The sequence below is a fragment of the Symplocastrum torsivum genome, assembly GCF_059505465.1.
The window spans coordinates 1-41,035 of the sequence record NZ_JCACKQ010000060.1; the positions used below are offsets into that span (position 1 = coordinate 1).

At 46.3% G+C, this 41,035-nt stretch carries 35 protein-coding genes and 1 tRNA gene; 20 read left to right on the plus strand and 16 right to left on the minus strand.

Going from position 1 to position 41,035, the window contains the following annotated elements; all coding sequences use genetic code 11:
• Positions 1–53: 53 nt before the first annotated feature.
• Complete coding sequence (locus tag AC5JL3_RS18715; protein ID WP_496075923.1) at positions 54–278, plus strand: 2-C-methyl-D-erythritol 2,4-cyclodiphosphate synthase; 225 nt, start codon at positions 54–56, stop codon at positions 276–278.
• A 126-nt stretch (positions 279–404) separates the two neighbouring features.
• On the opposite strand, the gene AC5JL3_RS18720 is transcribed toward AC5JL3_RS18715, so the two are convergent.
• From AC5JL3_RS18720 to AC5JL3_RS18730, 3 genes are all read right to left on the minus strand, one after another.
• Positions 405–475, minus strand: a tRNA-Gly gene (locus AC5JL3_RS18720).
• A gap of 66 nt (positions 476–541) precedes the next feature.
• Positions 542–1,537 (minus strand): hypothetical protein, encoded by a 996-nt coding sequence (locus AC5JL3_RS18725; RefSeq protein WP_496075924.1) that lies wholly within the window; start codon positions 1,535–1,537, stop codon positions 542–544.
• A gap of 92 nt (positions 1,538–1,629) precedes the next feature.
• Positions 1,630–1,827 (minus strand): hypothetical protein, encoded by a 198-nt coding sequence (locus tag AC5JL3_RS18730; protein WP_496075925.1) that lies wholly within the window; start codon positions 1,825–1,827, stop codon positions 1,630–1,632.
• 19 nt (positions 1,828–1,846) lie between these two features.
• Between AC5JL3_RS18730 and AC5JL3_RS18735 the strand changes: the two genes are divergently transcribed.
• The 6 genes from AC5JL3_RS18735 (at position 1,847) to aroF (ending at position 14,661) form a co-directional block, all read left to right on the plus strand.
• A complete protein-coding gene (locus tag AC5JL3_RS18735) occupies positions 1,847–3,343 on the plus strand; it encodes a glycosyl hydrolase family 57 (RefSeq protein ID WP_496075926.1) in 1,497 nt (498 codons plus the stop codon).
• Between the two features lie 150 nt (positions 3,344–3,493).
• Positions 3,494–3,937, plus strand: a complete 444-nt coding sequence (locus AC5JL3_RS18740; RefSeq protein ID WP_496075927.1) for a hypothetical protein — start codon at positions 3,494–3,496, stop codon at positions 3,935–3,937.
• A gap of 534 nt (positions 3,938–4,471) precedes the next feature.
• Positions 4,472–6,709: a transglycosylase domain-containing protein gene (locus AC5JL3_RS18745; protein ID WP_496075928.1), complete on the plus strand. Its 2,238-nt coding sequence runs from the start codon at positions 4,472–4,474 to the stop codon at positions 6,707–6,709.
• A 213-nt stretch (positions 6,710–6,922) separates the two neighbouring features.
• Complete coding sequence (locus AC5JL3_RS18750) at positions 6,923–11,881, plus strand: CHAT domain-containing protein (protein WP_496075929.1); 4,959 nt, start codon at positions 6,923–6,925, stop codon at positions 11,879–11,881.
• A gap of 337 nt (positions 11,882–12,218) precedes the next feature.
• Entirely contained in the window at positions 12,219–13,169 is a 951-nt protein-coding gene (locus AC5JL3_RS18755; protein ID WP_496075930.1) for an MBL fold metallo-hydrolase, read from the plus strand.
• Between the two features lie 631 nt (positions 13,170–13,800).
• Positions 13,801–14,661, plus strand: coding sequence for a 3-deoxy-7-phosphoheptulonate synthase (gene aroF / locus AC5JL3_RS18760; RefSeq protein ID WP_496075931.1), 861 nt, complete (start codon positions 13,801–13,803; stop codon positions 14,659–14,661).
• Between the two features lie 109 nt (positions 14,662–14,770).
• On the opposite strand, the gene AC5JL3_RS18765 is transcribed toward aroF, so the two are convergent.
• A complete protein-coding gene (locus AC5JL3_RS18765; protein WP_496075932.1) occupies positions 14,771–16,210 on the minus strand; it encodes a GAF domain-containing sensor histidine kinase in 1,440 nt (479 codons plus the stop codon).
• 446 nt (positions 16,211–16,656) lie between these two features.
• Between AC5JL3_RS18765 and AC5JL3_RS18770 the strand changes: the two genes are divergently transcribed.
• Positions 16,657–16,974 carry a DUF3155 domain-containing protein gene (locus AC5JL3_RS18770; protein ID WP_192221753.1) on the plus strand — a complete coding sequence of 106 codons (318 nt, stop codon included), beginning with the start codon at positions 16,657–16,659 and terminating at the stop codon, positions 16,972–16,974.
• A gap of 84 nt (positions 16,975–17,058) precedes the next feature.
• Here AC5JL3_RS18770 and AC5JL3_RS18775 read toward each other — a convergent pair whose 3' ends face one another.
• A complete protein-coding gene (locus AC5JL3_RS18775) occupies positions 17,059–17,610 on the minus strand; it encodes a cofactor assembly of complex C subunit B (RefSeq protein WP_496075933.1) in 552 nt (183 codons plus the stop codon).
• Positions 17,611–17,999: 389 nt separating this feature from the next.
• On the minus strand, positions 18,000–18,353 hold the full coding sequence (locus tag AC5JL3_RS18780; RefSeq protein WP_192221808.1) for a PadR family transcriptional regulator: 354 nt from the start codon (positions 18,351–18,353) through the stop codon (positions 18,000–18,002).
• A gap of 1,120 nt (positions 18,354–19,473) precedes the next feature.
• Between AC5JL3_RS18780 and AC5JL3_RS18785 the strand changes: the two genes are divergently transcribed.
• On the plus strand, positions 19,474–20,055 hold the full coding sequence (locus tag AC5JL3_RS18785; RefSeq protein ID WP_496075934.1) for a DUF3611 family protein: 582 nt from the start codon (positions 19,474–19,476) through the stop codon (positions 20,053–20,055).
• A 29-nt stretch (positions 20,056–20,084) separates the two neighbouring features.
• The gene (gene fdhD / locus AC5JL3_RS18790) at positions 20,085–20,927 is read left to right on the plus strand and encodes a formate dehydrogenase accessory sulfurtransferase FdhD (protein WP_496075935.1); all 843 of its coding nucleotides are present in this window, start codon (positions 20,085–20,087) and stop codon (positions 20,925–20,927) included.
• Here the strand turns inward: fdhD and AC5JL3_RS18795 are convergent.
• Entirely contained in the window at positions 20,888–21,046 is a 159-nt protein-coding gene (locus AC5JL3_RS18795) for a hypothetical protein (protein WP_496075936.1), read from the minus strand. The genes fdhD and AC5JL3_RS18795 overlap by 40 nt on opposite strands.
• Positions 21,047–21,169: 123 nt before the next feature.
• Between AC5JL3_RS18795 and AC5JL3_RS18800 the strand changes: the two genes are divergently transcribed.
• The 6 genes from AC5JL3_RS18800 to AC5JL3_RS18825 all read left to right on the plus strand — a co-directional run bounded on the left by AC5JL3_RS18800 (position 21,170) and on the right by AC5JL3_RS18825 (position 29,573).
• Complete coding sequence (locus tag AC5JL3_RS18800) at positions 21,170–21,937, plus strand: pre-peptidase C-terminal domain-containing protein (protein WP_496075937.1); 768 nt, start codon at positions 21,170–21,172, stop codon at positions 21,935–21,937.
• Positions 21,938–22,175: 238 nt separating this feature from the next.
• Positions 22,176–22,961 carry a peptidylprolyl isomerase gene (locus AC5JL3_RS18805; protein WP_496075938.1) on the plus strand — a complete coding sequence of 262 codons (786 nt, stop codon included), beginning with the start codon at positions 22,176–22,178 and terminating at the stop codon, positions 22,959–22,961.
• A gap of 1,193 nt (positions 22,962–24,154) precedes the next feature.
• Positions 24,155–24,805 (plus strand): sigma-70 family RNA polymerase sigma factor, encoded by a 651-nt coding sequence (locus tag AC5JL3_RS18810; protein WP_192221748.1) that lies wholly within the window; start codon positions 24,155–24,157, stop codon positions 24,803–24,805.
• An 83-nt stretch (positions 24,806–24,888) separates the two neighbouring features.
• On the plus strand, positions 24,889–25,908 hold the full coding sequence (locus AC5JL3_RS18815) for a DUF1822 family protein (protein ID WP_496075939.1): 1,020 nt from the start codon (positions 24,889–24,891) through the stop codon (positions 25,906–25,908).
• A 180-nt stretch (positions 25,909–26,088) separates the two neighbouring features.
• Positions 26,089–28,497, plus strand: coding sequence for a CHASE2 domain-containing protein (locus AC5JL3_RS18820; RefSeq protein WP_496075940.1), 2,409 nt, complete (start codon positions 26,089–26,091; stop codon positions 28,495–28,497).
• A 2-nt stretch (positions 28,498–28,499) separates the two neighbouring features.
• Entirely contained in the window at positions 28,500–29,573 is a 1,074-nt protein-coding gene (locus AC5JL3_RS18825) for a DUF928 domain-containing protein (RefSeq protein ID WP_496075941.1), read from the plus strand.
• A gap of 135 nt (positions 29,574–29,708) precedes the next feature.
• On the opposite strand, the gene AC5JL3_RS18830 is transcribed toward AC5JL3_RS18825, so the two are convergent.
• The gene (locus AC5JL3_RS18830) at positions 29,709–30,497 is read right to left on the minus strand and encodes an SGNH/GDSL hydrolase family protein (protein WP_496075942.1); all 789 of its coding nucleotides are present in this window, start codon (positions 30,495–30,497) and stop codon (positions 29,709–29,711) included.
• Between the two features lie 360 nt (positions 30,498–30,857).
• Between AC5JL3_RS18830 and AC5JL3_RS18835 the strand changes: the two genes are divergently transcribed.
• Positions 30,858–31,211 carry a hypothetical protein gene (locus AC5JL3_RS18835; protein ID WP_496075943.1) on the plus strand — a complete coding sequence of 118 codons (354 nt, stop codon included), beginning with the start codon at positions 30,858–30,860 and terminating at the stop codon, positions 31,209–31,211.
• Here AC5JL3_RS18835 and AC5JL3_RS18840 read toward each other — a convergent pair.
• From AC5JL3_RS18840 to AC5JL3_RS18855, 4 genes are read right to left on the minus strand one after another with little or no spacing between them, the layout of a single operon-like run.
• Positions 31,147–31,671, minus strand: a complete 525-nt coding sequence (locus AC5JL3_RS18840) for a hypothetical protein (protein ID WP_496075944.1) — start codon at positions 31,669–31,671, stop codon at positions 31,147–31,149. The genes AC5JL3_RS18835 and AC5JL3_RS18840 overlap by 65 nt on opposite strands.
• A gap of 28 nt (positions 31,672–31,699) precedes the next feature.
• On the minus strand, positions 31,700–32,155 hold the full coding sequence (locus AC5JL3_RS18845; protein WP_496075945.1) for an Eco57I restriction-modification methylase domain-containing protein: 456 nt from the start codon (positions 32,153–32,155) through the stop codon (positions 31,700–31,702).
• Complete coding sequence (locus AC5JL3_RS18850) at positions 32,136–32,435, minus strand: HNH endonuclease (protein WP_496075946.1); 300 nt, start codon at positions 32,433–32,435, stop codon at positions 32,136–32,138. The genes AC5JL3_RS18845 and AC5JL3_RS18850 overlap by 20 nt, the downstream gene beginning before the upstream one ends.
• Complete coding sequence (locus tag AC5JL3_RS18855; protein WP_496075947.1) at positions 32,436–32,645, minus strand: hypothetical protein; 210 nt, start codon at positions 32,643–32,645, stop codon at positions 32,436–32,438. It abuts the gene before it with no gap.
• A 362-nt stretch (positions 32,646–33,007) separates the two neighbouring features.
• On the opposite strand from AC5JL3_RS18855, the gene AC5JL3_RS18860 reads away from it, so the two are divergent.
• Together AC5JL3_RS18860 and AC5JL3_RS18865 are read left to right on the plus strand one after the other, a co-directional pair.
• On the plus strand, positions 33,008–33,265 hold the full coding sequence (locus tag AC5JL3_RS18860) for a hypothetical protein (RefSeq protein ID WP_496075948.1): 258 nt from the start codon (positions 33,008–33,010) through the stop codon (positions 33,263–33,265).
• Positions 33,258–33,677, plus strand: coding sequence for a pepsin/retropepsin-like aspartic protease family protein (locus AC5JL3_RS18865; RefSeq protein WP_496075949.1), 420 nt, complete (start codon positions 33,258–33,260; stop codon positions 33,675–33,677). The genes AC5JL3_RS18860 and AC5JL3_RS18865 overlap by 8 nt, the downstream gene beginning before the upstream one ends.
• 193 nt (positions 33,678–33,870) lie before the next feature.
• Here the strand turns inward: AC5JL3_RS18865 and AC5JL3_RS18870 are convergent, their stop codons facing one another.
• The 4 genes from AC5JL3_RS18870 to rpaB are packed head-to-tail and all read right to left on the minus strand — an operon-like array spanning position 33,871 to position 39,231.
• Positions 33,871–37,215, minus strand: coding sequence for a non-ribosomal peptide synthetase (locus AC5JL3_RS18870; protein WP_496075950.1), 3,345 nt, complete (start codon positions 37,213–37,215; stop codon positions 33,871–33,873).
• 23 nt (positions 37,216–37,238) lie between these two features.
• The gene (locus AC5JL3_RS18875) at positions 37,239–37,781 is read right to left on the minus strand and encodes a DUF456 domain-containing protein (protein ID WP_496075951.1); all 543 of its coding nucleotides are present in this window, start codon (positions 37,779–37,781) and stop codon (positions 37,239–37,241) included.
• Positions 37,782–37,788: 7 nt separating this feature from the next.
• A complete protein-coding gene (locus AC5JL3_RS18880) occupies positions 37,789–38,457 on the minus strand; it encodes a cofactor assembly of complex C subunit B (protein ID WP_496075952.1) in 669 nt (222 codons plus the stop codon).
• 45 nt (positions 38,458–38,502) lie between these two features.
• Positions 38,503–39,231: a response regulator transcription factor RpaB gene (rpaB, locus tag AC5JL3_RS18885; protein WP_192221737.1), complete on the minus strand. Its 729-nt coding sequence runs from the start codon at positions 39,229–39,231 to the stop codon at positions 38,503–38,505.
• 187 nt (positions 39,232–39,418) lie between these two features.
• Here rpaB and radA point away from each other — a divergent pair, with 187 nt between their 5' ends.
• Positions 39,419–40,978: a DNA repair protein RadA gene (gene radA / locus AC5JL3_RS18890; protein ID WP_496075953.1), complete on the plus strand. Its 1,560-nt coding sequence runs from the start codon at positions 39,419–39,421 to the stop codon at positions 40,976–40,978.
• Positions 40,979–41,035 lie beyond the last annotated feature (57 nt).

Genomic DNA, 41,035 nt, shown 5'->3' on the forward strand with positions numbered 1-41,035 from the left:
AGGGTAAGGCTTTGGCGGCATAATGGCAGGTAGACTTCCGCCGAAGTCTACTAGTGCGAGCGCACGGTTTTGCAATTGGTAATATTGACTCTGTTATTGTGGCAGAGCGTCCTAAGCTTAAGCCTCATATTAAAGCAATGCGCGATCGCCTCAGCACAACGCTTGAATTAAAACCTGACCAAATCGGCATCAAGGCAACCACGAATGAAAAGTTAGGTCCAGTGGGACGAGAAGAGGGAATTGCTGCCTATGCGGTCGCCTTACTTGTGGGCAACTAGACTAACTCAAGTTACCCACATACTGCTGTAAAGAACGACATTTATTTGTCACGACGACGCATACTTCGTCTTAGCGACAACAATGTGTCACCAACGACAAATAATTAGTCACTGTACAAACAACAAAGCGGGCGGCGAGAATCGAACTCGCATCATTAGCTTGGAAGGCTAAGGTTTTACCACTAAACTACGCCCGCAGTTTTGGACTTTTTTCCCAGCCTTGACTAGGCTAACACACTTTTATCGTATTTAAGCCAAGAACCCTAATTTTGAGTGGGAGAAATTGTAAGAGAGAGATAGTACTCCCGTGGAACTGGGCTACCTGCCATCCTTGTCGGGTTAAACTGCCACTGCTCAACAATTAACTTTGCCAGTTGCTGCGCCACATTTGAACTGAGACTTCCTTGTTGGACTTGAGTAGAGCTAACAGTTGCTTGCCCTGTGCTTTCAATCCATACCCGCACCTGTAAAACCTGAACTTGGTCAAGATTAATACCTAGCGATCGCAACTCTTCTCCAGAAAATGATTGTCTGTTACCTGAAGCCAAGGTAGCGAATGCGTCACCCTCCCTGCTGGGATTGATAACATCACTCTCATTGCTAGTCAAATTAAATTGACCGGGAGTGGCAAGAAAGCCACTTCCTTGCTGAGGGTTGGGCGAACCGGGTTCTGTAGGTATTGGCGAGGGATTTGGGGAGGGGTTAGGCGAACCCGGTTCTGTGGGTGGGCTGGATGAGGGATTCGGGGCGGGATTAGGTGAACTTGGCTCTGTAGTCGGTCGATTCGAGGGCTGATTTTGAGGAATGTTCGGTGAAGTTGGCGCTGTCGGCCGATTCGAGGGTCGATTTTGAGCAATATTTGGTGATGATGATGCAACAGGGAATCGATTGTCTTGAGAATTCTGAGTCAGTATCTCCTGTGAGTTCGTGCGGCTTTGAGGCGGAACAGCAGCAGAGGAAGGTTGACGATTAACAGGCTGGGTAGAAGGTTCTCTAGCAGGACGATTTATCGGAAACTGGTTTCCAGAGACAGGTGATGTCGATCCTGGAGCAAGAGTAATGACATCGACAGGAATAAGAATTGCCTCAGACAGAAAGCCTTGGAGTCGCCCCATCAATAACAAACGCAGTATTCCAAAAAGAAGTATATGGATAACAATAGAACCAATAATCACACTAGACCACAATCCTGGTGGGTCAGCGTGACGGCGTTCAGGCAGTTGAGTATGAACAGTTGATTTTAACCTTGGTAGTGCCATGCTTTCTTCCAGTGGAGACGCCTTTTTCAATACTGCCAAAAAGCACTGCCTGATTTGGAGAAACAATTCACTTTAGAGGTAGAGTTAACCGTTCACTGTTCAAAGTTGCCGGGATTTCCAGAACAATCATTAGCTGAAGCGCTCAAAAATTGAGTAACCTGTGCAACAGTGAAGTAGAACTGATGTTCCACTTCGAGAATTTCGGGAATCTGAGCGACTTTTTCACTACTCTCCATAAAAATCAGGCGATGCGTAAGTCCTGTGGAGTCTGAACGCGAGAGTGTACACAACTTAACAGAGCCACCTAAAATGATTTCTGCCTCTCCTCAAACAACGCTACCCCAACTTGATGAACTGATTGATGGCTTGCCTAATATTTCCGGTTGGGAAAAAGAAGTCCTTGAGGTAGTCAACCACAATGAGCCTGTATTTTTACCAACTACGAATATTCGCTTAGAGGATATTACAGCAACTTTTGCGATCGCGCTCCACATGCACCAGCCTACTGTTCCTGCTGGCTCAAACGGCGAATTCATCAGCAATTTGCAATATATGTTTGAGCATCAAGGCGAAGGTGACAACCATAACGCTGGGCCATTTGCCTATTGCTACAGCCGCATGGGAGATTTTATTCCTGAATTGGTAGCTCAGGGAAAAAATCCTCGCGTCATGTTGGATTACTCTGGCAATCTCCTCTGGGGACTGCGCCAAATGGGACGGGGAGATGTCTTGGACAATCTTAAACGCATTACAATCGACCCGACTTACCAGCGTTATGTAGAATGGCTCGGTACAATGTGGAGCCATACTGTTGCCCCTTCCACACCCATTCCCGATCTAAAGTTACATATTCAAGCATGGCAACATCATTTTGCTGCCTTGTTTGGTTGGAGTGCCTTGGCGCGTGTTAAGGGATTTTCTCCCCCTGAAATGCATCTCCCCAATCACCCCGATACTCTCTTTGAATTTATTAAAGCCCTCAAAGAATGCGGGTACCGCTGGCTTCTAGTTCAAGAGCATTCTGTTGAAACGCTAACAGGTCAACCCCTACCCTATAAACATTTACCTCACCGTCTTGTCGCCCGTAATTCTAGGGGCGAAACGCTGAGCATTACTGCACTAATCAAAACCCAAGGTTCAGATACAAAATTAGTAGCACAAATGCAGCCTTACTACGAGGCAAAAACATTGTCTCAACAGCAATTAGGTAATGTTTTAGTCCCACCAATTGTTAGTCAAATTGGAGATGGGGAAAATGGCGGCGTGATGATGAATGAATTTCCCAGTGCATTTAAACAGGCTTGGGAAAACATGGCACATCATGGAGGCGGAAAATCTGGGGTTGTGGGAATCAACGGAACTGAGTATCTAGAACTGCTTGAAGCGGCGGGTTGTACACCTGAAGATTACCCAACTTGTCAAGCGATTGGGCAACATCTTGTATGGCAGCGAGTTTCACCCAATAGTTGTACCCCGGAAGTCATCGCTCAAACTATTGATGAATTAAAGCAAACTCAGCCAAACTTTCACATGGATGGAGCTTCTTGGACTAATCATCTAAGTTGGGTGAATGGATACGAAAATGTCTTGACTCCGATGAATCAACTCAGTGCTTTGTTTCACGAAAAAATTGAGCCATTTCTCCAAGAAGAAACGTTTACTCAACAAACTCGTTACCGTGAAGCATTGATGAATAATCTTTTACTTCAGACAAGCTGTTTTCGTTACTGGGGACAAGGAGTTTGGACTGATTATGCTCGTGAGATTTATCGACGGGGTGAAAGTCAGCTTCAGACGAGTTTTTAGCAGACCGCACAATGTTTGTTTATTCAATCTATCGAAAGGCTGAATTCGTTTAACAACTTATCACAGTAAAAGCTCTGTCTAGGGAGCGGTTTAGCCAATGAGCTAGATGAAGTAGAAATAGAATGCTAAATCTCGTGGAGATTGTATTCTGTGAAACTGAATTATTTTATAAAACCGCTTTCGATTGTGGGACGCTGGATAGTCACAACTCTGTTTTGTGTGTCAGCGATCGCTTTTGTTTGGCAAGGGGCGTTTTTCTCAAACCCCGTAGCAATGGCTGCTCCAACTGCAACCTTGATCGCAGATGCAGGCGTGGGAGATAAGGTGCAAGGGAAAGTCAGTACAGATGCTGGACGAGCTAAGAATTTCATCGAAGATACGAAAGATAAGGTGAAGGAAGCTGCCAATAAAAATGCTAGTCGAGTTGATCAAGCAGATGACGAGGGCAGTTTTGTTGAGCGCAAAGCCAAGAGTGATCGGGATACAATTGAGAAAAGAGCAGAGGAAGATGCAGCTCGGACTGAGAAAGCCGTAGACAACACAAAGAACGCTGTTCAAAGCGCTATTGATAACATCAAAGGTGCTTTTGACTAGAAAATAGATTCTTGGAAAGAAAAGCCAATGTACATTATTTCATTCATCTTGTTAGGTAGAGAGATGGTGAGATAGGGGTTGGGGGTTGGGGAATAGGAGGTTAATCCAGAAAAACTCTGAGGTTTTCAATGATTACCCCCTTCCCTCATCACCCCATCGCCCCACTATCGAGAGTATTTATTTTAGAAACCTATTCATTAAAGGGGTTTTGGAGCTTCATCCAAGGTGGTTTTCCCGAAGAACGACGACTTTTTTGTTCATATTCAGCGTTCAACTTAATCGCCGTAGCACTCTCACTAACAAAGATATTATCTCGATAGAGCGGTTGCTGTAAGTGGCAAATAGATGTTATATATCTCAGGATGTGCGATCGCCTAAATTAGCCACAACTATAAATTGAGCCATTTAAGCGATCACCCAAGATAAAGGGAGCCTGATCTGCCACATATCAGAAATTGCAACCAACAACGCCTTATTAGAGGTTGCGAGTAGAATAATTTAAGAGCTTTACAGCCGTTGGCTCATCGCTTAAAAATGAGTTCACCCCAACCTCCCCAACCGCCGAAAACGCTGCTTGGTCAGCTAACTCAGGCAGTCCAGACAATTCACGCGAAGGTTAACTTTAGTGCCCTAACACTCAAACCCAATGCTAGAGTGCCAGAACTTTGGGTGCAAGACGCTGGTGCGGATAAAGCAGAAGTCTATCCTCTCATCGGCGATCGCTACTTCTTGGGACGCAGTTCCAAATCCTGTGACATTGTTGTACGCAACCCAGTAATTAGCCAGATTCATCTATCCTTAGAACGCTACGGACGGCGCCGAAGAAGCTTTCTCATCAAGGACGAAAACTCCACGAACGGAATTTACCGAGGAAAACGCCGACTACCTTCCTTAGTGCTGCGCCATGGTGATGTTCTAACGCTGGGCCCACCAGAACTAGCCGCAGCGGTACGGCTTCAATATGTCGATCCACCGCCTTGGTATATCCTGGCGATTCGTTACGTTCTTTATGGAATTGGTGGATTAACGGCCTTAATTGCCTTAATCATTGGCATTGAGTGGATTAAAGTTCCAGTCATCCCCTTACCAGTAGGTGTCCAGGGGCCAGTAATTGTCCAGTCTGCTGATCAAACACCTCTGCGACAACCTCGGACAACTGTTCACCGGGAACTGGGGCGGTTATCAGAGTTTTCACCCTACCTACCCAAAGCCTTGATTGCTTCGGAAGACAGCCGCTATTACTGGCACTTTGGGGTTGATCCAATTGGTATCCTGCGGGCACTGGTGATTAACTTGCAAGGGGGAGAGATTCGTCAAGGCGCAAGTACCCTCACGCAACAGGTAGCAAGAAGTCTGTTTCCTGAATATGTAGGGCGGGATAATACGGCTGGGCGCAAACTTCGGGAGGCGGCTGTTGCCCTGAAGCTGGAGACGTTTTACAGCAAAGACCAGATTTTAAAGACATATTTAAACCGTATCTACTTGGGCGAGACCTTTGGGTTTGAAGATGGTGCCCAGTTTTATTTTGAGAAATCTGCCAAGGATTTGACCCTTTCAGAAGCTGCAACCTTGGTGGCAATGTTACCTGCGCCGAATAGATACAACCCAGTGCAGGATTACGATACAGCGTTGAAACTGCGGAATCGAGTGATTACGCGGATGCGATCGCTAGGAATGATTAACGATGAAGAAGCCCAACGGGCAAGGCGATCGCGAATTGACGTTAGCCCGAAAGCCCGTGAATTCCTTACTAGTACAAAAGCGCCTTACTTCTACAGCTATGTCTTTGATGAACTGCGCGACTTACTCGGAGAAGATTTGGCTCAAGAAGGGAACTTTATCGTTGAAACAGGCTTAAATCTCCAAACTCAAGCAAAGGCACAAACAGCCTTACAAAGCAAGGTTGCCACGGATGGGGCGCGTTTAGGATTCGACCAAGGGGCAATCGTTACCCTCGACACCCGTAACGGTGAAATTCGTGCCTTGACAGGTGGTGTAGATTATGCACAAAGTCAGTTTAATCGGGCGACTCAAGCCCAACGACAGCCCGGTTCTACATTTAAACTCTTTGACTACGCGGCTGCCCTAGAACAAGGTATTCCAGCAAGCCAAACCTTCTCCTGCGCTCCAGCTTACGGCTTACGAGGTTGCGAACGTTCTGGCGGCAACATTAATATGTACACCGCCTTCGCACAGTCTGAAAACGTGGTTGCTGTGCGGGTGGCGCAAGCTGCGGGGATGGATAACGTTGTGCAGATAGCCCGTCGCCTAGGTGTCCGCTCAAAACTCGATCCGGTACCGCGTTTAGCGATTGGTCAAAGCGAAGTCAACGTGCTGGAAATTACAGGTTCCTATGCTGCGATCGCAAATAATGGTGTCTGGAACCGTCCCCATGCAATCAGACGGATTCTCGATAGTAGTGATTGCACCGACAACAACAACCCCCAAACCTGCCGTGTAATTTATTCCTTCGACGAGAATGGAGAAAAGGGAATACAAGCCGTTTCACCAGGCGTGGCTGATACAATGAATACCCTACTGCGTGGCGTCGTCCAAGGTGGTACAGGTGGTTCAGCTTCTATAGGCTTTGGAGAAGCAGGTAAAACTGGCACCACAGACCGAAATGTTGACCTTTGGTTTATCGGCTACGTTCCCAGCCGTCAGTTAGCTACAGGCATTTGGCTCGGTAATGATAAGAACACTCCAACGAGCGGGAGTAGTGCAGTAGCCGCTCAATTGTGGAGTAGTTATATGCGTGGGGTAGTTCAGTAGACCTAATCTGAAAATAAGGCAGAAGGCTCCAGGGCAGAGGGCAGAAGGAATAAGGATTTTCATCCATTCGTTTTTTCTCCTTCTCTCTACCAACGTCGCATTGCATCCAGTACCCATAGGCGTAAACTGAGGGACTAAACCGTTGATCAACCAAGTAGTGATCAGCTATCAACGGTTAGCCATCTGCCCTGCCTAGGTGTACTGTGAGGTTTTATGAAAAAAGCCAGCCTACTGCTTGCAATCCTTACGGGATTGGGGATTGGAAGTTTGCAGTTTGGGGTTTATCCTTACTTAGAACTCGCTGCCCTCTCACAACCGATTACACCAGCGGCTAATGATACAGGTACGATTGTGACACCAAATGGCGCTCACCTCGATATCCAAGGTGGCTCCCTTTCTCAAGATGGGACAAATCTCTTCCACAGCTTCCAACAATTTGGGCTAGAGACAGGACAAATTGCCAACTTTCTCTCTAATCCAGAGATTCAAAACATCTTGGGGCGAGTAGTTGGGGGTGAACCCTCGTTCATCAACGGGTTAATTCAAGTAACTGGGGGCAGTTCTAACTTATTTTTGATGAATCCTGCCGGGATTGTCTTTGGCACCAATGCCCGTCTAAATGTTCCCGCTGCATTTACAGCTACTACCGCTACAGGGATTGGCTTTGATGAGGGTTGGTTTAATGCCTTTGCGCCAAATGACTATAGCACTCTAGCTGGTAGCCCCAATGCCTTTCACTTCGAGGCAACGCAAGTAGGAGCGATTGTTAATGCTGGCAACTTGGCAGTAGAACCAGGGCAGAGTCTATCTTTAGTTGCGGGAACTGTAGTGAATACAGGCACTCTCGAAGCTTCTGGAGGCAGTGTTACGGTAAGTGCGGTGCCAGGAAGCAGTCTGGTAAAGTTTAGCCAAGCGGGACAAATTTTAAGTTTAGAGGTTGAACCCCCCACCGATAGCCAAGGAAATCTACTACCGATTACGCCGCTTGCTTTACCGGAATTACTCACAGGCAGCAATCTTGATACAGGCTTAACTGTCGCACCTGATAATACTGTACAAACAGCCAATGGCACTTTAATTCCCACCCAAGCGGGAACAACCATTGTTTCTGGCACCCTTGACGTTTCTAATACTGCCGCAGGGCAAACAGGCGGCACCATCAAGATTTTGGGTGACAAGGTGGGATTATTTAGTGCCGATGTTAATGCTTCAGGTGCAAGGGGTGGTGGGACTGTCCTCATTGGTGGTGATTATCAAGGGCAAGGGACTGTCCCAAAAGCGACTCAAACCCTTGTTAGTGATGACTCAGTGATTACAGCAGATGCTCTCAGACACGGTGACGGAGGTCAAGTTGTTGTCTGGGCAGATGATTTCACACGCTTCTACGGCAACATTAGTGCGCGGGGTGGTGCAGCTTCGGGTAATGGCGGAACGGTTGAGGTTTCCGGGAAGGAATTAGTGATTTTTACCGGATTGGTGGATGCAGGGGCGGCAATGGGTGAATCCGGCACTTTGCTGCTAGACCCAAAAAATATCACAATCACAGATGTCAACGCTCCTTTGGCAACCTTCCTCAATCCTGATGGTGATGCCCCAAATGATCTATTCGCCTTTTCCATTGCTGGAGTTGGGGAAAACGTTGTTATTGGAGCGTTTCATGATGATCCACAAGGAATAGACAATGCTGGCTCTGCTTATCTCTTTGATGCCGCAGGAAACTACTTACTAACGTTTGATAACCCTAACCCTACAGCAGGTGGCGAATTTGGCTTTGCCGTCGCTGGAATAGGTGACAACGTGTTGATTGGGGCTGGTCGCAATACTGTTGCGGAACAACCGGGGGCTGGTTCTGTTTATCTCTTTGATGGTGTGACAGCAGAGCTATTGCAAATCTTTGATAACCCTGAGCCAGCACCGGAGGATAGGTTTGGTGATTCCATAGCTGCTATAGGAACCGACACTGTAGTGATTGGGGCACGTCTTGACGATGCGGGGGCAATTGATGCAGGTTCTGTCTATGTGTTTGATGTCGGCGATCCTGAAAACCCGCGCTTGACGATCAATAACCCTAATCCTGCTGATGGAGATCAGTTTGGCTTTTCATTAGATGCGGTAGGGACAAATATCATTATTGGCGCACCATTTACTGATTCTGATACGGGAGTAATTGATGCGGGTGCGGCTTATCTTTTTGATAGCAATACAGGATTAAACCTCTTTACCTTTACTAATCCTGAGCCTGTAGAGAACGATCGCTTTGGTAATTCCGTAGCGGGAGTGGGAGCGAATGTCATCATTGGTGCGCCGAATGAGCCAGGGGCAACCGATCCGGGTGCTGCGTATTTATTTGATGGCGGTACAGGCACGTTGTTGCAAACGTTTAACAACCCCAATCCCGCAGGTGGCGATCGCTTTGGGACAACAGTGGCAGGGGTAGGGACAAATATCTTGATTGGAGCCAATCGTGATGATGCAGGTGCAATCGATTCTGGTGCTGTTTATTTGTTTGATGGCACGACAGGAGGATTACTGCAAACATTTACTAACCCTGAACCAGCTGTAAATGCTCAATTTGGCGATGCGATCGCTGTATTGGGGACGAATCTGCTTGTGGGAGCGCGTCTGGATGACACGGCTGGAGTGGATTCTGGTGTTGCTTATTCGTTTGATGCGAGTCTGACAGGCTTTAGTTTTAACGATAATCCCGACCAGTCGGTTGGGATTAATGCCGATATTATTACCAACATCACGAATACGGGAACCAATGTTGTACTCCAGGCAAATAACGATATCACGGTTGATCAGGCAATTACCACCAACAACCTAGCCGGAAATGGCGGGAGATTAACGCTACAGGCAGGGCGCAGCCTTTTAATCAATACCGACATCACGACGGATAATGGCGATTTAACGCTACTTGCCAACCAAACAGTAGCTAATAGTGTCATCGATATTTATCGCGATCCTGGAGCGGCTGTGATTACCGTTGCGCCTGGAGTAACACTCAATTCTGGAACTGGCGATACAACGATCATCCTTGATACAGGAGAGGGATTGACCAATAGTACCAGTGGCGATATTACCCTGAGTGACATCATTGCTGGCAGTATTACGGTTGAAAATAATGGGCCAAGCGGTGGCGGAATTGATACCACAGCAGGGACACTCAATACTAGTTCGCTAACAGATAATGGGGGAGCGATCGCACTTTCGGCTACTGGTGATATTCAAACGGCTGATCTCAACTCCTCTGGTGCAACTAATGGAGGGGCAATCACTCTTGTTAGCCGTGGCGGGGAAATCTTCACAGGTAACCTGAATAGTTCTGGCGATAGTGGCGGATTAATTTCTTTGATTGCAGGACGTGCAATTACAACTAATGCGATCGATTCCAGTGGAACGCTTGGCAACGGTGGCGATGTTACTCTAGATTCTGTTGATAACCTTCAGGTGAGTACCATCAACGCTCAAGGTGGAACTCTTACCAATGGTGGCAGCGTTGCCATCACAACTGGGCAATTTTTTCAAGCCACAGACACGTTTATTGATCGTAATAGCATCATTTCTAGCATCTCTACTGCTGGCGGTAACGGCGGAGGCGACATTACGATCCGACATGGAGGGAATGGCTTAATCCCCTTCGTTGTTGGAGATGACAGCTTTAACGGTACAGCAGGCGCAATTACTGATGGTGATTTCACGCTCACTCCGCCACAGTCTTTTCTTTATACCCAAACTACAGGCAAAATACAGATTGTTAGCGTTGAACCGGACATTCCTGACATAGATACGCCTAATACTTCCCCCATTGAGATCAATCCCATTGATCTCATTGAACCGTTTGAAGCAGTCTCTCTCCCTGAAGAATCTGAGGCGATTGCTCCTCTAGAATTTGACACCGCTGTAGCGGCACTAGAGGAAGACTTCACAAAAGAATTTGAGAAGTATCTCGGTATCAGCAACACCTCGATTTTTTCACTAGAAAAAGCTCAAGACAGACTGCGCCAGAGTGAAACAATTACGGGTCTTAAATCTGCCCTCATCTATGTCGTCTTCGTACCCTCAACGCCTCAGCAGATTGATTCTCAAGGATTAACGCCCAGCCAAGACCCAAGCGGCACCCAAAACAACACAGCAGCAACTGACCATTTAGAAGTAATCCTGGTAACAGCACACGGAAAACCAATTCGACGAATCATCCCAGAAGCCACACGAGAGCAAGTCCTTAATTTAGCTACGGAGTTTCGTAGTAATGTCACAAATCGCATCAAACGCGATAGTTACTTAACGTCTTCTCAACAGCTTTATCAGTGGTTTGTTGCATCCGTAAAATCGGAACTAGAAGCTCAACAGATCAATAGTTTAGTATTCCTAATGGACACGGGTTTACGCTCAGTGCCAATTGCCGCCTTGCATGATGGACAAAAATTTCTTCTAGAAGAATACAGTGTAAGTTTGATGCCTAGCTTATCTCTTACTGACCCCTACTACAGGGATGTGAGGAACACATCTGTATTAGCGATGGGCGCTGACCAATTCACTGACAATGAGCCTTTACCCGCTGTATCCGTTGAATTGTCTGTCATTACTAATCAGTTATGGTCAGGGAAATCCTTCCTAAACAATGCTTTTACCCTGAAAAATCTTGAACAAGCTCGCGCTTCACAACCATTCGGGATTATCCACTTAGCCACCCATGCAGAATTTAAACCGGGTGATGCCAGTAACTCCTTCCTCCAGTTATGGGAGAGTAAACTACGGCTTACCCAACTGCCACAGCTAAAGTTGAATAAGCCGCCAGTAGAACTGTTAGTGTTGAGTGCTTGTCGGACGGTACTTGGTGATGAGGAGGCAGAGTTAGGATTTGCCGGGTTGGCAGTGCAATCTGGGGTCAAGTCCGCTTTAGGGAGTTTGTGGTCTGTTAATGATGAAGGAACATTAGGGCTAATGGTCGGATTCTACGAGCAATTAAAACAAGCTCCCATCAAAGCAGAGGCGCTACGGCAAGCTCAATTAGCCATGCTCAAAGGACAAGTACGATTGCAAGACGGTCAACTAATAACGGCTAATCGCCGTGTCCCCCTACCCGAAGTACTAGTTCAGCAGGGAGATAGGGAACTGACTCATCCCTACTACTGGAGTGCATTTACACTGATTGGTAATCCCTGGTAGCTAGTGCAAGAAGGCAGAAGATAGGAGGCAGAGGGCTGTTATGAAAGAAAGCTTGCACAGTAAGCTTTTTAACCTTTTTTAACTGGATAGTTATTTGCGCCGTGCTGCACTAGTGTCGGTTGTTAGGTGTTAGGAAGCGATCGCCTCCTCAGAAAAGAGGCGAGGAAGAGATTTTCTTTCGGGAGTGGTGAATTCTTCATAATCGATTAATCGAAAAGCAAAACCACGATTTTTGAATGAGTAGAACGGCTAGACAAATCATTCACAAGAGCGTAATTTGCTTAAATACCACGAAGCTGAAATGAAGAACAGCGATCAAGCGTGAGGAGCGATGATAATGAACAGATTGCGGCGCTGGATAGTCTTGTTATTAGCAACTTTAGTCACTTGTATAGGCGTGATTGGATGGCATTCTCACTCCCAAGCCCAATCCCCAGCAACCTCTAACCTCACTCTAGAAACGGCTGGGTTGACGCTGCAAGAGCTAGGTTCTGGAATCTATGGACTAATTGCAAGCACGGACTTCCCACCCCAAAACCCCAATATGGCAATTTGTAATGCAGGGGTTGTCATTGGCACTGATGGCGTTCTAGTAATCGATCCTTTTCAGAATGCGGCGCTGGCAAATCTACTATTTTCGACAGTCGAAGGCTTAACCGATAAGCCTATCCGGTATGTACTAAACACCCACTATCACTTTGACCACACCGGAGGAAATCCTGCCGCAGAAGCCAGAGGTGTATCGATTGTTGGGCGGGGACCAATTCGGGAATATATGGTCAACCGCAACAAAGAACAAGACCCCAACCCCACCCCACCTAGTCTGGTTATTAATAATGAAAGTGCAATTTGGTTAGGTGAACGTCAGGTGCAATTGGCGGAGGTTGAAGGCCACTCTGGGGGAACTGACCTGGTTGCTTATGTTCCCGATGCTGATGTCTTGTTCACAGGTGATATCTTGTTCCATCAGCGTATTCCCTTCATCAGCGATGGCAATATTCAAAAGTGGCAGGATAGTCTATCTCAACTCATAGCTACCTATCCCAATGCTCGTTTGCTGCCTGGACATGGCTCAGTTACCGACCGGAGGGGGCTAGAAACGTTAAAGAGCTACTTTGATGATTTGGAACAGTTAGCTTTAACGTGGAAGGAGCAATCACTGACTCAAGAACAAGTTCTCGAACGTTTTGCGGTTCCTGCTCCCTACAAAAGCTATAAGTTTCAAGCTTTGTACAAGGGTAATCTTGAAACGGCTTACCAGCAGATAACTCAAGGGAAGCAGTCATAGATGAGTGCGATCGCAAGTAGCTAACCTACATAGCAGAAAGCTGTTAGCTATCAGCTTTTTTGTTTTCCTTGCTCTCTCTAGGTTACCTGAGCTGTACCTCATCCAACTGAAACCACTATAAAATACAACTTCCGTTAAGAGGACAGCTTAATACTTCAACGAACCTCGCATAAAACCTCACTACTCAACTGATAATTTAATTAAGCTCACCCGTAGGTGAGGAGATACAAAATCTTCCTCTAACAAGTGTTGACTTAAGTCCACTAAACTTGCTAGGGTTAGCAGAATAAAGATTTTCTAGCAAAGTATCTTGCTCCAGCGCAAAGCTATGTTCACCAACAGCTATTACTTTTACTTTTGGTTTACACAGGTTCACCGGCAGTGAATCCAGCTTCGTATGGAATGCCCGGTGAACCGCAGAACACAATCTGCGGTTTTTTGTTTTTTAAGGCGAACAAGCACAGGAGTAATGACGTGACAACCTATCTTGGTAGCTGGTTTTACGGCTTTTATTTTTATCCCAGAACGTGTTCCGGGTAGTAAAGTCGCGCCAGCTTTTCACTACAACCCGGAACCTTCCAAGGAACCGGGTTTTTTCTTGCCCATCTAATCTCACAAAGGAGTCTTTCCCATGTTGAACGCTAAACTTACACTCGCTGCTCACTCTGACCACCAGACACTTGTCAAGCTTTCAGAACAAGTTGCCTTCGGTGGTAGAGAATTTGTAATTATTGGTGGTCCCTGCACTGTCGAAAGCCGCTTACAAATGGAGACAGTTGCCACTCAATTGCAACACGCACCCGTACAAGCGCTACGAGGAGGAGTTTTCAAACCCCGGACATCTCCCTACGCTTTCCAGGGATTAGGCATCGAAGGATTAGAAATTTTATCGGATGTGCGCCAGCGTCACAACCTCCCTGTTGTGACAGAAGTAATGTCTATTGCTCAAATTGAATCTATTGTTACTTACGCCGATATGCTACAAGTTGGCAGTCGGAATATGCAAAACTTTGATTTGCTTAAAGCCCTAGGTCAAGCGGAAAAACCGATACTGTTGAAACGAGGACTCGCAGCTACGGTTGAGGAGTTTGTTATGGCAGCAGAATACATTCTCAGCCATGGCAATCCTAATGTCGTGTTGTGTGAACGTGGTATCCGCAGTTTCGATAACTACACCCGCAATGTACTAGATTTAGGTGCAGTCGTTGCACTTAAGCAGTTGACCCACTTGCCTGTGATTGTAGACCCGTCTCATGCGGTTGGTAAGCGAGAATTAGTAGCACCACTAGCAAAAGCTGCTGTCGCGTGTGGCGCAGATGGGTTAATTATTGAGTGTCACCCGGAACCTGAAAAATCTGTTTCGGATGCTCGTCAGGCGCTTTCTCTAGAAGATATGGTGGATTTAGTTCACAGCTTGCGACCCATAGCGGCTGCCGTTGGGCGGACTATACCTGAAGTGAAAAGCCTTGCAGAGCTTTCTGTTGCGGCTTAGGTTGTTGGTATTAGGAACGGGAGCCTAGTGTCCTTTCGTTAGGTATTCATCTATTGTCACTGGGTTCCTGCTCAATCAACAAACAGCTCTCAGTTGGTTGTATAGCTGGTTATTGTATCAGCAACCAAACGATGAAGGTTGTACCTTTTCCTAAATGGTCTTGAGTCGTGCCGATCGCAGATTCTGAGCTTTGTGCCGTCCAGATAGATTGTGCAGGACTGAATACTTCAATTTCACCCTGCATTTGTTCGATCAGTTCTTTCGCGATCGCTAACCCTAAACCACTACCAGGAATTGTTGTTGTTGCTTGCACACCTCGATAATGCCGCTCAAACAGATGTTCCAAATCTTGAGGTGGAATTCCAGGACCAGTATCACTAATGGTAATTGCAAGACGTTGTGATGTTGGCGAAGAGGGCAGGGGAGGAGGAGAGGCAAGGGAGGAATCATTTTGAGGTATTTGTGCAAAGACACCAACGTAAATGTCAATCTCGCCACCTGCTGGTGTGTACTTCAAGGCGTTGTCGATCAGATTGCTCAGTACCTCTCGTAATCCCTTAGCATTGCCTTGCACTAAGGGCAGGTTAGGAGAAATTTCAGCTTGTAACTCCAGATTACGTTCTTGTGCGATCGCTTTTGCCGAGGCAATCAGCGGTTCTAAAACATCTGTTACTGAAAACCATTCCAGAACGATAGTTTTGCTTGGTAGTAGAGAATTGGGAGTTGGGGTAGTTCCTGGGTAGTCGCTTCTCGTTGGAAATCCAGACGCCTCAGCGCTGGCTGTAGAGGGAAGTGCTAGTGGTGCCAGTTCAGCTTCGTTCATGTCCAGGGTTGCCTCAAACTGTTGCAGCAACTCTTGCAAGCGATCGCTCTCCCGGACAATGCTAGATGCGGCATCGTGATTTTTATCCCCTGGTAGCAATCGCTTCACAAGCAGCTTGCCAAACGTCCCTAAAGCCGTCAGAGGGTTGCGAAATTGATGTAGGAGGTCATCTAAGCGATCGCGCAGTTGAGCTTGATACCGCCCTTGCTGGGTCAACTCCTGCTCAAACCAAGTACGACGCTGATCCATAATGTATGCGATCGTCAAAGTTCGAGCAATTCGTTCAACTGTTGTCTTCTCTCTCTCATTCCAGGGTCGATCTTCACGACTAGTCACGAGCAACCCCATTACAACACCTTCATGCATTAGGGGCAAAATAATTTGGCGCTGCTGTTGTAAGGAAAGTTCTTCCCACTCCGGTGAGGTTGAATCCACCACTTGGTGCTTATCAGATGCCTGAGGAAGCAAGCGTGGGGCAGCTTTCAATAACCGAGGAATGGTTTTAATCTTGCCTTGAAACTCAGGCAACACGAAGTCAGCCTCCTCGTCGTTCCACCTCGCTGTGGCTTCAGGATAAACCACAACAGGAATTAGCTTTGCATCAGATCCCTCTACCAGTTCTTCTGTCAAATACACAGCACCACTAGCTGCACCCAACCCTTGAGTTAACACTGCCACTTGTGATTGACATAGCGCGACAAATTCTGAACTGGCAGGAATGAACATGAGGTTAGGTTAACTGAATCTATGACAGCAGGCTTAATTAAAAACCAATGTTGCGGCTAGGTAGAAATTAAACATCAAGCTCTAAGGATAAACCAGAAGTCCGTAGCTCATACCCTACAAACTCAAGTCTTATAATGTTAATTTAAGCCTATCCAATCTTCGGGTCTTTTTCTATATTGTCGAACTTGTCAGCAAACTGACCACATTGGCTATAGTTAACAACTCGTTACACGGTATTACACTATGTTAAGAATAAACGAATTCCCCTTAACATATTTAGGTTCTACAACCCTCTTTAAGCCCTCTTAACCATTGCTGCATAAGTGCTTAACGGTTTTGTATAGAAGTATGAAGAGAAGTTGATATTTTGAACTCAAGCAGATATACTTTCGACGGCTTTTGTAACTAACATTACAACTGTCAGCAGAAAGAGGAGGTAAAAGAGGTTGGCAAGAAGACGTAAGCGCAAAAGTCGCCGCCGCCAGGAAGGGCGTAAGATTCTGGAGCATGTGCCTCAGTATAATCTCGAAAGCGGTGAAGATAAACCGGTCACAGCAGCACGAAAGTTTATTCAAGTTAAAGGGATACTTCCACCCGCATTGCTGTTAGTGAAGCGAAACGAACATACTACAGACCGTTATTTCTGGGCAGAAAAAGGGCTATTTGGGGCCCAATATGTCGAAGAAAATCATTTTCTGTTTCCCAGTCTACGGATACTCGACTCCCCCGTAGAAAAAGCTGTAGTTGGAGCTCAAAGTCACTGATCCATTGCCGGTAAAATCTTTGTGACAGGCGCTTTTCTTTAACCCTACTCAAGCATAGGTTTGAGTAGGGTTAATCTTTTGCGGTTAGTGGCTAGTGGAAGATTCAGAAGAGGGTTTAAGGTTTAGAGCTTGTTGCAGTTCTCGTAGTTCATCCCGATGGGCAGTGACGGTAAGCAGACTTTGTGTGACAGTGTCTGGAGTGGGTATAGCTTCTACTTTTAAGGACACTTGCTCGCTTCGTCCGGCTTTTTTCCAATAAAAGACTCCAGCAGCAGGTGCTAGTAAAACTAACGCCAGAAAAACACTAGTAAGTTTTGGGTAGAGGAAAGAAAGAACGAGTGATAAACAAAGGATGCCTACTGCGGCGAGTGTAGTTAAAAAGATTGCCAGCAGCCAACTAGGTCGAACAAACCCTTGGAAGGTGACTTGATGAGTAGCGGCATCGACAGCAGCTACTTGGTAAGCTCTTTGGTCAAAGTATTGCTGTAACCGAATCACAAGTGATTCTTCAGGTTCTTGGGCAATTAGCTTCACTTGTTGCGTTCGGTCTTTAACAGAAGCGCGGATGAAGAAGAACAAACCGACTGCTAACAACAGTGTTAGCAGGAATGTAGATGAAAGAATGACTGTATTCACGGATGTTTGTTTAGGACAGATAACATTTGCTACTACTTTACAATTTGTGAGTTGTTAGCTGTCAGTGAACAACGTCTTCTCTAATGCACCCTGAGTTCGCACAATTCTTCAGAGAAGTGAACAGGTGCAAAAAATTGATTCATTAATTACAACCATTACCTAGTGGGCCCTCAAGGTAGAAAGGACAAGTTCAAATAAGCTTAATCCTTCAATTTTTCGGGAAAGTCAACTACTCAAACCTAGCTGGACAGCCCACTAGGGCTGGCAGTCTCTTAAAGAGAAAGTTTCCCAAACAAAAGGCATCACCCCACGCGGCTGAACCCGCGTTTTTCTATGGAGTGCTTACTGCCTCACTGACTATCCTTTCTCTTCCTTAGCGGCAAAAAGCCTTAGATCGCTTTGCGGTCTTCCCTCATGTAAGCTTGCCAAAAACTGGCAAGTTCCTGAGCTTGATCGCGCCACTCTGGAGAAATTTGATACATCCTGCGGGGACGTCCCCGTCCCTCTACTTTCTTCCAGTACCCTGAGATAGCTTCTGAATCTTCGAGAAACTTTAATGCACTATAGAGGACTGTATCTGAAAGTCTATGGCTTGGGTAATCATGTTCTAGTTGTTGGATGAGCTGTGTTCCATAAGATTCTCCTCGCAAAAGCACACACAGAACGTAGCATACTGCTAATTCTTTGTTGAGATAGTTTGGGGGAGGGTCTTGAAAAAACTGATAAATATCCTCAAATTTCATCTGCATAGTCCGCTGAATTTCCCACCCAACCGGATTGGAATGGGAGAGTTTTCCTGAAACTAACGACGGCTTCAACACCCCTGAAAACTCACACACGCACGCGCATGTCTGTCAAAAACCAAGCATCCTCAGCCGGTTAAGCGCCCTTACACCCGATGGTGTGAAAGCGTTGAGGAGCGTGTGATTCACTCGTTGATTTGAAAAGTAAGATGCAACACAGCTGAATGACCACGATCAATTTTAGCGAAGTCGCTAAAAGCCCCATCCAATAGCACCTAGGCTATCCTTCAGGTTGATCGGAATTGTAGACATTCCCATTTTCCTCCAGGATTTGCCTATTGTCGTCAAGCCGCAACTGTGACTTAAGGAATAATAATGAACTTTTTGTGCCTGAGTGCAAGCCAGAACGACTATAGGTAAGGTGTGAGAGCAAAAATTTCATGTCTTGGTGGGGTATCCCTTAGTCAAGCTTGCGGAGGATAAGACCATTGAGTTTGTGAGGACGTGAGAAGTCCACGCTAGGTTCAGAAGAACCTGCTTTTGCGATCTACATAGCTCATACAGTCAGTTCCGGGTTAGGATGCCAAATATTCTTGATAACTTTACCAATTTTATGGAAGTGTACTGGGTTAAGCCATCGACAAAATAACGAGGGGTTCCTACTTAGACTTTGCAACGGTTTGAATTTGTGCTTCAACACTGTGCTTAGCTTCGCGGGTGTTCTTTGGGCAATCACTCGGCTGTTGTTCAATAACCTAGAAGTCCTTGTTTTTAGATTGTCAGAAGAATTGTGTGTCCTCTTCAATTGGCTGCTAAGGCAATAGCAGGTATTGGGAGAATCGGACGTTGCTACCCTGAACCTACGTTCTCCTAGAAGACGACGACCCTGATTGAAAAGTTCTCGTGCTTTACGTTTTTTAGAGAAAATCGCGCCGCTTAGTTGAAAGACCCTGAGATGAGCAAGCTTAATTAAAATCTCCTCCTAGATAGATTAGCTTAAGAGAACTGGTCTTTGTCAGACTTTCTTTGTGGATTGCTGGGGAACCCTGCCCACATTCAGGCAGTTTTCACGAGAGAATGAGATTGAGATAGGTCACTCATCACTCCCTTGTGTTCCCTAATGCGAGAAAAGCCTGACGCTTCTTCAATCCCTCCAGCCCTCCAACGAGTTGCGATTACGCTTCGCACAATCGGCGGGATTTCCTTTTGGCTCCAGCTAGTTCTAGGGGTCATTTCAGGCGTAATTTTGATTTTTGCCACTTTTAGCAGTAGTTTTGGTCGCCAAGCGAATCAAACGGCTAGCCAGGGGACTGGATTTGGCATCTTTTTCGCCCTGTGTGGGCTGGTGACGCTGGGTGTAGGCGCTTATTTTGCCTTCCGCTACACTCGCATTGCAAGAGAGCTAAGAGCTTCTAGTGCAGCGGGGCGACCCAGCAAAGCAAAAACCTTGGACACAATCAGGCTTGGACTGATTGTAAATATGGTGGGAATGCTACTGACTATTTTGGGAGCGTTTGCGACTATTGGCAGCATTCTCGCAAAGTCTTTTTCTCAGTTCCAAGGAGCTTTGACGGCAATTGACCCCAGTCGATTTGTTCAGCCAGCGGATTTGTTTGTTGTGCAGGCAAATACAAACACCATTGCAGCCCATTTTGTTGGAATTGCGGCTTCACTTTGGCTGTTCAATCGAGTGAACCGATGATTGCTTGGGATAACTAGTGAGTACATTCTATGAAACCCCCTGGAAGCAAAACCAAAGCTACTGTCTGGGTGGTAGAGAATGGTCAAATGCGATCGCGTTTTGATCAACTGGCAACGGAGGAACCCTTGGAGATTCGTCTCGTCTCGCCAAAAAAGACAGTAGCGGTAACGATGCGGACACCAGGGACTGATTTTGAACTAGCAGCAGGTTTCCTCTATGGTGAGGGAGTGGTAAGCAACCGGGACGATATCCAGCGCATCAGTTACTGTGTAGATCCAGATGTTGATGGTGAGCAGCGCTACAACATTGTCAACATCGAACTGAGGGAAGGATTGAGTGTAGATTTGTCGCCTCTGGAGCGTCACTTTTTTACCACAAGCGCCTGTGGAGTTTGCGGAAAAGCAAGTCTTGAGACTCTGGGCTTGCGGGGATACCCAGCTATCTCAAAAGAACTAAAAGTGCCAGTTGAGGTGATTTACAGTCTGCCAGAGCAGTTGCGATCGGCTCAGCGAGTTTTCTCAGCTACTGGAGGATTACATGCAGCGGCGCTGTTTAATACTCAAGGAGAACTGCTGTCGGTGCGAGAAGATGTAGGACGTCACAATGCACTAGATAAACTGGTGGGTTCCGCTTTACTTAGTGACCAACTGCCTCTCAATAATTACATCGTAATGGTCAGTGGACGTTCCAGCTTTGAGATTTTGCAAAAGTGTCTAGCGGCTGGAGTGCCAATTGTTTGTGCTGTTTCTGCGCCCAGTAGTTTAGCCGTCGCCATAGCGAAGGAGTTTGGCATTACCCTGGTGGGATTTTTGCGGGAAGAACGGTTCAATGTCTATTCAGGGAAAGAGCGTTTGGCGATCGCATCAACTTGAGGTTGATTCGTAGTGGGCTGTCCAGCTAGGTTTGAGTAGTTGACTTTCAAGCGAATTCGCAGATGCCGTTGCGGCGTTGGCTGGTTTCCCAAATTGTAAAGTTCTGTAAATAGCGGCATAACTCCTCGGACTAGCCCCGATAACTCAATAGAGGGAGTTAAACAAGTCCTCAATCAACTAGGTTAATCAACTACTTGTTTTTCCCGAAGTTTCCACCTCTATTTACACCTAAAGAGAAAATCATGGCTACTTACAATCTAGGCACCGCTGGCACCACTCCTATTTTCCGCAACAACTTCAATTTATCTACATCTCAACCCACTGATGTCTTCCGCTTCTCCGTTGGCACGGCTAGCACTACCAGTCCCCGTTATCTGAATCTTGCCGTCACTGATATCAGTGCAGCTGATGATGCTGATATCAGCCTGTTCCGCGATGTCAATAACAATGGTGTCCTTGATAGCACCGACCGACAATCGGGACTAGTTAGAAGTTCAGTTGCTGGTAGCAACGCCGATGACTCGATTAACGTTCGCGTTACTACAGGGGGTACTTACTTTGCTGAAGTTTCTCGATACGCTCCAGGTAGCTCAGGCGACGTCAGTTACGATTTTCGGGTGTCTAACAACACTTCCGCTGCCAGCAATCTCTTACCAAATGAAGTGCGGGTAGGTGACCTCAACAGCGATCGCACTTTCTCTAATCAACGGGTAGATAACCTAGACACTAATGATACTTATGCCTTCTCCCTTGGCTTGTTTGAGGGAGTCAACATTCGCCTGAATGGACTGACGGCTGATGCGGATATCCGCGTGATTAACGATTCCAACAACAATCGCGTCGTTGACGCGGGCGAGGTGGTTCGTTCTTCAACTAGTGGTGGTACTACATCGGATGTCATTTCGGGGCTGAATGATTCTGGTAACTACTACCTCCAAGTCTATGCGTTCAACGGTGCTCAGACTAACTACAACGTAACCTTTGACCACTACACTACTCCCTTTGCTTAAGTGTGAGCTGGTGATTTCCTAGCTGACAAAGTCAAATCGTTTAACTAATTCAAACGCCTCTCAGAAATTCGCAACTCTGAGAGGTTTTTGGTTTTCTTAGGAAAATTAAAGTTTTGTAAAGACAAGCATAATTCCCCAGCGCGACCCTGACAAGTTTATAGCGGTGAGAAAGTTAGTTCAAGCCTCCTATTCAAACCTACTATCAGAAACTCAGAAATTAACGAGGAGCTACCTAGATATGGCTAAAGTTTTAAAAGTCGGTAATCGCACACTCGCGGCTGAAGAACTGATTCCCCTACTCGCAAGCTACCAAATCGTTCCTCAATTGTTGTGTGAGAGCATTATTGACGAGGCGATCGCACCGATTAGCTGTATGCCCGAAGAGATAGCAATGGCTTGCCAGCAATTTGAAGAGCATTGGCAACTGACTTGTGAAGCCGAAAAGCAAGCGTGGCTAAATCATTACGGCATGAACCAAGAACAGTTAGAACTTCTGGCAACACGCAAGCTAAGAATAGAAAAATTCAAACAAGTAACTTGGGGTCATAAGCTGGAATCTTACTTCCTCAAACGAAAAAGCCATCTGGATCGGGCGATCTATTCTTTGCTCCGGACTCAAGACAAAGGGCTTGCCAACGAACTGTATTTTCGCTTGTCCGAAGGAGAGCAATCCTTTGCTGAACTAGCAAGGCAATATTCCCAAGGTCCAGAAGCGGAAACGGGCGGACTTCAGGGGCCTGTTGAATTCGGTACTCTTCACCCGCAGCTCGTTGAGCTGCTCTACACAAGTCAACCAGGTCAAGTTTCGCAACCTTTACCCTTTGGAGAATGGTTTGTAATTGTGCGCCTCGAAAAGTTGCTTCCAGCACAGTTTAATGACGCCTTACGCCAACGATTACTCGGTGAATTTTTTGAAGCCTGGTTCCAAGAGCAGCTTGCTCAGCTCCCCCACCGGGACAAGATTTGGATGGGAGCTGCATCTCCTCGTCAGGTTAATACGACAGTCACTTTAGCAGCAGCTTGACACTCCTAAGATTCAATCTACTGGGCTTTACACCATTTTCTACAGTGTTTAACCCAAGTTGGACGCTTCTTGTGAAGGAGATAAGTCTTGACTTGTTCGTACTACTGCCTGACATCATCAAAGCGACTGAGCTTCATAGAATAAAATCACAGGGAGACATCCCATTTTACCGATTGATACGCACTAGGGACACAATTAGCTGTGCCCCTAGTCTTCAAAGAAATCTAGCTAAGCTTTTAAAACTAAACTGGGCACAGAAATTACCCACGTCAATGATTGGGATTATCACGAAATTCTAGTAAAGTTGTTCGGGTTCCCAATCAAGTAGAAGGCTGGGACAAGTGTAATGTGTTATTTGTCGGTGGATAGAATTAAGTTACTTCAAACTCATAGTGCCCAGTGCTATCTAGGTATCCAGCAATACAACCATAGGGTTGAACAAGCGATCGCAAGGCTTCATCCACCCAGTCACCGGGTGAGACATCACTCCGTTCAGGACGTACACACTTAGCCAGATCAACGACGATAGAAGGCTTTCAGCTTTTCGCAAACGCTCATCACAACGATATCTTGTTACAGTGCATTAGTCCTAATTTGTGAGATGTTGGTAACTTGCGACATCGGTTCATTACTATCGCGAATTCCTTCTTCTGAGGAAAGTTCAGCCACACAGGTAATACTCTCAAGCATTTGCGCGTTGGCCGCTAGCTCAACAGGTTCTGCCTCTAATGCAGTTGGAGGTACTGCTACAGTGTCCTGAACTTGATTATTATCAATGTTTACTTGCTCTATTTACTTGTCTGGGAAGTGTCGTAAAGTTATGCAACTAGTTACAAAACTTTACGACAAGTTCAGCTCGTCCTTGCTTGAACTGAGGAGATAAAGCAAGAGGGAGAATCTCCAATTGAAATTCAAAAGATGCAAAAACTCGCTTGATAATTAGTAGAAAATACAGAGAAGTTTGTTTAAAGAACCTATTCGTGAACATATTGTTGGAAACCGTTCCCAGGCACCCAGAACTTCTACACACAATTGTCTCTCCGTTAAGGTGTAACCCCTCTTCCATTGGCATGATGGCGTAGGAGTATCAATCAGGCGACCCTTAACCTGAAGAAATTGGGAGTTGGTTCTCAATTGATACTTTTCAAAGGCAAAATCAGCAAAGTGTAAACCTGGAGGAGTGATTACGCCCTATGGATGAACTAGAGGAACGACTGCGTCAGTTAGTTAAAACAGCTTGTAGTCACCCACGTGGAACAGCAGCCCGTCAGAGAAACTTAACTCAGGTGATTCGGCTGATTACTAACAAGCTGTGGAGAGAACACACTCCCTATTACCAAGATGCCTTGCAGCAGACTTGGGTGTATTTTTGCCAGAATATCTGCGAAGGAAATACAGGTGAACCCTATGACCCTTCCCGTGGCAGTGTCATAACCTGGCTAAATTTTTACCTGAAGCGCCGACTGCAAGATTTTTATATAGATACTCAAAAACAGCAAGCTAAAACCCTTTCCGCTCAAGCAGGTAGACAGGGAGGAGGCGATGGAAATGAAACGATTGACCCAGTGGACAATCTGCCTGCTGAACCAGACGTTCCCCTGCTGCTTGAAGAGGTAAAGCAATGGGTTGAAGCTGATCCAGAAGGAGAACTGTGTCGTACCCACATTGCCAATCATCCAGAGGTGACCTGCCAAGTCCTAATCCTACGGCGCTTGCCCCCAGAAGAGAGTTGGAAAACTCTAGCTGAAGAATTTAATCTATCCATTTCAACGCTTAGCAGCTTTTATCAGCGTCAATGTCTACCCCGTCTGCGTAAATTTGGTGAATCGGAGGGATATCTATAGTAGAGAGTGCTTTTTAGGACGCTGCCACCGAGAGTACCTAAGGTTGAGCGGTAGATTCACCCTTGTAGAGTAAAAACAATACTATGACTTACCACACCAACAACATAGAAGATTTCGCATTACCACTGCCAATTACCCAAGCGGCACGCCATACAGCCGAACAGTTTGCAACACAGCAACCTACGCCTCAAAAAGCTGAGCAAGTTCGGTTAAATACATTAGCGACTTATGTTGTTAATGACTACTTGCAGATGATGGGGATTTCGACAGATTTATCAGTGAGTGATAGCTGGAATCCTGTTGTGCGGATGTGTGCGGATGTCGCTGACCTGGAAGTGACAGGATTGGGGCGCTTGGAATGCCGTCCAGTTAGAAGCCATCAGCAAACGTGTTACATTCCATCGGAAGTCCAGTCAGACCGGATTGGTTATGTCGTAGTCCAGATTGATGACGCTTCTTTTGAGGCAACAGTGTTGGGATTTACTCCCACAGTGGCTAGAGATGAGTTTGCCATTACTCAACTCGGTCCGATTGAAGATTTATTCGATCACATTGAACACTTGACCCAACCTGTGCAAGCTATAGTAACAGCGACTCCAGCTTCTAGTGTTGAAAGGAGTACAAGAGTCAACTTGAGCCAGTGGCTAACTAATGTTTTTGAAACGGGTTGGCAAACGATTGAAACCGTCTTGAACCCCGCCCAACCCGATCTTGCCTTTGATTTTAGAAGTCGTTTTAGAAGTGCTGATAGCGCTCTTTTGGCTAACATTGAGCGTCCTTATGCTGGAATCAGACGTGCTAAGTTAATTGACTTAGGGATGCAATTAGCTGGTCATCCGGTCGCGCTAATTGTTGAGCTTCAACCTGAATCTGAACGCAGAAGCCATATTACTCTACAGGTGCATCCAGCCGGAAATCAAGTGTATCTGCCTCCACTACTGCAACTGATTGTGCTGGATGAGTCGGGATTAGTCTTTCTAGAAGCTCAAGCCAGAAGTGCAGATAATTACATTCAATTACAATTCAGTGGTCTACCTGGAGAACAATTTAGTGTAAAGATTGCTCTTGGTGAGGCAAGTATTATGGAAGATTTTATAGTTTGATTGAACTATGGATGCTCAATGCCTACCCTCCATTCTCGTTTTTAGGATATGTCTGAAGGGAAGCATTGGTGTGGAGTTGCATAGCCTATGGATGGTTAGAACTATAAATTTATAGGATTTCACCACTCCATCATCTTGATTGTAAGTGCAACACCATTACGTTCATCTGGAGAGGCTGTCGTGGGTAAGTTAGTTGTCTTAATTGCTGGTGAAGGTAGCTTCGAGAATGGGTTTCCCGTAACCTTGCGGGTTGGAGAGGAAGACAGACCTGCTTCTGTTGAAATTACAGGTCGGCTACCGCCTACTCTTGAAATTCCCCAATCTTATACAGGTTGGGCCGACACTTATCGAAGGTTAGGGTTGCGCTCACGGCTAGAAGCTTCAGTTGCCCAAGTAACGAATGTTTCCAAACTTGAGATTTGCTCGAATGCTGCCCAACTTTTACGCGATCGCTTTAATGCTTGGTTACACTCGGAGTCATTTCGCCCGATCCGAGAGAAATTACTAGAACAGTTAATGCCATCGGATGAAGTTCGGCTGATTATTCAAACGGAAAACATCTGGTTGCGGCGGCTTCCTTGGCATCTGTGGGATTTATGCGATCGCTACCCGAAGGCAGAGATTGCTCTTAGTGCGCCTATTTATGAATTTATAAAGCCAGTCGCTTCACCTCACACTAAAGTGAGAATTTTAGCGATTCTGGGTGACAGTACTGGCATTAATACGCAAGCTGATCGGCTTTTATTAGAACAATTGCCCGATGCAGAAATTAGTTTTCTTGTAGAACCGCAACGCCAGGAACTCACAGAAGAGTTGTGGAAGCAAAGCTGGGATATTCTCTTTTTTGCAGGGCATAGTTCCAGCCAACCGGATTGTGAAAAGGGTGAGATTTCTCTTAATCAAACTGATAGTTTAACAATTGACCAATTAAGGTTTGCCTTAAGAAAAGCCGTTGAGCGAGGTTTAAAGATTGCGATTTTTAACTCTTGTGATGGCTTAGGATTGGCACGGAATTTAGCAGATTTACAGATTCCGCAAATCATTGTCATGCGGGAGCCAGTGCCTGACCGAATTTGTCAAAAGTTTTTAAAGTATTTTTTAGCTGCCTATGCTCGTGGTGAATCTTTCTATTTGGCAGTGCGGGAAGCGAGAGAACAGTTGCAAGGATTGGAAGATCAATTTCCTTGTGCTACCTGGTTACCGATAATTTGCCAGAATCCTGCCGTTTTACCCCCGACATGGGAACAGTTGTGCAGTCCCTGGAGACCACCTACTCCACCAGATGAGCCGCCATTTGTTCCTGGACTGCCTGATAAGGACGGCTTCAGAATCAGACAGCGATCGCCTCGTAACGCTTTAAAAGGTAGACAAGGTTTTGTAAAAGTAGTTTTGATGAGCTTGGTCATCACGTCCCTAATCCTGGTAGGGCGGCAGTTCGGTTTATTTCAAGCTATGGAGTTGCAAGCTTTTGACCAGTTGATGGTTAGTAGACCCACTGAAGAGGTAGATTCGCGACTCTTAGTAGTTACTGTTACAGAAGAAGATATTCAAGCACAAAAACAAGAACCGAGACGCGGTTCACTGTCTGATCGATCGCTTTCACGACTGTTGGAAAAACTGGAATCCTACGAGCCACGGGCAATTGGCTTAGATATCTACCATGACTTCCCTGTAGACCCCAAGTATCCAGATTTAGCTAAGCGCTTGAAAGAAAGCGATCGCCTGATTACGGTTTGCAAAGTCAGCAACCCGCAGTTCAATGACCCAGGTAAGTCACCTCCGCCAGAAGCCCTAAAAGAGAATCTGGGCTTTACTGATTTTGTGCATGACTTTAATGGTGTTCTCCGTCGTCATCTGTTGGCGATGGAACCGCCTCCGGCATCAAGTTGTACCGCCACCTATGCTCTCAGTAGTAAGCTAGCCTTTCGCTATCTGAAAGCAGAGGGAATTTCACCCAAAGTTTCTAGTCATGGGTATTTGCAGCTTGGTACTACAGTCTTTCAACCCTTGGAACCGAATGCTGGCGGTTACCGCAACATGGATGCACGAGGTCATCAAGTGTTGTTAAATTATCGCTCTAGCCCCTCTCTTATAGAGGTTGCGGAGCGCGTTACTCTCACTGAAGTTCTCAATGGTCAGGTCAATCCTAATGCTGTAAAAGGTCGGATTGTTCTTATCGGTGTTACCGCTCCCAGCGCAAAGGATTACTTCTTTACGCCCTACAGCAATGGGCAGTACCAGGATATGCCGGGGGTAGTCGTTCATGCACAGATGGTCAGTCAGATTCTGAGCGCTGTTTTGGATCAGCGACCTCTATTGTGGGTTTGGTCAGAGTGGGGTGAAACTCTGTGGATTTTTGGATGGGCACTTACTGGTGGTCTATTTTCTTGGCGATCTCACTTCTTTTTACGTTGGGGGCTAGTGGGAGGAACTCTTTTCGTTTTATATGGTCTTTGCTTTGGTCTTTTAATTCAGGGGGGTTGGGTGCCGCTGGTTCCATCAGCGCTTGCCCTAGTGTCTACTAGTGTCAGCGTTGCCGCTTACAGCACTTTTCTTGCTCAACGACAGCAATCTACATTTGCCATTTAAATATGATGTACATAAAATCTCCTCAACAGCAAAAGATATTAGCGATCGCTTTGACAGTAGTAGGCATGTATGGCGCTATGTCCTTATCAAGCCGAACTACACGAGCGCAAGCCTACACAGCTATATCAGAATTTTCACCAGCGACAGGCACATACCTATCAACATCAAGCCTCTTGCTGCCAGGTCAAGCCGCTACCAGATTAGTCCTTAATAACAGCAACAACATACTGGTACAGCTACCCTACCACCGCCCAGAAATACAACTGGCTCAAGCTCCGATACTACAACCTAGAGGTAATCCCGATCCAACCATTGGCGGGGGAACCGACGCTCAAGACCCAACGCTGCCAGGTAGAGGTAATCCCGATGGTCGCACCTTTGGCGGGGGAAGCAATGTTTTTCCAGCACCTGATGAAGTTGCACCCGGTAGTCGGACAGGAGAGGCAAGCCGTGCTCGTGGAGGATGTCCTCGTGTAACCACGCCTCTGACAGCCTTGATGCCTGTCACTAAGGGAACTTCCAGTGGCCAAAGCGCCAGCACAACCCCAACTACATCAGAATCCGTTTATGGTTTAACGGTTGCTGAGCGTCCTACCTTCTGGTTTTATGTTCCTTATCCGCTTACATCCTCTCGTCCTGTGGAGTTTGTGCTACAAGATGAGGATGGCAACGATATTTACCAAACCCAGTTCACTGAGTCGGGAACTGTGCCTGGTGTTGTTGGCTTGCAGCTTCCGCCCACTGTTGACCCACTAGAGGTTGGTAAACGGTATCGTTGGTACTTCCTGATTTACTGCAATCCAGAGGAACCAACCTTTGTTGAAGGCTGGGTAGAACGGGTTGCACTGAACCCAACACTCAAAACTCAATTAGACCAAGCAACTACACCTCAGCAAAAAGCAGATCTTTATGCACAAGCAGGCATTTGGTATGAGGCTGTGACGACTCTTGCCGAACTTCGTCGCCAGAAGCCGAACGATCAAGCGCTGAATGCTCAATGGCTGGAATTGTTGCAGTCTGTTGATTTAGAAGCGATCGCAACAGAGCCAGTGACATCGGTGCTTACCCCTGAATAATGGGGAAATACGGCGAAAAGCTACTGTAGCAGTTTTCAATTGGATAAGGTACAGTTCGGGCGCGTGAAACAAGAGATAGAGCAAGGAAAACAAAATAGCTGATAGCTGATAGCTGACGGCTTTCTGCTATGAGATTTATGACTTCTTCTTGAGACTTTTGTCCGTCAACCAGGTAGATAGCACATGAGTTAGCTCCTGGTTGAGCGCCTGATACCCCTTCTCGTTGATATGCAAAGTATCACGAACGTAGTTGCTTTGCACTTGACCATTCTGTGCAAGGAGTGAATAGGCATCCAAAATCAAAACATCCCTTGCTTTTAGCGAATACAGGTAAGCATTTACTTCCATTACCGCTTGAGCAATATCTGCTGACCAAAACGGTTGGCGGGTTAGCGGTACCGGACCAATAGGGAAAATAGTTGTCAAAATAACGGTTACCCCAGTGTTGAGCGAACGTTCGACAATCTGCTGAATATTCGCTTTGCAGTTGGTGATAATGGCAGCTTTTTGCTCAGGAAATAGCGCGATCGCTTTCAAGTCGTTAATCCCAACTTGCACAACGATAATATTGGGACGCAATGGCACAACATGCTTGTCAAAACGTCCCAATACCTGGGCTGAAGTCTGAGTGTTGATGCCTCGATTGAAAAAAGAAAAGCCCTTGAGCTTTGCTGGAGTAGACCACATTTCAGCCCGCGAATCGCCAAGGAATACCACGGTTGCTGTGGAGGTAGCAGGAACATCCTGTGGTAGGGAGTCAGCACTATAGGTGCTTAGCCCCAAGGGATCTAGATTGGTTTGGTTGAGTTGCAGGTAATAGCGTTTCGCTTGGTGGAACAGGAGCGCGTTGAGACAGAGCGATACCAGCAAAGCGACGAGACATAATAATAGAGTCAGACGAAATAAACGCTTTTGTTTGTGCATTTTGGGGCGGGTAGATTATGAACTCGCTTGTATGCGATCGCTTACTCTTCTTCCAGCTTTACACTATGAACGAATAGTAAAAAGTAGTTTGGCAGAAGGATGCTTGACTTAGCTATCCCTCTTCTGTCACTCTCCGGTTTTTCCTATTATTAATATTTTCTACAAAGGAGGTATATTAGGGAATACAGCGTTTGCCCATCTAATTTTGGCAATTTCCCTACTCTGATCAATTTCTATGAAGGAAAAAGTCTGCGATCGCCTACCATAGGTTAGTTCTAGAATTCAGCAATGGCAAAAGTTTTCGGAGAGTGACAGAAGAGGGCTATAGCGTTTCCCATGTAACTGAGGTACACCGAGATTTTGGATATCAAGCCTTTGGGTTTTGAAGATGTACCTCACCAGAGCGAGAAACGGTATAAAATCCAATTGATTGCCCAATCCTATTCTCCTCAAGAACTTTTTGCTGCACTAGTTTGGCAGCGTCGGTTCAATGAGTTTGATGGCAAGGAAGTGATTACTGACCTTTCTAACCATCCTTCTTTGTGGGCTAGCTTTCTGTTCACAAAACCCATCTTTGCACCCGATGAAAATGGTCTGAGCTTTGGTGGCGTAATCGATACGCTTCTGGCAATGGCAAACTATCGTCCTATTAAGGGGTTAGCATTTGTTCAATTTCCTCATCTATATCAGGTATTTGCTCAGCACCTGAAATAAAGAAATGATGTGCCTTACTTGTATCCAAATAATTACGCAATCTTTCTCTCTCACTAGCCAGTGTTGTAAAGTAACGCCGAAAAATCTCAGAAACCTCATTCGCTCTTGCCTGATTGGGAGCAAGAGGGAGCTCAATTTCTAAATAGCGTTTTCCTACATCCTCTCGGTTTGTTTGCATAAATACTATCCGGTTCCACTGAGTACGGACAATTTTTAGTGTCATTGCCCATAACAAATAAAATTGATCAAAATATGCTCTATCTCCAGCTCGTAAAATGATAACTTCTTTAGTCAAAAGAATTTGTTCTTGACCTGGCATAAGAATACAAAAATCTCCAATATTCCGGCTAGCACGTTCAGGGCAAATTAAGTCATAGGCTAGTAAACCTGACGTAGAACTACGCCAATACCTTTCAGCCGTTTGAAGTGGAACTTGATTAGTAGGATTAATATTTACCAATCCTGCCCGCAAATCGGTTTAGGTACGCTCATTTGTCCTCCTGAAAATTCTTATCCTCGCCATATCCTTGATTTAAATCAGTTACAGCAGGCTGTATACCTAGCCCAATTTTTTCAAAAATGTAGAAATTTGTTTTCGCTCGACAGAATTCCTGAAAAGCTTCCATAGGAATATTTAGCATTCCTCGTAGCTCTAGACGCTCTTTTAGCCATTCGGTTAACCATCGATACCGATGGCTAAAAAAGTATGTTTCGGGTAAAACAATTCCGACACGACCACCAAGACGCAGCAATCTCCAAGCACGTTCAAGGAAAATTAAACCGATCTCCAAATCAACATAGTTATTTATTCCACTCATGGCAGCAGCCCTAGCAATTGTGAAGCCTGCCGCTCTTGAATCAGACGCTTTGATTTTTAGCTGCTCACCAAATGGAGGATTGGTAATAACAACTGTGTATTGTTCATCAATCAAGGGCGCAAGCAACTGTGGGTTCTTTCCATACCTGTTGGCGAGGATTAAAAATGAAGACAACTTCACCCGTCTTCGAGTCCTCAAGATTTCGCCGTGCGCCCTTGCGAAGTGAGCAGGAGACACAAGCAAGAGCCAAATTTTCAGCAATCGTCTCGCCACCAGCTACGACAGGAACAATGTGGTCGATATGGAAAGTTGCTACTTGACCAATTTGCGAAATGCCGCAATATTCACAACGGTTATCTGCTCTTTGAATTACTAATCGACGGAGGGAAGCTGGAATTGTTGCCATCTATGCTTGCTTCATCACCCGTGTCGATCGCAAACGCAGTAGAGATAAAAATTCCACCAGTTCAACAAGTCCTTCTGCTTCCTGTCGTTCTGCCTGAGACAGTGTATAGCCCTCGTCCTGACGATCCAACAAAAATTGTAAGCGTGCCTGAACCGCTTGGGGAAGCTGGAATCGGGTTAATTCGATAGGAATCTCAACGATTTCGGGCATAGAGCAGTTAGTTTATTAGCAACTTTGTTGTAGCCTCATTTTAGGCGAAAGCATCGGAAGGGTGTATGTGTTGCCATCAAACACTGTGTTGGTGCAAACGGAAGGGAGGATGGGCTAGCAAAGTATGCCGAAGAAAGCTTATCGCTCATTCATTCCCTCTCAACTTTCCAGCAACGCTTGCCACGCCTCAAGCTGAGAAGTGTGATTGTTGGATGCGATTCCCTACGGGATAGCTACGCTTCACGCGCTTGGCAGGATGAGGGGGTGCGATCGTGCCTGACAGAATGCTCTCATCCAATAAGCTACAAAAGCCATTTCTACTTAAGCTAGGTTAATAGATACAGTTATTATTCTGTAAGCTTATGCCTCTTTCTGAAATACTGCCTGCCGTCAATCAGCTATCTCACCAAGACAAGCTGCGACTCATCCATTTTCTTCTACTGGCAGTAGCAAAAGAAGAGGGTTTTGAACTTGAGCCGGCTAATCATCAGACTCAAGAAGGTTTACTCAATCAATTAGCATCGACTGAAGCTGTTGTGTGGTCGCCCTACGATGCTCATGAAGCGGCTCAAACGCTGTCAGATCTTCTAGCGGAAGCAAAGCAAAAAAGCGATGCTTGACGGCAAGCGATTTCCTTTCATCGAGTGTACCAACAGCCTTGGTCTTTCTAGCACCTTGCCGTATCTACCAATAACGCTGACCTACAGCAACCGTTCTGTAGAAGCGATGGCTTTGCTTGACACGGGTGCAAGCGTCAATGTATTGCCTTACGATCTCGGCTTGCAACTAGGTGCAGTTTGGGAGGAGCAGACAGTTCCAATTCAGTTGAGTGGAAATCTCGCTCGGATGGAGGCGCGAGGCTTGGTACTATCAGCAACCGTTGCCGAGTTTCCCTCTGTCCTGCTTGCATTTGCCTGGACGGAATCTAGAGAAGCTCCACTAATCCTTGGGCATATGAATTTTTTTGCAGAGTTTGATGTGTGTTTCTATCGTGCTGACTTCGCTTTCGAGTTGCGTCCGAGAGCAAAATAGCTGTTCTAGCTGAACTCGCCTGTCGTCTGATGAGCGTACAAGCGTTGCATACTGAAGAGAGCTTATCGCTCATTCATTCCCTCCAAACTTTTTCAGCAACGCCTGCCACGCCTCAATCTAAGAAGTGTAATTGCTGGATGCGATCGCACTTTGTTTAACCGAGCGTAGTTTAACAACTAGGTTCGCCACTCTATCAAAATTCAACCTCTTCTCGCTCATTCCCCGTAGAACTCGTAGTATCCGAATTTTTAGCTGCCCAACATATTGCTTCAATGTGTCTAGCTAACATCCCTATAGTCGGTGCTTCAAACAAGATGCGTACAGGCAACTCCACTTTAAAGCGATCGCGTATTCGGGAAGTTAGCTGAGTCGCGAGTAGAGAATGCCCCCCCAATTCAAAGAAATTATCGTGAACACCTACCTGCTGTTTTCCCAAAACCTTAGCCCAAATCCCTGCTAACTCCTCCTCGACAGTCGTCCGAGGTGCTACATAATCTTCTTTCAGATCAAGACTGAGAGTATCTACGGCAGGTAAAAGACGGCGATCTACTTTACCATTCGGTGTTAGCGGTAAGGACTCCAACATCATATAGATAGAAGGCACCATATAATTTGGCAACTTCTCTTTCGAGAATTGGCGCAACTGGGAGCTTGTTGGTGCCTGCCCCTTATTTGGGACAATATAAGCTACTAAGTGCTTATCCCCAGGTATGTCCTCCTGAACAATCACCACTACCTCTGCCACTGCTGGATGTTGGCTTAGCACAGCTTCAATCTCTCCCAACTCGATTCGGAAGCCGCGAATCTTGATTTGATCGTCGCTACGACCCAAAAATTCTATATTACCGTCTGAGCGATATCGGGCTAAATCACCTGTTTTATAAAGACGTGTTCCTGGGTTCTGGCTAAAAGGATTCGGAATGAATGCAAAAGAAGTCAACTCAGGACGGTTGAGGTAGCCTCGTGCGAGTCCATCACCACCGATATACAACTCACCCACAACACCAATCGGTACAGGCTGTAGCTGCCCATCCAGCAGATAAATTTGTGTGTTCGTAATTGGGCGACCAATGGGAATAGAGGTTGCTTCTTCTGGTACGTCCTGCACCCAGTAATAAGATGAAAATGTTGTCCCCTCTGTTGGCCCATAAACATTAAGCAACTGCTGCGGCACTCCCTGTTTGAGAACCTTTCTCACCCACCGAGGATCGACTGCTTCGCCTCCAAATAGCAAGCACCGCAAGGTAGCGAAAGCATCCGGAACATCTCTGACAATCTGTTGGAACAAGGCAGTGGTTAAAAATAAGACGCTAATCTCGTCTTGCCGAAGTTGTCGGGCAAAGTCTTGAGGAGAAAGCGTTACATCCCTGCTAATCCCAACAAGTTGAGCGCCGTGAAGTAATGCGCCCCAAATCTCAAACGTTGCTGCATCGAAGGACGTGTTCGAGGCTTGGGCAATTTTATCGTTCGGATCTAACGTTATGTAGTTTGTGTTGAATAGTAGGCGATTGACAGCTTTGTGAGGAACAGCAACTCCCTTGGGCTTTCCTGTAGAACCAGAAGTGTAGATAACATAAGCCAAGTTATCGCTTGTCACCCTGCTGGTAAGGTTTTCTGAACTTTCTTGGGTAATAGTATTCCAATCAGTGTCTAGGCAAATTACTCTGGGATTTGGGGAATCTTGGTGAGTACAGGTGACAACATCCGGTAATTGTTCGACCAACTTCTCTTGTGTCAGCAACACGGATATCTGAGAATCTTCAATCATGAACCGCAGACGCTCCTGCGGGTAACTGGGGTCTAAGGGCAGGTACGCTCCTCCGGCTTTGAGGATGCTTAAGCAACCTACTATCATCTCTACAGAACGTTCCATGCAGATGCCGACGAGAACGGACGAACCTACTTCCAATTTCTGTAAGTGGTGCGCTAGTTTGTTGCTGTAGCTATTCAGTTCACGGTAAGTCAGTTGCTTGTCTTCAAAGATTACTGCTGTTGCATCAGGTGTTCTCTCTACTTGCGCTTCAAACAACTGATGGATGCACTGGTTTTGAGGATAATCCGCAAGGGTATCATTCCATGACACGGTGAGTTGATGATACTCAGCAACGCTCAGGAGTGGTAACTCTGCAATCTTCGTTTGTGGATTGGCAACAATGCCCTCCAGCAGGGTTTTAAAATGTCCCAGCATCCGGCTAATGGTGGCTTCATCGAATAAATCAGTGTTGTACACCACCACGCCTCTAATTCCCTCTGAGTGTTCCCACCGCTCTCCCCATAAGCTTCTAAAACCTTCGGAAGCTTTCCACAGGTTGAACTCCAAATCGAAGCGCGTTGTTTTAAAGTCAATCGTTAGAGGATTGAGTGTTAACCCTGGCAGTTCTAGTGCCTCCGTTGGGGCATTTTGTAAGGCAAACACTACTTGAAATAGGGGATGGCGACTTAAGGAGCGTTCGGGTTGCAACTCCTCCACGAGCTTCTCAAAGGGCAAATCTTGATGAGCATAGGCTCCTAGTGTTACCTCCCGTACTCTGCCTAGCAGTTCCTGGAATGTTGGAGCGCCAGATAAGTCTGTGCGTAGCACCAGAGTATTGACAAAAAAACCAATTAACCCTTCGATCTCACTCCGATTGCGGTTAGCAATGGGTGAACCTACGGCAATGTCCTCTTGCTGAGTGTAGCGGTATAGCAAGATTTGAAATGCTGCCAGCAGGGTCATGAACAATGTCACCCCTTCCTGCTGCGAAAGCTTTTCTATTGCCTCATTCAAGCTTGGTGGTAACTCTAGTAATTTAGTCGCTCCTCGGTAAGTCTGTAAAGCGAGTTTCGGGCGATCACAAGGTAAATTCAGTATGGGAACACCGTCTAACTGTTGCCGCCAGTAAGCGAGTTGAGTTTCCAATTCCCCTTGCAACCACTCGCGCTGCCAATGGGCGAAATCAGCATACTGAAGGGGAAGTTCCGGTAGAGGAGAAGGCACTTCAAGAACAAAGGCTGTGTAGATAGCGCTTAGTTCACGCATCAACACTCCAGTAGACCAATCATCAGAGACAATGTGGTGTAGATTCAGCAGCAATATGTGTTCTGTCTCATCTAGCTTCAGGAGCATTAATCGTAGCAAGGGTCCAACAGCTAGATCAAAAGGACGTTGAGACTCCTCGGCAACTAACCGTTTGGCTTGATGTTCCCGTTCCTCTGCTGGTAACTCCCGCAGATCTACTAGTGAGAGATTTATGCTTGATGTGGGTACGTCGATGTCCGCAGGAATCGCCTGAACAAGTTGCCCCTCCACTATCCCGAATCGAGTGCGTAATACTTCATGGCGACGCACAATTTCGTTGAAGGTCTGCTCTAAGGCGGTATAGTTAAGCGAACCTGTCAAGCGAAGTGCTGTCGGCACATTATAGAAGGTATTACCGGGTACTAATTGGTCAATGAACCACAATCTTGCTTGAGCAAACGAGGCAGGAAAGATAAAGACTTCTTCCTCAGGAATATTAAGTCTCGCTTGAGCATTGGTCAGGGAATCGTCAGAAAGCATGAATTTAAATGCACATCAGCTTACTAAATGCCCAATCCTGGGGGTGGCCAAGTAGCCCAAACAAAGATGGCAACGGCAGCGATCGCAAGTAATCCTTCAATTAAATTACCAATCAAGGAACCTACTACAATCCCTAGTCCTGCCTTAAACGCTACTTTGGTTCTTTCCTTTAGAGGCAACTCGCGCCGATAGAGAAATTCCCCAATAAACGCTCCTAACAAAGGCCCGACTAAGATACCCAACAGGGGACCAGCAACCAGAAACGCTGGCAGAAGCCCGAAGAACCCCAGCACTAGCCCGATAATTGCTCCCCATTGCCCCCATTTACTGGCTCCAGCCCGTTTTGCTCCCCAGTAGGAGGCTAACAACTCAATTCCCGCACTCAGTATCAAAATCACAAATATGGCGATTAAGGGCCAAGTGATACCACTAAAACCCTGAGTGACACCCCAAACCAGAATTGCCGCCAAAATTAAGCTGGGTCCGGGAATCCCAGGAACGACAGCCCCGACAACACCCACGAGCATGACGAAAATCAATAACCAGTAAAGAATTGTTATAGACATCTAAATCTCAGCGGCTGCTTGCATCATCTGAAAATGAAAATCGGCTGAGGGTGTTTGCCAGTTTATCAGCAATTCCCTCTATCCAATTCTCGTCTTGTTTTGTGTAACTGCGCGGAGCATTGGCTGCCAATATTAAAATCCCCTGATTGCCAATCGGTTGACAAATGACACCTTGGGTATTTTCTGGCAGGTAATCAAATTCAATGCGCCCTGGATAAATTTTCAGATCAACTAGGTAGACAGGTTTTTGTTTTTCTAGCACCCGTTTTAAAATCGCTCCCGGTTTGACTTCTGAGTTGATGCCTAAAACACCTCGCCGCAGCAAAATTTTGCCCTGATACCAAACCACAAGCGATCGCGTTACGGTATTTGTCAGCAACAGATGCGATGCCCAAGCGAGTTCAGTTTTCACTTCATCTGGTAGCCCTGGTAACAGTTCAAAACCTTGCTCTCCGGTTAGAACAACAGTATCAGGCGATCGCGGCTGCACCTGCTGCCACAGTAATCCCGTCAAAATCAACACAGCACTGACAATCACCCCCAAAGCGTCTGAGCGGGCTTGGGAATCTGTGAGTTCAGGTGAGAGTAAACGGTTTACCAGCAGCAGGAAACCTGCTAATCCACCAACGACAAACGGCAGTTGTCGCAGTACATAGTTTTGATCAGGTTTAGCCATGTTAAACGCTCGTTAGTCATTGGTAACGGACAACTGACGAACGCTTTACTCCTCTCCCGGTTCAATAATCCGTTGGAACAAATAACCCGTACCTCTTGCTGTGAGAATCAACTCAGGATTACTGGGATCATCTTCCAACTTTGCCCGTAACCGTGAGATGTGGACATCCACAACACGGGTATCAACGTGGCGTTCCGGCGTGTATCCCCACACCTCTTGCAAAATTTCTGAACGAGAGAACGGTTCTCCAGAGCGGCTAACTAATAGCTCCAAGAGACTGAACTCCATACCCGTAAGCCGGATACGCTCATCTCCTTTGTAGACTTGCCGCTTGTTCGTATCAATTTTGATACTTGCAACATGGATAACGCCAGAACTAGGAATTCCAGATCCACCTACTTTATCAACCCGTCGCAGTACCGAACGAATCCGGGCTTCCAACTCTTTGGGAGAAAAGGGCTTGACAACATAGTCATCAGCTCCTAACTCTAATCCTGTGATTCGGTCGGCAACATCACCCAGAGCCGTTAGCATAATTATGGGGACATCAGATTCCTTACGCAATTCCTGGCAGACACCATAGCCGTCGAGCTTGGGCATCATTACATCCAAAACGACTAAATCAGGGTCAGCGTTCCGAAAGGTATCTAGGGCTTCTTCCCCATCAGCAGCGGTGACGACATCGTAGCCAATCATCGAAAGACGAGTTTCCAAGATGCGGCGGATACTGGCTTCGTCATCGACAACGAGGATTTTTTCCTTATGATTTTCCAAGTGACTCAATTCTCCTGAAAGAAGGTTAGTGAATTGTTAATTTATCAGTAGCTTATCTACTTAAATATTACGCTGTATCAAGGTTTTTTAAGGCATCAACGTTCCGTCTGCTCATTAGTTGAAGCTTTTCTTAATCTTTGTTGAAGCATTGAAAATTTTTAATAGTTTTTTACACGTTTAACTCAGGATGCCCAAGTCTAAATCTGTATATGTATGTAGTGCATGTGGAACCGAGTCCTCTCAATGGTTTGGTAAATGTTCAAATTGCGGCACTTATAACTCGTTGGAAGAAGAGATTGTCGCGCCAAATTCCCTTAACATCAGCCGAGGGGGATGGCAATCCAATACTCGTTCCAACAATAAGTCTGCTAGTAAAGGCCCAGCTCAACCGAGATCTTCCATCAAGTTCTCAGAAATTTCCAACAACGTCCAAATGCGCTTTGCCTCAGGCTACACTGAACTGGATCGGGTACTAGGTGGGGGTATCGTCCCTGGCTCTTTGGTGTTGATTGGCGGTGATCCAGGAATTGGGAAGTCAACGCTGTTGCTGCAAGTCGCAAATCAACTGTCTCAGAGACACCGCATCCTTTATGTCTGTGCAGAAGAGTCCGGACAACAGGTGAAGCTACGAGCCTCTCGCCTGGGTGTTGGGAGTCTGCCTGTTGAGGAGACGACTTCTAATGGTAGCTCTAAAAAGCGTGCTAAGTCTTCAGAATCAGAATCAGCAACTCAAGATGATGGTAATGGCACTCCAACCGATCCAAATCTCTATGTACTGCCAGAAACGGATTTAGAAGAAGTTCTCCGAGAATTGGAGTCATTAAAACCTCAGGTGGCGGTGATTGATAGTATCCAAACGCTGTATTTTGCGGCATTAACGTCTGCGCCTGGTTCTGTGGCACAGGTACGGGAATGTACTTCGGCGCTGATGCAGGTAGCCAAACGGGAGAATATCACACTGCTGATTGTTGGACACGTTACCAAGGAAGGTGCGATCGCAGGCCCAAGAGTTTTGGAACACTTAGTCGATACGGTACTGTATTTTGAAGGCGATCGCTTTGCTTCCCATCGCTTGCTGCGTTCCGTAAAAAACCGCTTTGGAGCAACGCACGAAATTGGCATTTTTGAAATGGTAGACAACGGCTTACAGGAGGTGTTAAATCCTTCCGAGCTGTTTTTAGGCAGTCGGGATGAAATGAGTCCCGGTACTGCCACGGTTGTCGCTTGTGAGGGAACTCGCCCAATTGTTGTAGAGTTACAAGCACTAGTGAGTCCTGCGAGTTATGGTTCACCTCGTCGCGCCGCTACTGGTGTTGATTACAATCGCTTGCAGCAGATTCTTGCTGTACTGGAAAAACGAGTTGGGATTCCTCTGTCGAAATTAGATGCTTATGTTGCCTCTGCTGGGGGTTTGGGGGTTGAAGAACCAGCGGCTGACTTAGGAATTGCGATCGCGGTTGTTGCCAGTTTTCGCGATCGCACTGTTGACCCCCGCACAGTTATGATTGGCGAAGTTGGCTTAGGTGGACAAGTGCGACTCGTCTCTCAAATGGAACTCCGCCTCAAAGAAGCCGCAAAATTGGGCTTTAAGCGAGCAATTATTCCCAAAGGACAAGCCTTACCGGATGTCGGTTTAGAAGTAATACCCGTAGCAAGAGTGCTAGATGCAATTATTGCTGCCTTACCTGGAGGACTGCGCCAGAACTTTGGGGATGACGATGATGATGACGAGATGATGGAAAACTGAATCACTAGTGCAGCGAGGCGGAAATAAGTGACCAGTTAAAAAAGGAAGCAAAAAGGG

Coding starts and splice junctions, on each gene's coding strand:
- AC5JL3_RS18785 (WP_496075934.1), top strand. CDS start 19,474: ATGCGAGAAAAGCCTGACGCTTCTTCAATCCCTCCAGCCCTCCAACGA.
- AC5JL3_RS18875 (WP_496075951.1), bottom strand. CDS start 37,781: ATGTCTATAACAATTCTTTACTGGTTATTGATTTTCGTCATGCTCGTG.
- AC5JL3_RS18865 (WP_496075949.1), top strand. CDS start 33,258: ATGCTTGACGGCAAGCGATTTCCTTTCATCGAGTGTACCAACAGCCTT.
- AC5JL3_RS18810 (WP_192221748.1), top strand. CDS start 24,155: ATGGATGAACTAGAGGAACGACTGCGTCAGTTAGTTAAAACAGCTTGT.
- AC5JL3_RS18880 (WP_496075952.1), bottom strand. CDS start 38,457: ATGGCTAAACCTGATCAAAACTATGTACTGCGACAACTGCCGTTTGTC.
- AC5JL3_RS18735 (WP_496075926.1), top strand. CDS start 1,847: ATGATTTCTGCCTCTCCTCAAACAACGCTACCCCAACTTGATGAACTG.
- AC5JL3_RS18725 (WP_496075924.1), bottom strand. CDS start 1,537: ATGGCACTACCAAGGTTAAAATCAACTGTTCATACTCAACTGCCTGAA.
- AC5JL3_RS18805 (WP_496075938.1), top strand. CDS start 22,176: ATGGCTAAAGTTTTAAAAGTCGGTAATCGCACACTCGCGGCTGAAGAA.
- AC5JL3_RS18750 (WP_496075929.1), top strand. CDS start 6,923: ATGAAAAAAGCCAGCCTACTGCTTGCAATCCTTACGGGATTGGGGATT.
- fdhD (WP_496075935.1), top strand. CDS start 20,085: ATGAAACCCCCTGGAAGCAAAACCAAAGCTACTGTCTGGGTGGTAGAG.
- AC5JL3_RS18855 (WP_496075947.1), bottom strand. CDS start 32,645: ATGCCCGAAATCGTTGAGATTCCTATCGAATTAACCCGATTCCAGCTT.
- AC5JL3_RS18860 (WP_496075948.1), top strand. CDS start 33,008: ATGCCTCTTTCTGAAATACTGCCTGCCGTCAATCAGCTATCTCACCAA.
- AC5JL3_RS18755 (WP_496075930.1), top strand. CDS start 12,219: ATGAACAGATTGCGGCGCTGGATAGTCTTGTTATTAGCAACTTTAGTC.
- AC5JL3_RS18800 (WP_496075937.1), top strand. CDS start 21,170: ATGGCTACTTACAATCTAGGCACCGCTGGCACCACTCCTATTTTCCGC.
- AC5JL3_RS18815 (WP_496075939.1), top strand. CDS start 24,889: ATGACTTACCACACCAACAACATAGAAGATTTCGCATTACCACTGCCA.
- radA (WP_496075953.1), top strand. CDS start 39,419: ATGCCCAAGTCTAAATCTGTATATGTATGTAGTGCATGTGGAACCGAG.
- AC5JL3_RS18825 (WP_496075941.1), top strand. CDS start 28,500: ATGATGTACATAAAATCTCCTCAACAGCAAAAGATATTAGCGATCGCT.
- AC5JL3_RS18870 (WP_496075950.1), bottom strand. CDS start 37,215: ATGCTTTCTGACGATTCCCTGACCAATGCTCAAGCGAGACTTAATATT.
- AC5JL3_RS18830 (WP_496075942.1), bottom strand. CDS start 30,497: ATGCACAAACAAAAGCGTTTATTTCGTCTGACTCTATTATTATGTCTC.
- AC5JL3_RS18765 (WP_496075932.1), bottom strand. CDS start 16,210: ATGTTCATTCCTGCCAGTTCAGAATTTGTCGCGCTATGTCAATCACAA.
- AC5JL3_RS18795 (WP_496075936.1), bottom strand. CDS start 21,046: ATGCCGCTATTTACAGAACTTTACAATTTGGGAAACCAGCCAACGCCG.
- AC5JL3_RS18850 (WP_496075946.1), bottom strand. CDS start 32,435: ATGGCAACAATTCCAGCTTCCCTCCGTCGATTAGTAATTCAAAGAGCA.
- aroF (WP_496075931.1), top strand. CDS start 13,801: ATGTTGAACGCTAAACTTACACTCGCTGCTCACTCTGACCACCAGACA.
- AC5JL3_RS18780 (WP_192221808.1), bottom strand. CDS start 18,353: ATGAAATTTGAGGATATTTATCAGTTTTTTCAAGACCCTCCCCCAAAC.
- AC5JL3_RS18745 (WP_496075928.1), top strand. CDS start 4,472: ATGAGTTCACCCCAACCTCCCCAACCGCCGAAAACGCTGCTTGGTCAG.